The organism is Lysobacter sp. Root690 (assembly GCF_001427785.1).
Lineage (GTDB): Bacteria > Pseudomonadota > Gammaproteobacteria > Xanthomonadales > Xanthomonadaceae > Lysobacter.
The window spans coordinates 164-57,087 of the sequence record NZ_LMHM01000017.1; the positions used below are offsets into that span (position 1 = coordinate 164).

Genomic DNA, 56,924 nt, shown 5'->3' on the forward strand with positions numbered 1-56,924 from the left:
GTTTCCTTCGGGCACAAGCCGCGCCCGTGCAACGCGCTCGCGTCGAAGGTGGGTCTCCCGGTCGCGGCTTGCGCCGCTCCTACAGGAAGCTATCGCCGCTGTGTATCAACTGGACCGGCGCGGATAATCGATGTGCGCCCTTGCGATCGTCATCCCTTGCCGCAGTTTCTGCAGGCGTTGCCAACACCGGCAATTTCTGGTCCGCGTCGAATGTGTAGTGGCGCAGTCGTGGCTTGTGACCGAAGGAAATCAAGTAGGACGCCAATCCCATCGGGGATGTCGGGCATGCGTATGAATTTGGGTTGCGATGCTGATCGCGCCGCGTGGGATGGTCTTGATAGGTAGGCGTCGTTAAATCATGAAGTTTCCGACTTCGATAAATGCCACCTGACGTCTGGCCGAGCGTCCTCCATTCTCAATGTCGGCAACACATAACGGCGACAATGCGTCGGCGCGCATGATCTCGCACGGCCACGGACAGGACGAATTTGTATGAAAAGACGAAAGTTCATAACAGCGCCGTTGGCCATGACGGCGGCTGCGGCCGCAGGTGCATTGAGCAGTGGGAGCTCGGTAGCGCAACAATCGGTGCTTATCGATGCCAACGACGTGAGCTATTCGCCCGCGGACGGTAGCGCCACGCCGCGCTCGGTCCAGGGGCGTTTGCGCGAGATGCTCAGCGTTAAGGACTTCGGAGCGAGCGGGGACGGCACCTCCAACGATTCGACCGCTTTCGCCCAAGCCGCGACTACGACTGGACAAGTCTATGTGCCGGAAGGCGACTACACCGTTGCAATAGCACCGGCATTGGGAAAGTTCTTCGGCCCTGGGCGGGTCAAGGTCGGCTCGACGCGTGTATATGTCCATCCCTTGCCTGGTCCGGTCAATGCGATCCACGCGGACGTCTTTGGATTGGGGTCGAACGAAGGCGTGGATTCATCCGCGGCGCTACAAGCGGCGGTGGACTACGCCAACGATCGCGCCATCGCGCTGGAGTTGCCGGCGGGCCGCAGGATTCGCGTGGACTCCACGGTTGTGGTCAAGCTTGGCGCGGCAGCGGTAGGAGACCCATCTCGCAGATTTCTGTTGAAGGGCAACAACTGCGAAATCATGGCTAATGTGGCTGGCCCGGCGCTGCGCTTGCAGCCGCAATGCCCGATCGGCGGCACGCCGGGTTTGGAAGTGGGCTATTTCCAAATCGATAACCTACGTTTCAACGGCTATTTCGCCAGCCAAAACGGCCTGATCGGCCGCAGCGCGATTCAGATCGGCGAAGTCGGCAAAAAATTCGCTGGTTTCCAGAAGTGCCAACTACGCGACGTGTTCGCTCTGGGCTTCAATACGCCAACGATAAGACTTGTTGGTGCGTTGACGCGAATGATCAATTTCGATCGAGTTGTGGTCAACGACGGCGGTTTGGAGATCGCGACCCACGAAAACAATTCGTTCATCGGAGACTTGGATTTCAACAATTGCCAGTTCGGTGGCACCGTGACTAATCCACCACTCAAGATCGAATCCGCAGCAACCGGGGCAGCCAGTGAGATCCGCGGCATTCGCTTCTTTGGCACGATCTTCTATGGTTCGGGTACGTTGATCTACGCGCATAAGAATGGTCGCATCGGCGATCTGTGGTTCAACTCGCTTCAGTGGGAAGGCAGCAGCAATCCAGTGGGCGCCCATGCCCTGTGGATTGTGGTAGACGACACTGCCGACTTGTTCCAAATATTCATCGACAACCCTTATGTTGTCGGGTTTAACGGCAATGCGATGCTGTTCGAGCGTTTCGGAGCAGCTCGGGTCAAGGCTGTCTCGGTGCGCGGAGCGAAGATTAACGAGATCATGACCGCGCAGTACCGGCCGATCGTATTGACCCAATTCGACGATACTTCGATCCTGGATTGCGATTTCTTCGGCCAGATCGCCGCGGATTCCTGCGTCTCGGTTTACAACGCCAAGAACGTGATTATCAGCCGTTGCCGCTCGATGCCTAATATCGGAACCGCGTACTTCACCGAGATCAGCGGGACTTCCGATCGTGTGCTGGTAGCGAACAACATCGCTGATACACGGGTGAGCTTCATCGCAAATTCGGCTGCGGGCAGCGTCGTCAGCGACAACAATATCAACTTCTGACGCAGTTCCATGCGTGGAGGCTACGATCGGTGGCGTCTTGTCTATCTTCGGTGAATCGATTGATGGAGTGATCGTAAGCGCTCGGCAACCCGATGGAATTTGTCGCCGGCAACGCGGCCGTGTGGTGTACCGAGGCGAGGACAGCCGCATCTTCGAACGGGTCGACTGGAACGGCCAATGGCTGCTCAACGATATGAGCGCCACTCGCGGCGCGTTGAAAGAGAACGCCGATCCGATGGGCTTCGTCGACGCGAATGGAGCGGCGCGAATCGTGTACCGCGGCGACGAGTACATGCAGCCGCAGGCGAGCGACGACAATATGCTGTATGAATTGTTCTACAGCGGCGGTTAGTGGTTGCATCGCGACCCTGTGAGCGCGGTGCGAAACGCCCGTTGGGCGCAGATCCACTCGGGACGACGGCGCCCGGAGTCGAAATCGCGACGATTCACCGACCTTGGTCGGAAGCAGCGAGCGCGCAGCGCGGCTGCACCCGTCCTTGGTCGCGCATCGCGACCCATGCGGTCCGGCGATTGATCCCGGGCCGGCCGATCCAAGATCGCGAGGAGAGGTCCAGATGAAGTTCACCAACATCGGCAAGGATCAGCACTAAGTCCGATGCCGTGGTCTACTTCGGGCTTGTGTCGTATGTGGGTTACGCGGTGGCGAAGGAAATCCAGTAGGACGTCGTTCCTACAGAGGGTGTCGAGCCTGCGTATTGATTGTGGTTGCGGTGGTGATCGCGCGGGGTGACGAATAACCGGTATCCAGGCGCCGGCCTCTCGCAATGAACGCAGGACATCGCGAATTGTCAGCCGTGTTTCGACTGATCCTGCCGCGATAATTTCGGGTCGGAATGGCGGGCGGGTTACCGCCGGGTCGTGCAAGCGATCGCGAACATCGCGCAGCGGTCGTTTGCATCTCAGGTGACGTGATCACCCTGCGGCGCCAGACCGAGTTCGACCCGCGTGTCTCCATCCTCGGTCTGGATCCGCAAGCCGATCCGATAGCGTTCGCACAGCCGTCGCACGATCGCCAAGCCAAGTCCGAGGCCGGCGCTGCCTTCGCGGCGTTGAAACGGCCGGTGCAGGGTCGCGAGCAAGTCCGGTTCAATCGCGTGCCCGCTGTTGACGATGTTGAAGCTTGCGCGGTCCTGGCTTTGCGCATGCTCGATCCAGATACGCACCACGCCGGCTTCGGTGTGCGCGAACGCGTTGCCGATCAGATTCGACAACAGGATGTGCAGTACCGGTTCGGGCAATACGCTGCGGATGTCGGGCGGCACCTGGATATCGAGTTCGATCTCTTTTCCTTCCAGCAGTACTGCCTGATCCAGGATCACGCGTTCCAGCAGCGGCAACACGGCCACCGGATCACCCGCGTGTGCCGGCTCCTGCGACTCGCGCGCCAGACTCAACAGGGTGGCGACGGTCTGCTCGAGCTGCGACGCCGATTGGCGCAGATGCATCAAGTGCTGGCGTCCGGCCGGCGACAGGCCGGGTTCGTCGAGCAGGCGCTCGCTGGTGCTGGCGATCACCGCGAGCGGCGTGCGCAGTTCATGGCTGGCATCGCGGGTGAATTCCTGTTCGCGTTCGATGAAGGTGCGGATGCGTTCGATCAATTCGGCGACGCCTTGCGCGACCATGCCGACTTCGTCGTCGACGCGCTCGGGCAGCGGCAGCGCCGGCAGATGCTGCGGGGTGATCGAGCCGACCTGCGCGGCCAGTCGCGCCAGCGGCGCCGCGGTCCGTCGTGCCAGCCAGTAAGCGATCAACAACGCCAATGCGAACACCGCGGCCGCCGACCAGGCCAGCAATTGCAGGATGCGGTCGCGCATCGGCCGGACCACCAATTGCTGGCTGACTTCGGCGACCAACCATGCGTTCGCGGCCGGGGCGGGGGCCTGCAGGGTTCTGAGATGGTAGTGGCGCCCGTCGCGACCCGCGTATTCGTGACGCCAGGGTTCGTCTTGATAAGTCGAACGCAAGTCGTCGGGGAATTGCGCCACGTCGGTGTACACCTTCATGTACGGACTGCGCGGCGTTTCCCAGCGGCCGTGCTGCTGTCGCGCGCGCATCAGGGCGGCGGCTTCCTGTCGCAACGCGGCGTCGAAGAACGCGTCCTCGGTCGCGTACATGAAGACCATCGCGTAGAGGCCGAACACGCCGGCGACCAGCACAGCGAATCCGCCGAACGCGATCATCAGACGGTTGCGCATGCGCCGGCGCGGCCGCTTCATGGGCGTTCGCACAGCTTGAAACCGACGCCATGCACGGTGTGCAGCATCGGCCAGGCGAAGGGTTTGTCGAGCGCTTGCCGCAACAGATACAGATGCGAACGCAACGGATCCGACGGCGGCGCTTCATCGCCCCACAAGCGTTGCATGAGTTCGCTGCGGGTGAGGGTGCGGGGCCAGGCTTCGGCAAGAATCAGCAGAATGCGGTAGGCGGTCTGATGCAATTCGAGCGGCGTGCCGTCGCGTTGCGCGCTGTTGCCGCGGCGATCGATGCTGAGCGGGCCGATCCGCAGCAGATGCTGTTCGCCGCCGCGATGGCGCTGCGACAGCGCCAGGCAGCGGGCGAGCAGTTCCTCGCCCGCGAACGGCTTGACCAGGTAATCGTCGGCGCCGGCCTCGAAGCCCTTGAGCTTGTCGGCGAGGGTGTCGCGGGCGGTCAGCATCAGCACCGGGATGCGACGGTCGGCCTGCTCGCGCAACTGCGTGCATACGCGCAGGCCGTCCAGGCCGGGCAGGTTGAGGTCCAGCACCAATACGTCGGGTGGATCGTCCAGCGCCAGGCGCAAGCCGGTGCGGCCATCGGCGGCGAAGTCGACCTGATGGCCGTGCGACTCGAACATCGCCGCCATCGCCGCGCGCAGCGGCAGATGATCTTCGACCACGAGTATGCGCAGACGCTCCACCATCGCGGCTCAGGTTCCGATGCGTTGCAACAGTTGTTTAGCTTCGGCCATGTCGGGGTGGCTTTCCAGTACTTCGCCGGTCAGGGCGCGCGCGCGTTCGCGATCGCCCAGCCGCAGGTGCGCTTCGGCCATGCCCAGGCGCAGTTGCGGTTCGGGCATGTACGGCGCGGCCAGTTGCATGATCGACAGCGCGTCGCGGGTGGCGGCCAGGTCCTCGGTGGACTGCGATTGGTAGTAGCCGAGCAGGCCTATCAGTTGCACGTGATAACTGTCGCGATCGGCGGCCAGGGCCTGGCGCACGGCCGCGGATTCGCCGTTCAATGCGCGCTCCACCAGGGCCATGGTGCGTTCGTCGCGCCACGGCGTGCGCGCTTTGGGTTGACGGCCGAGCGCGCCGACGATGGCTTCGGCGACGGCGGGCGTCGAGTACGGGTTCTGTCCGGTGATCAGGCGGCCGTCGACGACCAGCTTGGGCATCATCAAGGCCGCTTCCTGCCATTGCGCGCCACGCGCCTTGAGCGCGTCTTCGAGCTGGAAGCGGTACTGCTTCGCCCAGCGTTTGCCGAACACGGCCTCTTCTTCATTGCTGAAACCGGTCATGCGCTTGCCGTCGACCAGCCATGCGCCGTTGCCGAGCCGCACGTCGACCAGCGCGGCGGGGCCGTGACAGACCGCCGCGACCACGCCGCCGCGTTCGTAGATGTCCGCCACCACGCGCTGCAAGGCCGGGTCGGCGGGCAGATCGAACATCGCGCCCTTGCCGCCGACCACGTAGACCGCGGCATAGTCGGCGGCCTTGAGATCGCCGGTCTTGCGCGTGGCCGCGAGTTGCGCGGTCGCGTCGGCATCGGCGAGCAGGCTCGCGTTGAACGCTTCGGTCGCGTCGTATTTGTCGGCTTCGGCGCGGCCACCGTTGGGGCTGGCGACGTCGATGGCATAGCCGTTGTCGCGGAAGATCAGATAGGCCTGGGCGAATTCGTCCATCTCGAAGCCCGGCCGGGTCTTGCCCTGGTCGCGGCCTTCGCCGCTGACCACGATCAGGATCTTGTCGGCGGCCATCGAAGGTGCAACGGCGAGCAGCAACGACAGGGCGAGTACGGCGCGGCGAATACGGTGCGGGGTCATGGAGGCGATCTCGGCAAGCGGGAGCCTCAGTCTCGGCAGGGGCTGTGAATCAAACTTCAAACATCGCGCCGCCGCGCCGACCCCGATGCAATCAAGCCGTCTTGCGGAACGTCACCACCAGCACATCGCGATGCGCTTCGCGTTGCGGGTCTTGCGGCGTCACCGCGGTGACGCCATGGAATACGCGCGCATCGTCGACCAGCGCGGCGTCGAGCGGCGCGGTCAGGGTGAAACTGCCCAGTTCGGTGCCGTCGGCGGTGTGGATGGTGGTGGTGCCGCTGAGGATGTTGTGGCGGTCGATCAACAGCACCAGCACGTAGTCGACGCCGTCGCGATGCACGCCTTCGGGTGTGGGCTGGCCGTCTTCGTCGCTGCGCGCTTCGATGCGGAACTGATGCAGCTCGATATGCCAGGCCTGCGTATCCGGCGCGAGCGTGGAAAAGAAATCGCGGCAGAACCCGAGCACCGTGGTGAGGCTGGCGCCGCCGGCGATGGTGTCGTGCACCGGTTCGAACCAGCGCTCGATGTCACCTTGCAAGGTGTTGTAGTTGAGGCTCTGGTAATGCGGCTGATGCGGCTGGCGCTCGATCGCGCCGTCGCGGCCGGCGCGGAACACCGCATGCCGGCGGCGGCGATGGCGGCCGACGCTGGCCAGGTACTGATCGGGCGCCAGGTCGTTCCAGCTGTCGGCGAAAGCCGGCCAATCCTGCAGCGAGCCGTGCTGCAGCAGATGCTCGCGCATGTGCTCGCCGTCGACGAAGCAGAAGCCGTCGCCGCGCAGGGATTGCGCGAAGTTTTCATGATCGGTGCGCGGGGCGGGGGACATTCACGACTCTTCGGGACAGCGGGATGCGGCGGGGGACGTGGCGAACGCGAGCTGCGTTCGCAAGGGACGGATGCGAAAGGCTTACGCAGGACTCAGCTGGGCAAACCGGCTTGCGTAGAGCCGTCGAGCAGACGCAGCACCACCTGCGCGCTGGCATCTTCGGACGCCGCCAGCGCGGCCAGGACCAGCAAGGCCAGCACGCAGCCGAAGCCCAGCACCCAGGCCAGGCTGCGCAACCTCGGCTGACGCAGCACATAGAACACGCCGTGCAGTACGCGGAAGACGATGAAGGCCATCGCCAGGCCGACGATCCAGTCGGTGGCCACGCCGGTCATCTGCGCGCCGATCACGCCGGCCGCGAACGGGGCGAAGGCTTCGAACGCGTTGAGGTGGGCGGCGTAGGCGGCGTTGGAGCGCGGGTTGTCCTGGCGGGTCTGCCAGCCGCGCGGGTCGCGGTTGTCGTAGCGCTTGCCGCTGGCCTTGGCGACGGCGACCCACAGGTACGGCAACAACGCGGCGATCAGCACGCACCAGTAGGCGATGGACATGGACATGCGTGTTCCTTCAGGCATACCGCAAGCCGCGGCTGCTAAAGCCTAGCGGAAAAAACCACGGCGCCCTTGGGCGCCGTGGTCGGATCGCTGTGCGGCAAGGGCCGGCCCGCCGGACCGGCCCCGCGCGCGGGCGCGGATTACTTCGCCGGCGGCGCCATCAGCTTGTCGTGCGCGGCGCGGAAGGCGTTGCCCTCGTACCAGTTCGGCCACTGCTCGTTGCCGGCCAGCACCTTGCCCACGCCGTACAGCGCGTCCAGGTCCTGGACCAGGCCGTCGAGCTTCCAGGCCGCGTCGAACTCATCGGCAGGCTTGTGATAACGGTTGTCGCGATAGTCGATCTGGGCCTTTTTCCCGGCTTCGACCCCGCCGTCGATCAGGTCGTCGCCGCCCTTGGCGTACAGCGCGGGCACGCCGGCCTTGGCGAAGTTGAAATGATCAGAGCGGAAGTAGAAGCCGTCCTGCGGGGTGGCTTCGGCATGCAGCACGCGCTGCTGGCCATCGGCGACGGTCTTGAGGATGTCCTCGAGCTCGGAGCTGCCGTAACCGACCACGGTCATGTCGCGGGCCTTGCCGATGATCGGCATCGCGTCGAGGTTGATCACCGCGACGGTCTTGTTCAGCGGCACGGTCGGATGGGCGACGTAATACTTCGAACCCAACAGGCCCGATTCCTCCAACGTCACCGCCAGGAACAGCAGCGAACGGTCCGGCGGCGGGGTCTGCTTGCTGAAAGCTTCGGCGATTTCCAGGATGCCGGCCACGCCCGAGGCGTTGTCGACCGCGCCGTTGTAGATCGTGTCCGGGCCGGTGGTCTTGGCGTCGGCGCCATGGCCTTCATGGCCGCCTTCACCGGTGTGGTTGCCCAGGTGATCCCAATGCGCCATGTAGACGATGGCTTCGTCCGGACGCTTGGCGCCATCCAGGCGCGCGACCACGTTGCGCGAGGACTTCTCGCTGATCTTGCTCTTGAGATCCACCGAGGCCTTGGCCTGCAGCGCGATCGCCTTGAAGCCGCGCTTGCCGGCGGCCTGATACAGCTGATCGAGGTTCTGCCCCAGATCGCCGAGCAACTTGCGCGCGACCTCATTGCTGATCCAGCCCTGCACCGGCAGGCGCGGTTCCGGATCGTCCTTGGCCGGCAGGTCGAACTGCGCGCCCGACCACGAATTCTTGACCACGTCCCAGCCGTACGACGCGCCGGCGGTGTCGTGGATGATCAACGCGGCCTTCGCGCCCTGGCGCGCGGCCTCTTCGAACTTGTAGGTCCAGCGGCCGTAATAGGTCATCCGCTTGCCTTCGAACAAGGTCGCGTCCTGGCCGTGGAAACCCGGGTCGTTGACGAACATCACCACCGTCTTGCCCTTGACGTCGACGCCGGCGTAATCGTTCCACTGCTGCTCGGGCGCGTTGACGCCGTAACCCACGAACACCAACTCGCTGCCGTCGACCTTCACTTCCGGCTGGCCGGTGCGGGTGCCGACGACCATGTCGGTGCCGAACTTCAACTCGCGCGGCTGGCCCTTGACCTCGAGCTTGAGCGAGGTGGTTTCGTCGGCGGTGGTCTCGACCATCGGCACGGTCTGGAAATAACTGTCGCCGTTGCCGGGCTTGAGCCCCATGCGCTGGAACTGCGCCTGCAGGTATTGGACGGTTTTTTCCTCGCCGGCGCTGCCGGGCGCGCGGCCTTCGAACTCGTCGGAGGCCAGGACCTTGACGTGCTGGGCGAAGTCGGCGGCGTTGATCGCGCCGTCGAAGCCGTGCTCGCCGGCGGGCTGGGCCGGGGCCGGCGTGGCGGCGCTCGCGCCGGCGTCGGGTTTGGACGGTGTCTTGTCGCAGGCCGACAGGACCAGGGCGGCGGCCACCAGCGAGGTGGCGGTGAGCAGCGGGGTGGTTCGGGACAGATGCTTCGGCAACAAGGTCGAGACCTCCAGGAGCGGCGCGAGGCCGGGGGTGGGGGAGGTCCATTCTAGGTGCTGCGGTTTCGCGGTGTTGTCCCGATCAGTTCGCTCGCCGAGCGGTCGGGCGCGGTGCGAACGCCCCGCCCGGATCGCCGTGGCCGTGGCGACTCGGACGGGACGCGGGTGCGGCGTTACTCCGCCGGCGGGGTCGCGGTGTTGAACGCGATCGCGGTGGCGCCGCGGATCGGGCCGGTCTTGGCGGTGCTGTGCACGTACAGCTTCACTTCGCGCTCGAACACCAGCGCGCCGTCGACGCGCGCGTTCGGCCCGATGATCACGCGCGGGTCGCGCTGCTTGGTCAGGCGGATGCCGTTGGGCTTGGTGTAGCGAATGCCGCCGCTGACGTGCGAATCCACGCCGACGGTGAGGTCGCCGTTGACCGTCTCGATGCCGCCGGTGACGTCGGTATCGACCAGGCCGATCGCGCCGTTGACGGTTTCCAGGTCGCCGCGCACGGTGCCGCCGCGATCGACGAAAATGCTGCCGTTGACGGTTTCGATGCCGCCGTTCGCGGTCAGGTTGGTGCCGGCGCGGATGCTGCCGTTGACCGTTTCCAGGCCGCCGGTCTGGCTGCTGTTGCCGACGTGGATGCTGCCGTTGACCGTCTCGGCCTTGCCGACGCGGGCGCTGTCGCCGATCTTGATGCTGCCGTTGACGGTGTCCAGGTCGCCCTGGCGCTGGCTGGCTTCGACATTGATGCTGCCGTTGACCTTGCTGATGCCGTCGTCGGCGAACGCCAGCGGCGAGGACAGGGCGATCAGGACCGACAGGCTGAGGGTGAGGCGGGTGCGCGTCATGGCGTGTTCCGTTGTCTTGGTGGGCAAGGTCTGTGATGCGGCGAGCGCGCGATCGGTTTAAGGCGAATGCGCATTTCGTGATGTCGGTGAACATAGGACGTGCCAAGCCAAGCACTATCAAGCACTTGCGATGTGGCTAGTAACCCGGCCGCGAACCCGGCGCCGCGTTCCCCGGGGCTTCATCGTCCGCTTCGCTACAATCGCAGAATCCGCCTGCGGCGGCCCCTGCCCCTGGTCATAGGAATCCCCCACGTGTCAGCGAATGCCCGACCCAAGCCCGTAGTGCTGTTGATCCTGGACGGTTGGGGCCATCGCGACGACCCCGCCGACAACGCCCTGGCCCAGGCCACCTTGCCGAACTGGCATGCGCTGCTGGCCTCGCAGGCCCACACCCTGATCCACACCGAAGGCCGCCACGTCGGCCTGCCGGACGGGCAGATGGGCAATTCCGAGGTCGGCCACATGAACCTCGGCGCCGGCCGCATCGTCTACCAGGACCTGACCCGGATCGACGCGGCGATCGAGGACGGCAGCTTCTACGCCAACGACGAGTTGCGCGCGGCCTGCGCGGCGGCGAAGTCGTCGAACGGCAGCCTGCACGTCATGGGCTTGCTCTCGCCCGGCGGCGTCCACAGCCATGAGAAGCACATCTTCGCGATGCTCGAACTCGCCCAGCGCGAAGGCGTGGCGCGGGTCGCGGTGCATGCGTTCCTCGACGGCCGCGACATGCCGCCCAAGTCGGCCGCGCCGAGCCTGCAGCGCCTTCAAGACGTGTGCGACCGCCTCGGCAACGCGCATATCGCCTCGATCAGCGGTCGCTACTACGCGATGGACCGCGACAAGCGCTGGGATCGCCAGTTGCGCGCCTGGAACGCGATGGTCGAAGCCGACAGCCCGGAGCACGCGCCGACCGCATTGGCCGGGCTCGAAGCGGCATACGCGCGCGGCGAAACCGACGAATTCGTCGCCCCGACCGTGATCGACGGCGCCACCGCGATGGCCGACGGCGACGCGGTGGTGTTCATGAATTTCCGCGCCGACCGCGCGCGTCAGTTGAGCGCGGCGTTCGTCGATCCGAACTTCGACGGCTACGAAGCGCGCCGGCCGAAGCTCTCGCGTTTCGTCTGCCTGACCGAATACGACGCGCGCCTGCCGGCGCCGGTCGCATTCGGCCCCGACGATCTGCACAACACCCTGGGCGAACTGCTGGCCGCCAACGGCCTGACCCAGCTGCGCATCGCCGAGACCGAGAAATACGCCCACGTCACCTTCTTCTTCAGCGGTGGGCGCGAAGATCCGTACCAAGGCGAAAGCCGCATCCTGGTACCGAGCCCGAAGGTCGCGACCTACGACCTGCAGCCGGAGATGAGCTGCCCGGAAGTCACCGCCAAGCTGATCGAAGCGATCAAGTCCGGCGCCATCGATGTCGCGATCTGCAACATCGCCAATCCCGACATGGTCGGCCACACCGGCGATCTGCAGGCCGCCATTCTGGCCGCGCAGGCGGTCGACAAGGCGATCGGCCCGATCGCCGCCGCGGTGCAGGAGGTCGGCGGCGCGCTGCTGATCACCGCCGATCACGGCAATCTGGAAATGATGCGCGACCCGAGCACCGGCCAGCCGCACACCGCGCACACCGTCGGCCCGGTGCCACTGGTCTATCTGGGCCCGCGCAAGGCCAGCTTGCGCAGCGGCGGCGCCTTGCGCGATGTCGCGCCGACCATCCTCGACCTGCTCGGCATCGCCCAGCCGGTCGAGATGACCGGCACGAGCCTGCTGGAGCGCTGATGGCGAGCGCGCGCGCGTGGTGGCTGGCCGGTGTGGCGGCGTGGTCGCTGGCGATGAGCCTGGGCGCCCACGCGGCCGCGCAGAGCAACAGCCGCGACGCCGAGCGCAAGCTCGAGAAGATCAAGACCGAACTCAAATCGGTCGCGGCCGAACGGCGCAAGCTCGAAGGCCAGCGCGGCGACGCCTCGCAACAATTGCGCCAGGCCGACGAACAGGTCGGCCATTCCAACCGGGCCCTGCGCGACACCGAAACCCGGCTCGCGCGCGAACAGGCTTCGCTCAAGGATCTGCAGAGCAAACGCGACGCGCTCAACGCGAGCCTGGGTTCCAAGCGCGACGAGTTGTCCAGGCTGGTGCGCGCCGCGTATGCGCAAGGCAACGACGCGCCGCTCAAAGTGCTGTTGTCGCAGGACAAGGTCGCCGACAGCAGCCGCATCCTGACGTATCACGGTTATGTGCAGCGCGATCGCGCGCGCCGCATCGCCGAACTGAGCGCGCAATTGCGCGAACTCGATGCGCTCGAGCGCCAGATCGTCGAGCGCCGCGCCAGCCTCGACAGCACCCGCAAACAGCAGCGCAATCAGCTCGGCCAGCTCGAAAAAGACCGCAAGACCCGCGCCGCGCTGGTCGCCCAGATCAACGAGAAATACGAAGACCGCAGCACCCGCGAACGCGAACTCGGCCGCGATGCGAAGGGCCTGGAGCAGTTGCTGACCAAATTGCGCGCGGCCGCCGCGCGCGCCGAGGCGCAACGTCGCGCCGCCGCCAAGGCCAAGGCCGAACGCGAGGCCCGCGAAGCGCGCGCCGCCGCCGCGGCGGCCAAGGCGCAAGGCAAGCCCGCGCCGGTGCGCAAACCGCCGGTGCAGGTCGCCAGCGCGCCCGCGCCGCAGGTCGGCGGACTGGGCTGGCCGGTGTCCGGCGCGTTGCTGGCCGGTTTCGGCGGCACCATGCCGGACGGGCGCAGCAGTGAAGGCCTGCTGATCGGCGCGCCGGCCGGCGCCACGGTCAAGGCGGTCGCCGACGGCACCGTGGTGTATTCGGAATGGATGACCGGCTACGGCCTGCTGCTGATCGTCGACCACGGCAACGGCTACATGAGCCTGTACGCGAACAACGACGCCCTGCTCAAGGACGCCGGCGCGACGGTCAAGAAAGGCGATGCGGTCGCCACGGTCGGCAGTTCCGGCGGTCACGGCCGGCCGGCGTTGTATTTCGAATTGCGTCGCGGCGGTCAGCCGGTCAATCCGAATACCTGGTTGCGGCGCTGAGGCAGGGCGCCGCGGCGGTAACGGCTGATCCAGTTCGAAGCGCGCCGATCGCGTCGTAGCGGGAGGTCTCTGTGGGAGGGGCTTCAGCCCCGACGCTTTTCGCTCGGATCGCCGGACACCTGCCTTGTCTGAGCCGAAAGCGTTGGGGCTGAAGCCCCTCCCACACAGACCTCGTGGCGCGCGCAGGAGTCGAAATCCGCAACCCGCCGACGATTTAACAAAAGCTTGCAAGCGCGCGGCTTAACGTGCGCAGATAATCGATCGAACCCGGATCGCCTCGCGCGGTCCTATCGCTACCTGATTCGTACCCGTTCCGGAGCGCCGTGCATGTCCCTGCGTCACCCCCTGCGTAGTCTGCTACCGCTCGCCCTGGCGCTGAGCGCCGCTCCGCTGGCGTTCGCGCAGCAGGCGCCGACCACGCCGCCGCCGGTCGCGCCTCAGAGCGCGCCCCAGCCCGCGCCTTCGACGGCACCGGCCACCCAGCCGACCGATAAGAAACCGGCCGAGACCAAACCAGCCGACACCAAGCCCGACACCAAGCCGGGCACTCCGCCGGCCGACGACACCGGCGCGGACGACACCGACACCCCGCCGCAGCCGGTGCCGCCCGCGCGCGCGCCGGCCGCCAAGGCCAAGCCCAGCAAGGACGGCGACGGCGTCGACTCCAAGGTGCCGATCGAGGAAATCCGCCGTTACGTCGCGGTCTACAACGCGGTCAAGCAGGCGTATGTGGAACCGGTCGACGACGCCAAGCTCATGCACGCGGCGATCCGCGGCCTGCTGCTCGATCTCGATCCGCACAGCGTGTACCTCGACAAGGTCGCGGCCGAAGACTTCGACGAACAATCGCGCGGCAACTACGACGGCATCGGCGTGGAGCTGCAGCGCCAGCCCGACGGCACCTTGAAGGTCATCTCGCCGATCGACGACACGCCGGCGACGCGCGCCGGGATCAAGGCCGGCGACCTGATCATCGCCATCGACGGCAAGCCGTTCAAAGTGGACGAGGGCGACAGTTCCAGCACCCTGCGCGGCGCGCCCGGCAGCAAGGTGGTGCTGACCATCGTGCGCGAAGGCCGCGACAAACCCTTCGACCTGACCGTCGCGCGCGAAACCATCCGCGTCACCAGCGTCAAGAGCCGCATGCTCGAACCGGGTTACGCCTATCTGCGCATCAGCGCGTTCCAGGCCGACACCGCCGCGGATTTCGAAACCCAGCTGGAAAAGCTGAAGACCCAATCGGGCGGCAAACTGCGCGGCATGGTCATGGACCTGCGCAGCAATCCCGGCGGCCTGCTGACCTCGGCGGTGCAGATCGCCGACGACCTGCTCGACAGCGGCAAGATCGTCAGTACCCGCGGCCGCATCGCGATCAGCGACGCCGAATTCAGCGCGACCCCGGGCGACCGTCTCGACGGCGCGCCGCTGGTGGTGCTGGTCGACGCCGGTTCGGCCAGCGCCTCGGAAGTGCTGGCCGGCGCCTTACGCGACAACGGCCGCGCGCGCGTGGTCGGCAGCCGCACCTTCGGCAAGGGCTCGGTGCAGACCGTGCTGCCGCTCGACAACGGCGATTCGGTCAAGCTCACCACCGCGCGTTACTACACGCCGAGCGGCAAATCGATCCAGGCGCTGGGCATCGTGCCCGACGTGGTGCTGCGCGCGCCGAAGGCGCCCGATGCCGACGGCCGCCCGAGCTACACCGAAGCGACCCTGCCCGGGCATCTGCACGGCGACGAAGAGGACACGCCCGGCACCAATGCCGGCGAAGTGCTCGAAGGCGACGCGCCGATCGCATCGGCCCTGGCCGAACTGAAGAAACCCGCGGGCGCGAAAACGCCGACGGCGGTCAGCAAGGCGGCGACGCCGGGCGCGAGCAAGCGCTGAACGTTGCGCTGACTCTCGCCATTGCAGTCGGCAAGCAAACACCCGGCTCAGGCCGGGTGTTTGCGTTTATGGCGCGCGCCGCGGCGTGACCGGCGGTTTTGGCTTGATCGCGTCAATCGTGTTGATCGCAGCGGGCAGATCGATCGATGCGAGGTCGTGAGACGTTTGCGGGCGGGACATCCGCGCCGACACTTTTCGATCCGCTCATCGAAAGCGGCGTCGTGTGAGTTGAATGCTTCGACGCCAAATAGTCATCCGCGTTAGATGGGTGTCTTCAGACCGAACCGCGCGGCGCGGTTCAGTCGATCGGCGAAAAGAACGCGCGGATCAACCGGTAATGCTCGTCATCGGGATCGTCGCGAAAACGCCGATGATCGCGATAACTCAGGTGCTCGCCGGACAAACCTCGCCGTGCCATCACCGCGCGCGCGGCGGCTTCGAAGTCTTCGTCGTCGTGCCGATGCCAGAACCGCACCTCCTGCTGCGTGAACTCGATATCGAGCGCGATCCGGAACGGCAGGTCGCGGCCGAATTCCTCGTCCCAGTTCGCCTCGGCCAGGCCATGCCAATCCAATGCGAAGCGATGGCCGCGGCGCACGCCGAAACGCAGTTGCGAGCGCGGCAGCGCCAGGTGCGAGCACAGGTACAAGGTCGGCAGGCTGTCGCCTTCGTCGTCGCCTTCCAGATCGAATACGTAACCGCTGTGTTCGAGCTTGCGCCAGTCGTCGATGCGCAGCGGCATCGCTTCATCGTAGAAATGCGGGCTCAGGTCCTGGCTGAATTCGCCATCGCCGAATCGCGTTGCCATGCCGCGCACGTTGATCGACCAGCAGATTTCGCCGCTGGCATCGTCGTACAGCCAGCCCTGCACCTGCGCGCGTTCAACCGCGAAACGCCGGTCCTTGAGTTCGATCGTATCGACGGGAGTATCGGTCATCGCGTGCGGCCTCGCGTTTCGCCGATCCTCAGTCTAGCCAATCAGCGCGGCTTGGCCGGAAACGGAAACGGGGTGACGACTTTCTCGCCGGTGGCCGCGTCGCGGATCGCCGACTGGCCTTTGCGCTCGACTTCCTCGATCCGCACGATGCTCTGCATCGGCAGGTGCAACACCTTGGTGTTGCCGAACTCGTCGCGCAGGCGTTCCTCGGTCGGATCGACCACCAGACCTTCATGCACGTCGAACACCAGGTCGCTGACCTCGGTGAACCCCCACAGCGAACCCGAGCCGATCTTGCGCGCGTATAGCTCGTAGATCTTGCCGGCGTTGAGGAAGGTGACTTTGTAGAGGGTAGGCATGGGGCCGGGAATCGGGAATCGGGAATGGGGAATGGGGAATCGTAAAAGCGGCAATGACGCGATCTGAAAACAGCGTTGGGGCTTGCGCCGTCAACTCAAGAGCATCGGGGCGGCTCTTACGATTCCCGACTCCCCATTCCCGATTCCCGGCTCTCAATACCCACGCTTGCGCCGCAATCGTCGCGCGATGCCGGCGCGGGCGATCAGGGCGAACGCGCCGCCGAACGCGAAGCCGGCCAGATGCGCCGACCACGCCACCGCGCCGAAGGCCGGGCCGATGAAGGTGAACACCACCTGCAACGCCGCCCACACGCCGATCAGCAGCGGCGCGGGCACTTTGACGAACTGCAGGAACAGGCCCAGCGGCACCACCACGCCGAGCTTGGCGCTCGGGAACAACGCCAGGTACGCGCCGATCAGCGCCGACACCGCGCCGCTGGCGCCGATGATCAAGCGGTCCGGGGTGCCGATAGCGATCACCGCGGCCAGGTTGGCGACCGCGCCGCCGAACAGGAACAACGCCAGCAGCCGCCACGGCCCCATCGCGCGCTCGGCCGGCAGGCCGAAGATCAGCAAGAACACCAGGTTGCCGAGCAGATGCGCCCAGTCGGCATGCAGAAACAGCGCGCTGAACAGGCGCAGCAGGCTGCCGTCGCGCACCGCGTCCCACCACGCCAGCGGGCTGGACAGGCCGCCCGACAACGCGCCCCACTCGAGCATCAGCCGGCGCTGCTCCGGGTCCGGCAGGACCACCGCCGAGACGATGAAGCACAGCCACAGCAAGGCGAACAGCAGCGGAGTGGCCCAGCGCAGCCGGGTGCGCTCGCGCGTGGGAATGGTGACGAACACGCGCTCAGCTCCGCCGGCCGGGGATGCCGACAGCTACCCCATTAAGGCACGAAAGATGGGTAAGTGGTTGCTTGGCTTGGCTTTGCGACATCGGTACGGGACGGCTTTGCGGTCTTGGGCGTATTGTTAGCGTTCGGTTAATAGCCGCGCTATAGTGCATACGGCGTCGTACGTCGGGAGGGGTTTCCGGCGGCATGGAGCTCGCAATTGCGGTTCCGCGCACACGGCCAGGAAAGACTAAAAATACTCCAACGGAGACTACACGCATGCAACCCTCACACCGCTACACCCGCCTGACCGCGATCGCGCTCGGCATCGCTGGCGTCATCAGCTTCGGTTCGGCCGGCGCTACCGGTTTCCAGATTCGCGAGAACAGCGTCAAGAACCAGGGCCGTGCTTTCGCCGGCAGCGCGACCGGCCAGGACGACGCCTCGGTCGTGTCGAACAACCCGGCTGCGATGGTCAATCTCGACACCACCACCATCCGCACCGACGTCACCCTGATCGACCTGACCGCGAAGTTCAAAGGCGGCGGACGTAGCGGCGCGGGCACCCCACTGACCGGCGGCAACGGCGGCGACCCGGGCGACGCTACCCCGGTGCCGGCGATGTCGATCGTCGTGCCGTTGCACGGCGCGTTCGAGAAGCTCACCCTCGGCGCGCAGCTCAGCGCTCCGTTCGGCCTGAAGACCGAATACGACAGCACCTGGGTCGGCCGCTACAACGCGATCGAGTCGGAAGTGAAGACCATCGACCTGACCTTGTCGGCCGCGGTGAAGATCACCGACCGCTTCTCGGTCGGCGCCGGCTTCGTCTACGAGCGCGCGGAAGCGACGCTGACCAACGCCGTCGACTTCGGCTCGGGCATCTGCGCCAATCCGCAGACCCGTCCGCTGTGCCTGACCCCGAATCCGACTGCCGCCGCGTTCGGCCCGCAGAAGAACGACGGCCTGGCCAAGGTCAAGGGCGACGACACCGGTATCGGCTGGATCCTCGGCTTCCAGTGGAAGCCGACCGACGCGCTGTCGATCGGCTATTCGCACCGCTCGGAAATCGACCATGACCTGGCTGGCAACATCACGTTCACCAAGCCGGGCAACGTCGCGGCCGTGTTCGCGGCCGGTGGCGTCACCACCTACAACAACGGTCCCGGCGGCGCCGCGCTCACCACGCCGAGCACCGATACGGTCAGCGTGACGTATGCGTTCAACGACCAGTTCCGCATGATGTTCGACGCGCAGCAGACCGATTGGCATTCGCTGCAGTCGGTGGACATCAAGCGCGCCAACGGCAACCTGATCACCAGCGAGAAGTTCGAGTGGGACGACACGATGATGTACGCACTCGGCGCCGAGTACGACTTCAGCGATTCGTTCACCCTGCGCGGCGGCGTGGCCAAGGATGAGTCGCCGACCAACGACACCCACCGCACCCCGCGTCTGCCCGACAACGACCGCATGCTGTACTCGGTCGGTCTGACCTGGAACGCGAACGAGCACCTGAGCGTCGACGCGGCGTATACCCGCATCACCATCGACAGCCCGGACGTGGACGTGGTGTCCTCGAGCAGCTCGACCCTGGTCGGCAAGTTCAAGGGCCACGCCGATCTGTTCGGTATCGCCGCTCAGTACAAGTTCTGATCCAACGCCGCATCGCTGCACGAAAAACCCCGCCTCGGCGGGGTTTTTTTTGCCCGCGACCGGCTGATCGCCGTCCCGCGTTTCGGCTCAGGGCCGCAGTTCGAACAACGCCGGCAACGGCGGCCGATCGGAAGGCACCTTGCGTACGCGGCTGAAGCCGGCCTTGGCGGCCATGTCGCGCGCGCGGGTTTCGCCCATGAAGGCGCCGAGCCCGGCGCCGCCGTGCGACAACGAACAGGTCATGCAGTACAGCGTGCTCTGCGGGTACATCACCCGGCCGAACAGATTCATGTTTTCGTGCAGTTCCTCGGACAGGTTGAGCTCGACCATGAGGTAAGTCCCGTCGTCGGCGGTCGAGGTGCGCAGGTCCTTCATCATCTGCTGAGGATCGGCCGCGTCGTGGATCACCACGAAAGTGGTCACGAAGTCGAACTTCTTGCCCAGCAGCGCATCGGAATCGGCGACCTCGAAACGCACTCGATCGCCGAGTCCGGCCGCATCCGCGTTCGCGCGCGCGCGCTTGATCGAGGGCAGATGGAAATCGCAGCCCAGGATGCTGGCGTTCGGAAACGCCTGGGCCATGGTGATCGCGGCCAGCCCGCTGCCGCAGCCGAAATCGAGCACGCTGCCGCCAGCTTCGAGCTTTTCCTTGACCCCGGTCAGCGACGGGATCCAATGCTGGACGAGGAAGTGCTTGTACCAGGGCATGGTCATGCGCTCCATGCCCTGCCAGGTTTCGACCGGATAGGATTCTTCCGGCGCACCGCCGCCATGACGGAACGCCTCGATGATCCGCGGCGCCATCGACACGAACGGAACGCTCAGCTGGATGATGCCGCCGGCGAAGTAGGGCGAGTCCTCGTCGGCCAGCACCGGGACGAATTCGTCGGGCAGGCGATAGCGCTTGCTGTGGCGGTCGTAGCTCACGTAGTCGCCGGTCGCCATGCTGCCGAGCCACTCGCGCAGATAGCGCGCGTTGAGCCCGGTGTGATCGGTGAGTTCCTCCAGCGTCACCGCGCCGGTCTGGGCCAGAGCCTTGAACAGGCCCAACTGGTCGCCGATGTAGAGCATGGCGCCGCGCAGCGTATTGCCGTAATCCTCCATGATGCGCGCGGAAAACTGCTGGACCTTGGCCGGATCGGCTTCGATGCTCACTGACATTCCTTTCTCCCGATGAGTTATGCGGCGTGTGTTCGCGCGGATCATTCGCGCTGATGAATCCAGTGCTTCAGAAACGACGGTTGCCGACCTGAGTCAGTACGTCGTCGACGATGGTCTCGGCCATTCCCAGATGCGCCCTGGGTTCGAACAGGCGCGCGAGCTTTCCCTCGTCGACGGCGGCGAGCACCCGCGGATCGCACTCGACCGCCTCGCGGATCGAGACCCGGTCGCGCTGACAGGCCTGGGTGAGTTCGAAGATGATTTCGTAGGCGCTGCTTTTGCCGAGCGTCTTGGCCATCTCGAACACGAACGCCTCCATGCAGATCGCGTCGCCGTAAGCGTGCGCGTTGCGATCCATCGCCGCGTCGTTGACGGTGAGCTTGCCGATCGTGTCGCTGAGCAAGGCCAGCGCGGTCAGCGCGTAGTGGGAGACATCGGCGACCGCGCACCACTCCAGGCGGGTGCCGCGGTAGTCGCGTTCGTGCTCCAGGATCATCGCGTCCAATGCGAGAACGACCTGCGCCTTGGCCAGGCGGGCCATCACCACGACCTGCTCGCAGCCTTCCGGATTGCGCTTGTGCGGCATCGTGCTGCTGCCGATCTGCTGCTCCGACCAGCCGACTTCGACCTCGGCGATCTCCCAGCGGTTCAAGGTGCGGATTTCGTCGGCCACCCGCGCCAACGACGCGGTCATCATCGCCAGCGCGCTGACGAATTCGGCGACGCGGTCGCGCGCCACATGCCAGCCGGCGTGCGGCACGCCGAGGCACAGCCGGCGCGCGAACACGTTCAGCAGCGCCATGGCGTCGGGTCCGAACGCGGCCATCGTGCCGACTCCGCCGAACAACTGCACCACGAGCACGCGCTGGCGCGCCTGTCCGAGGCGATCGCGATGGCGCAACAACTCATCGATCCAGCCGGCCACTTTCAAACCGAAGGTCGTGGGCAAGGCCGGTATCGAGTGGGTTCTGGCGACCATCAGCGAGCCGCGGTGCGCGTTCGCCAGCGCAGCGAGCTGCGCGATCAAGCCATCGAGCGCGACGTCGACGCTGTCGAGCACGTCGCGCATCTCCAGCGACTGCGCGGTGTCCTGGATGTCCTGGGTGGTCGCGCCGTAGTGAACGTACTCGCGCGCGCTCGGACTGCAGTTGTCCTGCAGCGCGCGCAGCAGCGGCATCAACGAGTGCCCGGTCTTGCTCACGCCGTCGGCGATCTGGTCCAGATTCATCGCCGACAATTTCGCGCTGCGCTGGATTTCCAGCGCGGCCTGCAGCGGGATCATGTGGACTTCCGCCTGCGCCATCGCCAGCACCGATTCGACGTCGAGCCAGCGCTGCAGCCGACATCGGCCGCAGAAGATCGCCCGGCTCGCGGAACCGGCGTAGCCGCCGCCATGCACCTTCGAATCCAGAATGTGGCTGTGTTCGTGCCGGCAGTCGTCGATCACCGCCGGCTCGCTCACCGAGCAACCGCGGCGCGCGGCGAACGCAGGATGCGGCGTCACTTTCAAGGTCTGTGGTTCCATCGCATACCCTCCATCCAAGAATGGGCTGACTGGAAACTCGTTTGATGATGTCGCCCGCTCAGGATCGGCCGCGCAGATGGCCGGTCGCGTCGCGCGCGACCCGGTCGACCATCTCCACGGCCAGTCCCGCATAGGTGACCGGATCGAGCAGATCTTCGAGCGCCTGAGGCGTGAAGCTGCCACGCAGGCGCTCGTCCTTGAGCAAGGCGTCGCGGAACGGAACATCGTGCCGTCGCGCCTCCATCGATATTTCATGCACCAGTTCGTGCGCGGTCTGCTTGCCGAAGCGACCGCCAAGCGCGAGCATCACGCGCTCGGACAGAATCAACCCGCCGAGCAAGTCGAGGTTGTCGCGCATGCGCTGTTCGCGCACGTCCAGGCCCGCCGCCAACATCTCGTCCATGCGCGCGAGCAACGCGCCGGTGTAGACGAACAACTCGGGCAGGGCGGCCCATTCGATCCGCCAGGCCGTGCCGTCGCGTTCGTGCAGGTGAAACGCGGCATCGGTGAGCGCGACCATCTGCGCCCGGATCAGCCGCGACAACGCGCTGATCAGATCGGCGGTCGACGGATTCTGCTTGTGCGGCATGGTGCTGCTGCCGATCTTGCCGGGCGCGGTTCCTTCGCGGACCTCGTCGACTTCGGTCCGCTGCAGGTGATAGATCTCGTTGGCGATCCGCCCCATCGTGACCGCGCACTGGACCAGCAATCCGCCCACCTCCAGGATCCGATCGCGCACCGAATGCCAACTGGTGCGCGGAGCATCGAGCCCGAGGCTGGCCAAGGTGCGTCGCTGGACCTCGAACCCCTGCGCGCCGAACGAGGCCATGGTGCCGACCGCGCCGGTGAGGTTGCCCACCATCACCCGCGCACGCGCCTCGTCGAAACGCTGCAGATGCCGATCGATCTCGTCGACCCAGACCGCGACCTTGTAACCGAAGGTGGTTGGCAACGCGTGCTGGCCGTGGGTGCGCGCGACCATCGGCGTGCGCCGGTGCTTGCGCGCCAACGCGAGCAGCTGGGTCTGGATCGAACGCAGCCGCGCGAGCACGAGGTCCCAGGCTTCGGCGACCTGCAGCATCAGTCCGGTGTCGAGGATGTCCTGGGTGGTCACGCCGTAGTGAACGTACTCGCCCCATCCGTTCTGGCAGCGCTCGGCCAGCGCCCAGATCGTCGGAATCAGGATGTGCCCGGTTTCGCGGCTCTCGCGGCCGAGCCGTTCGAGATCGAACAACTCCACATGAGTGCGGCGCGCGATTTCCTGCGCGGCCTCATGCGGGATCAGGCCCATCTGCGCCTGCGTCGACGCGAGCGCGCGCTCGACATCGAGCCATTTCTGCAGCTGATTGCAATCGGAGAAGATCGCGGCGAACTCCGGATCGGAGTAAACGCCGCCATGGATGCGCGATTCGCTGACGTGGCTCGGCATGCTGGCTGATCCGGTGGCTTGGCTGGCGGGCGAAAGGACGGTCACTGCACGCTCTGCATTTCGTCCCAGACCGCGTCGTAGTACGCCCGCTCGACCCGGAAGTGCTGCGCCAGCGAAGTCAGGAACGATTTCTGGAACGCCGGATCGGCGATGCGTCGCGAGATCAGCTGCCACTCGCGCTTGGCGCGCGGCGGCACCAGGCTGACGTGGATCTTGTAGTACTCGGCGGCGTCCTCGCTGAGGCCGGCCTGGAGCAGCGCGTTGTAGAGCTTCTCGTGATTGCCCGGCACGACGATTTCGGTGATGTAGAACACCGCCAGGCCCCAGCCCACGTCCGGGTTGCGGAAGCTGCGCACGCGATTGTTCAAGTACGCGATTTCCTCGGGCATCGTGCTGACGGCCTGGAAGTCCGCGTCCAGATCGACGGCATCGAGCAACTTGGCCAGCAGCCGCGGGTGCGAGCGCACTTCGTCCTCTTCGCCCAGTTCTCCGTGCAGATAGCGGCCGAGCGCCGCCGCGTCGTCCACGTCGACCAGGTTCACCAGCAGATCCGCGGCCTCGCGGTACAGGCGGAAGGTGCGGAACCACTGCCGGTGCAGGAACACCCGCAGCTGCGCCGGCGAAGCGGAGCCTTCGAAGATGTACTGCGACATCGGGTGCTTCTCGCGCGAGCGCGACGACACCTCTTGTTCTATGCGCGCCAGGAACTCGGCTTCCGACAAGGCCGTGGGCACTTCAGCGGCGGGAATGAAACGTTCCTCTACCCGATACGCCCAGTTGCACAGCCAGCGACGCGCGAGCGCGGTGGCGGTGTCGTCGCTGAGCGACAGGATGTACAGCAGTTTCTGGTACTCGGCATGGCTGTCGCTGTTGCCGTTGAGCGCGGTTTCGGCCAGTTCGGACAAGGTCTTGGCCGCCGTTTCCAGATGGGCGAACGAGGCCTTGGGTTCCAGCGCGCGGGCGAGGATGCGCGCGCGGTTGGTCTGAAGGGCTTCGAGCTGTGGCAGGGAATGATTGCGAGTGTTCGACATGCGCGCTCCTTGGCAGGCACGGTGAGGAATCGGGGCTTAGTGGATGTGCTGTCCCTGCATCTGTCGCCACAACATGTCGAAATAGGCCCGATTGATGTCGAAGTGACGCGTCAGCGATTGCATGAAGGTGCGCTGGAACGATTCGCTGTGAGCGAACTTGGCGATGAGTTCCCACATCTCCTCGGTGTCGATCTCGTCCTGCGTTCCATGCAGGCGATGGAATTCGCTCGGCCCGTCGGGAACGCCCATGCGCTGCAGCAGTTCGTAGATCCGCAGGTGGTTGACGCAGCTGACCGATTCGACCGCGTACACCAGCGACAATCCCCAGGCCACGTCGGTGTGGCGAACGCAGCGGATGCGGTTGTTGAGGTAGGCCTTTTCCAGCGGATCGAGCGCGGCGAAGTCGACCCGCAGCGGGATGTCGAAATACGCCATCAGCCGCGCCAGCAAGGTCGGATGCGCGTTGTCGGGCGTCTCCGCGCCGGCTTCGCCGTAGAGGTTGCGATAGAAAACGGAAGCGTCGTGGATGGCCTCGAACCGGAACGCGAGTTCGGCCAGCAGGCTGTAGAAGTTGTACGAGCGGTTCCAGTGATGCTGCAGGAACAGGCGCACGTCGCGCAGCGGCGGCGTGCCCTGGAACAGGTGCAGCGACATCGGGTGTTTGACCCGCGTGCGCGAGGCGATCTCGGCATCGACCTTGGCGCGGAACTGATCCACCGGCACGACCTGGAAGTCCGCGAGCGCCGGCGCGAACCGGTCTTCGACCTGATAGATCTGGCTCGCCAGCCAGCGCCGGGTCGGTTCGGTGCGTGGCTCGCCGGGAACGTGCAGGTCGAGCAGGATGGATTGGTACTGCGCATACGCGGTCGCATCGCCCTCGAGTCCCTTCTGGGTGAGCGCGAGCAAGGCGTCGGCCGCGAGCGCGGTCCGCGAACTGGCCGCTCCGGGCTTCAGCGCTTCGGCCAGCAGGATCGATGCGTCGGCCGACGCCGGCGTGGCGTGGCCGGAAGGAGTTTTTGCGTGCTGCGTATCGCGAAACGTGCTGGTCTCGTTCATGAGTGTCCCCGTTTGCTGGCGAATGGCCGCTGGCTGTGAATGAACGGCGCGCAGGCGCACGCGCCGCGATCGACTCGCGACCATGGTGTTTGTTGGCAATCAAGAACCCCGGATGCCGCGCCGCGCTCGGCGGCCCGTCAGGCTGCGCGGATAGCTTCGCTATGCGCGGCCGCTGCGCTTACCGGGATAGTCCCCATACATCGCTGGAGCTAGGTTTCAGCGCGCCGCCGATGCCTGCGCGTTGGAATCGGCGAACGTTTGGCGGCAATGCGCCGAACAAAAGTAGTGTTCGACACCGGCCAGGGCGAGGCGATGCGGCGTTGCGGCCGGGTCCACCTGCATGCCGCAGACAGGATCGATGCTGGTTGCCGTTGCAGCGGCGGTGCTGGCGCAGGTTCGCGCGGCGGAGCAGCAGTCGCGCGGGACGTCTTCGACGTTGTCGGATGGCTTGTCCGATGCCTGTGTATCGCTCATGTTTCATCCCCTCCCAGGGCGTTGAGAATCGGGCAGCGCTCCACCGCTCCGTGCCCGGGGCACGAATTGAGCAGGATCCGCAGTCCGTTGCGTATACGTGTGAGTTCGTCGATCTTGGATTCCAGGTCGGCCAGCTTCTGGGTCGTGGTCGCCTTGACCCCGGCCATGTCGCCGCCGCGCCGGCTGGACAGGGCGAGCAGTTCGCGGATTTCCTCCAGGGTGAATCCGAGCGCCTTGGCCTTGCGCACGAACTGCAGCCGGGCGATGTCCTTCGCCTCGAAACGCCGATAGCCCGACAATTGGCGCATCGGCAGCGGCAACAAACCCCGGCGTTCGTAATAGCGCACCGTGTCGATACCCACCCCAGCGCGCTGCGCGAGCTCCCCAATCTTCATTGCGCACCTCCATGTTCACAGTGGCGGGTATTGGAACAGTGTTCGGTCTGGACCATGGTCCAGAGTCAAGCCTTTTTGCGACCGACTTCCAGCAACGTTGACCGAGTTCTCACAGTCGACGTCCGTGGACGATGCGCCGGAAGGCCGGGCCCGGGCCGACCGCATCCGCGTTCGAGCGGGCGCGCCTCGTGATTGAGGTCCCGGTTCGTTCATCCGGGCATCGCCATGGGCGGGAAGGCGTGCGCAACGCGGACGAGTGCCTTTCGCCTGGCCGCGGTTGGCTTGAAGCGGCATGACCTCGCGCAGGTGCGAGAATGGCGGCGTAGACCACGCCGGCTCGCGCGAGGCCATCGTTGCGATGCGGACCTTGTCCGGGGCCGCGCTGGTCACGACATCGCCGGTCATGACCTCGTTCGAGAGCGCCATCGCTTTGATCCAGTCCGACACCGTTATCGACGCGCTGTTGCGCGGACGCGCCCGACCTTACACGCGGCCGGGCAGCGTCAGCGCGATCGCCAAGCGCGCGTTCGCCGGACGCGTGCGGGTCGGCCCGCTGGGATTGGATGGCGACGAGCAGGGCGACCTGCGCGTGCATGGCGGGCCCGACAAGGCGCTGCATCACTATCCGCGCGATCACTACTCCTGGTGGGCCGAGCGGATCGGCGCGCACGCGCTGCTGCGCGAGCCCGGCGCATTCGGAGAGAACCTCAGCAGTCACGGACTGACCGAGGCGCAGGTATGCCTGGGCGATCGCTATCGCATCGGTGAGGTGCTGATTGAAGTGAGCCAGGCCCGGCAGCCGTGCTGGAAACTCAACGATCGCTTCGGCGTGGCCGACATGGCGCGGCAGATGCAGGCCAGCGGGCGCACCGGCTGGTATTACCGGGTGCTGCACCCTGGCGAGATCGCCGCCGGCGAGACGATGACGCTGCTTGAGCGGCCGTGGCCGCAGTGGACGCTGCAGCGCATCGCAACCTTGCTGTATACGCGCACTCTGGAGCTGGACGAGTTGCGCGACCTGCTGGCGCTGCCATTGGTGCCGTCGTGGCGCAGGCTGGTGGAGGCCCGGCTGGCGCGCGGCACGGTCGAGGATTGGCGGCCGCGTATCGATGGGCCGGCGACGGATTGAGCTTTGCCTGGTGTGTGCATCGGCGTGTGATACCGCGCGCGAATCAGCGCCTGCGACGCGCGACGCATACTGTGCGCGACCGGCGAGGATGCGGCGCGGTCCGCATCCTGCCTTCCTCTTCCAGCCCGGACCGATCGATGAGCGACATAAAATTCTCCAGCGAAGAAAAGACCCTGATCGTGGCCAAGCTGCAGCGCTACTTCAGCGAAGAGTTGAAGCAACAGATCGGCCGGTTCGACGCGGAGTTCCTGATCGACTTCATTTCCGAGGAAATCGGCGGGTACTACTACAACCGCGGGGTGTACGACGCGCAGACGGTGGTCGCGGCGCGGCTGGAGGATATCGGCGATCAGCTGTTTCAGCTGGAGCGGCGGACTGATTTCAAGCGCTGATGGATTTAGCGCTAACGGATTTGCGGAAACGATCGGTGACGCGTACGTTTTGATCGAAAGATGCACGCATGGCTTCGCCGACCCGGCATTGAATCCATTCGGTCCGATTCGCTCGGGCGAAATACCGACTTAACTCTCGTGGCGCGATCCGGCCCGCGCTTGCGCGAAGCACGCCCGCGCCGGCGTGCTCACGATCAGCACCGCTTCCTGCTTGAAGCGGCGCTTGTACTCGTCGGCGACCTCGACCACGCGCTTGCGCTCCTCGGCGGTATCGGCGTGGATCAGGTCGATCGCGCGCGAGTCTTCCTGCTCGACCTGGCCGCTGTCGCCGCGCCACTGGCCCTTGGCCTGATACACGGTGAGCCCGGCGGGAAACCGCGGCGTCACCACCTCGGCGAGGAACGCCTGCCATTGCGTTTCGCTGACCGGGCCGTCGGGACTGTTCATGCCGAACAGCACCCGATCCTGGCGGCGTTCGCTGCACGCGCTCGGATCGCCGGGCTTGACCGGCAGCGGGGCGAGGGTGGCGCAGGCGGTGAGCGCGCATAAGCTTGCGGCCAACAGCGGCAGATGACGGGACATGGTCCGTGTCTCCAGTGGGCGATGGCGTAAGCGTACTGCGCTCGGGCGTAGGGGCATCTGCGACGGCGGTCGCAGGCCGGGTGTCGGGGCGCGCTGGGCGAATCAACCATCCGCCTGCGCGAACGTCCGAAGTCCGACTGTAGGAGCGGCGCAAGCCGCGACCGCGAAACCACGCCGACGTCGTAACCGGGGTGTCGTGATCGCGCGCCGCCAGGGGATGGCGATCCCGCGTGGCGAAACGTCGTGGCGTAGGCGTAATCGCGACCTCGTGCCTGCGATACGGGCGAGGTGTCGCGGTCGCGGCTTGCGCCGCTCCTACAGGGAGTGGGCGATGCCGCGTAGAGAAATGAAGGCGTGGCTTGGGGCGTAACCGCAGCATCGTGCCTGCGACGTAAGCCGGATGTCGCGGTCGCGGCTCGCGCCGCTCCTACAGGAAGCGGCGCAAACGGCGCGGCGGGACGAACAGCTCGCCCCGCCGCGCACGGCGATCAATCGCCCAGGGTCAGCAGCGAAGCGTTGCCGCCGGCCGCGGTGGTGTTGACGGTGATCGTCTTTTCGGTGGTGAAGCGCGGCAGGTAGTGCGGGCCGCCGGCCTTGGGGCCGGTGCCGGACAGGTTCTGGCCGCCGAAGGGCTGCACGCCGACGACCGCGCCGATCTGGTTGCGGTTGACGTAGCAGTTGCCGACCTTCACCCGCGCGCTGATGCGGTCGATGGTTTCGTCGATGCGCGAGTGGATGCCCAGGGTCAGGCCGTAACCGGTGGCGTTGATCGCGTCGATCACCGCGTCGAGCTGATCGGCCTTCCAGCGGATCACGTGCAGCACCGGGCCGAACACTTCCTTGTGCAGCTGATCGAGCGACTTGAGCGCATACGCGCGCGGCGCGAAGAAGCTGCCATGGGCGCTGTCGGCGTCGACCGGCACTTCGGCGATCTTGGTCGCTTCGGTGTCCATGCGCGCGGCATGGTCGACCAGCATCTTCAGCGCGTCTTCGTCGATCACCGGGCCGACGTCGGTCGACAGCAGGCCGGGGTTGCCGACTTTCAGCTCGGCCATCGCGCCGGCGAGCATGGTGGTGACCTTGTCGGCGATGTCTTCCTGCACGAACAGCACGCGCGCGGCCGAGCAGCGCTGGCCGGCCGAGGTGAAGGCCGAGCCGATCGCGTCCTTGACCAGTTGCTCCGGCAGCGACGACGAGTCGGCGATCAGCGCGTTCTGGCCGCCGGTTTCGGCGATCAGCACGCCGATCGCGGCGTCGCGCGCGGCCAGCGAACGGTTGATCGCGCGCGCGGTGTCGGTCGAGCCGGTGAAGGCCACGCCGGCCACGCGCGGGTCCTTGGTCAGCGCGGCGCCGACGGTGGCGCCGTCGCCGGGCAGGAACTGCAGCACCGCTTCGGGCACGCCGGCTTCGTGCAGCAGCTTGACGGCGTAGTAACCGATCAGATTGGTCTGTTCGGCCGGCTTGGCGATCACGCTGTTGCCGGCGGCGAGCGCGGCGGAGATCTGCCCGGCGAAGATCGCCAGCGGGAAGTTCCACGGGCTGATGCACACGAACACGCCGCGGCCCGACAGATGCAGGGTGTTGGATTCGCCGGTCGGGCCGGGCAGGGCTTCGGGCGCGAACAGTTTGCGCGCCTGGGCGCCGTAGTAACGCAGGAAATCGACCGCTTCGCGCACTTCGGCGACGCCGTCGGGAATGGTCTTGCCGGCTTCCTTGGTGCACAGCGCGATGTACTGCGGCATGCGCTGTTCGAGCAAGGTCGCGGCGTGTTCGAGGATGGTCGCGCGGCTGGCGGCCGGCATCGTGTCCCAGGCTTCCTGCGCGGCGACCGCGTTCTTCAGCGCGAGCTCGACCGTGGCGCTGTCGGCGGCCTGCCACTGGCCGACGATTTCGCGGCGGTCGGCCGGGTTGGTCACGGCGATATCGGGACCGGTGACGGTCGCGCCCGGCACCAGCGGGGTGGCGCGCCAATCGGCGGCCGCGGCGGCGTTGACTTGCGCGGCGAGGGTCTGCAGTTGCTGATCGTTGGCGAGATTGACGCCCATGGAATTGGTCCTGTCGAAGCCAAAGCTGCGATACAAATCGGCGGGAAGAGGAATGCGCGGATGCGGGATGCTGTCGAACGCGGCGACGGTTTCGACCGGATCCTGGATCAGGTCGTCGATCGCGATGGCCTCGTCGGTGATGCGGTTGACGAAGCTGGAGTTGGCGCCGTTCTCGAGCAGGCGGCGCACCAAGTAAGGAAGCAGATCCTCATGCGAGCCGACCGGCGCATACACGCGGCACGGCGCGTTCAAGCGGTCGGCCGGAATCACTTCGGCGTACAAGTCGTCGCCCATGCCGTGCAGCTTCTGGAATTCGAAGTGCTGCGAGCGGCCCATGGCCTTGGCGCGCTGGTGGATGGTGGCGATGGTCTGCGCGTTGTGCGTGGCGAACATCGGATAGATCGCGTCGCCGGCTTCGAGCATGCGCCGCGCGTTCGCCAGATACGACACGTCGGTGTTCGGCTTGCGGGTGAACACCGGATAGCCGGCCTGGCCGTCGACCTGGGCGCGCTTGACCTCGCTGTCCCAGTACGCGCCCTTGACCAGTCGCACCGGAATGCGGCGGCCGGTCTTGCGCGCGAGGTCGGCGATGAAATCGATCGCTTCGGGCGCGCGCTTTTGGTACGCCTGGATCGCCAGGCCGTAGCCTTCCCAGCCGTCCAGCGACTTGTCGCTGTAGGCCGCGGCGATCAGGTCCAGCGACATTTCCAGGCGATCGGCTTCCTCGGCGTCGATAGTGAAGCCGATGCCGTAGCTCTTGGCCAACTGCGCCAGTTCGAGCACGCGCGGCGTCAGTTCGGCGAACACGCGCTCGCGCTTGGCGTGCTCGTAGCGCGGGTGCAGCGCGGACAGCTTGACCGAAATCGACGGGGTGGCGAACACGTCGGCGCTCTTGTAATTGCCACTCTTGCCGATCGCATGGATGGCGTCGCGATACGCCTGCTGATAACGCAGCGCATCCTTGGTGGTCAGCGCGCCTTCGCCGAGCATGTCGAAGGAATAGCGGTAATTCGCGTTGTCGCCCTTCTTCGAACGCGACAGCGCTTCGCCGATGCTGCGGCCCATGACGAATTGGTGGCCCATGATCCGCATCGCCTGGCGCACGGCCAGGCGGATCACCGGTTCGCCGACCCGGCCGACCAGTCGCTTGAAGGCGTTGTGGACGTCGCGCTTGGTGTCGTCGGCCAGATCGACCAGCTTGCCGGTCAGCATCAGGCCCCAGGTCGAGGCGTTGACCAGCACGGAGTCCGATTGCCCAAGATGCCGCTTCCAGTCGGCGTCGCCGAGCTTGTCGCGGATCAGCTTGTCGGCGGTGTCCTGATCCGGAATGCGCAGCAGCGCTTCGGCCACGCACATCAGCAGCACGCCTTCGTCGCTGCCGAGGTCGTACTGGCGCATGAAGGCTTCGATCGCGCCCTGATCCTGCGCGCGGGCGCGCACGCGCTTGACCAGATCGGCCGCGGTGGCCTGGGCGGCGTCGCGGTCGGCATCGGGCAGGCGCGCGATCTCGAGCAGGTGGCGGACGTGATCGGCTTCGTCGCGGACCCAGCCGGAGGTCAGCGCGGCGCGCGGACCGGTGGTGGGCGGCGGCAGCTCGGGGCTGATCATTGAAGTCGGCGGCGGGCCGTCGCTGGCGACGGCGGAGGGAGCATTGGTGGACATCGGGCCCGGCACGGGGGTGGGAAGTCCGACATTTTAGAGCTTTCTCTCGGGCGCGGACGGCCCGGGACCGGGCCTGGGTCGCGTCCGCGGTGTCGGGCCGCGGCGAGGGCCCGAAGGGACACGCTGAGCAAGGTCGCCACGCTGCGCGGCGGGCGCCGATGGCGCGATCGGCGCGATCGGCGCGTTTATAGCCCACCGGAACTTGCATGGATCACGTTTGCGCGGGACTTCATTGAGAGGCCATAACCGCCCGGAAGCACGCGCAAAGCCCCGTGCGGCGTAGTGCGACGGCGGTGGCGCGCGCGCCAGGCTCGCAGTTCCGGGTTGCCGCAGGACGGGTCGGCCGCTACCATTTCTCGGTTATCCGTAGCGCCGATGCCGGCGTGATGGGCCCTGATCAGGGCTCGCCAGCCACCTTTAGACCGGACGGCCCCCTGCCCAGCTCCATGGCGCAGGACGGTGCCGGGAAAGGCAGCCCGCGGAGCGCGTCGTGAACATCACACTGATTTTTCGGGGCTCGAACTGATGAAAGCCGGTCGTTTCAAGCAGTGGGCAGCGGGCATCGCCTCGATGGCGCTGCCGGTCCTCGCGTTTGCCCAGGCTGCGGACCCTAAGCCGTGGCAGCTGAACATGGGCAAGGGCGTCACCGCCCAGTCGATGAACGCCTACTCCGCGCACATGCTGGCGCTGTGGATCTGCGTGGTGATCGGCATCCTGGTCTTCGGCGCGATGGCCGTGGCCATGTTCAAGTTCCGCAAGTCCAAGGGCGCGGTGCCCGACAAGGACTTCGTCCACAGCACCAAGCTGGAGATCGTCTGGACCGTGGTGCCGGTGGTGCTGCTGGTGCTGATGGCGTTCCCGGCGACCAGCAAGCTGATCGCGATGTACGACACCCGCGACGCGGGGATGACCGTCAAGGTCACCGGCTACCAGTGGATGTGGAAGTACGACTACCTCGGCGAAGGCGTGTCCTTCACCAGCCGTCTGGACCGCAAGAGCGACCAGCTGCGCCAGAGCGGCAAGCACGTCAGCGCCGCCGACCACGAGCATTACCTGCTCGACGTCGACAACGTGCTGGTGCTGCCGGTCAACACCAAGATCCGCTTCGTGATCACCGCCGACGACGTGATCCACGCGTGGTGGGTGCCGGCCCTGGGCTGGAAGCAGGACGCGATCCCGGGCATCGTCAACGAGGCCTGGACCGACATCAAGGAACCGGGCATCTACCGCGGCCAGTGCGCCGAGCTGTGCGGCAAGGACCACGGCTTCATGCCGATCGTCGTGCGCGCGGTGTCCAAGGTCGAGTACCAGCGCTGGCTGGCCGATCAGAAGGCCAAGAACGCACCGCCTGCCGCGCCGGCGACCCCGGCTGCTGCGCCTGCCGCCGCCCCGACCGAAGCGGCGCCCGCCGCGCCGGCCGCCGCGGCTTCGAATTCCGACACCACGACCGCGGCTCCCGCGGTCGCCGGTTGATCGTCCAAGCATTCTCAGAGGTAGGCCATGGCAGCCACGCACCCCGTCGCCGATCATCATCACGATCACGATGATCATCATGCCCACCAGCAGGGCTTCATCGAGCGTTGGTTCTTCTCGACCAACCATAAGGACATCGGCACGCTGTATCTGATCTTCAGCTTCGTGATGTTCATCATCGGCGCGGGCATGTCGGTGATCATCCGAGCCGAACTGGCCGAGCCGGGCCTGCAGTTCGTCAAGCCCGAGTTCTTCAACCAGATGACCACCATGCATGCGCTGGTGATGATCTTCGGCGGCGTGATGCCGGCCTTCGTCGGCCTGGCCAACTGGATGATCCCGTTGCAGATCGGCGCGCCGGACATGGCGCTGCCGCGCATGAACAACTGGTCGTTCTGGATCCTGCCGTTCGCCTTCACCCTGCTGCTGATGACCCTGTTCCTGCCGGGCGGCGCGCCGGCCGGCGGCTGGACGCTGTACCCGCCGCTGTCGCTGCAGGGCGGCTCCAACGTGGCGTTCGCGATCTTCGCCATCCACATGATGGGCATCAGTTCGATCATGGGCGCGATCAACGTCATCGCCACCATCCTCAACATGCGCGCCCCGGGCGTGGACCTGTTGAAGATGCCGATCTTCTGCTGGACCTGGCTGATCACCGCGTTCCTGCTGATCGCGGTGATGCCGGTGCTCGCGGGCGCGGTGACGATGCTGCTGACCGACAAGTTCTTCGCCACCTCGTTCTTCAACGCGGCCGGCGGCGGCGACCCGGTGATGTTCCAGCACATCTTCTGGTTCTTCGGTCACCCCGAGGTCTACATCATGATTCTGCCGGCGTTCGGCGTGGTGTCGGAGATCATCCCGACCTTCAGCCGCAAGCCGCTGTTCGGTTATCAGGCGATGGTGTACGCGACCGCGTCGATCGCGTTCCTGTCGTTCATCGTGTGGGCGCACCACATGTTCACCGTCGGCATGCCGCTCGGTGGCGAGATCTACTTCATGTTCGCGACCATGCTGATCGCGGTCCCGACCGGCGTGAAGGTGTTCAACTGGGTCACCACCATGTGGCGCGGCTCGATCTCATTCGAGGCGCCGATGCTGTGGGCGATCTCGTTCGTGATCCTGTTCACCATCGGCGGTTTCTCGGGCCTGATGCTCGCGATCGTGCCGGCCGACTTCCAGTACCACGACACCTACTTCGTGGTCGCGCACTTCCACTACGTGCTGGTGACCGGCGCGCTGTTCTCGATCATCGCCGCGGTCTATTACTGGTGGCCGAAGTGGACCGGCCGCATGTACAGCGAGCCGGCGGCCAAGTTCCATTTCTGGTGGACGATGATCTTCGTCAACCTGCTGTTCTTCCCGCAGCACTTCCTGGGCCTGGCCGGCATGCCGCGCCGCATCCCGGACTACAACGTGGTGTTCGCGGACTGGAACCTGATCAGCTCGATCGGCGCGTTCGGCATGTTCCTGACCCCGTTCATGATGCTTGGCATCCTGTGGCACTCGAAGCGTTACGGCGTCAAGGCCGAAGCGCGTTCGTGGGAATCGGCCAAGGGCCTGGAGTGGACCGTGCCGAGCCCGGCGCCGCACCACACCTTCGGCACCCCGCCGGTCATCCGCGACGGCGATCTGGCCCACGGCGACATCACCCACTAAGAGCGCATGATCGGGTGAGGCCCGCGCTCGGACGCTTCGGCGAACGAGCGCAGGGCGCCCCTCCAAGAAGACCGCCATGACCCAGTCGACCGACCAGACCGATCTGACCCAACGCCGTTCGGCCGCGCGCCGCACCGCGCTGTGGTTCGGGCTGGCCGCGATCGCGGTGTATGTCGGTTTCATCGCGCTCGGGGTGCTGAACCAATGAGCGCGCACGAGTCCAAGGGCGAACAGGCCGGTGTCGATCAGGCCGGTGTCGATCAGGTCGGTGCGAACCAGCCCGGTGTAAGTCAGCCCGAGGTCAATCAGGCCCGCGCCCAGTCCGGCCCGAAGATGACCAAGATCATGGTCGGCGTCGCGCTCGGAGCGTTCGCCTTCACCTTCGCGCTGGTGCCGATGTACCGCATCGCCTGCGAGAAAGTGTTCGGCATCCGCCTGGAACGTGGCGTGGCCGAGGCCGATCTCGGCGGGCACGCGGTCTCCGATCGCATGGTCACCGTGCAGTTCGACGGCAGCGTCAATTCCAAGCTGCCGTGGGACTTCAAGCCGCACGTGCTCAGCATGAAGGTGCGTCCGGGCGAGCAGTACGAGACCACCTACTACGCCCGTAACACGACGGACCGTGCGATCGTCGGCAGCGCCTCGCCTTCGGTGGCGCCGGCGCGCGCGTCGGGCTATTTCAACAAGACCGAATGCTTCTGCTTCACCGCCCAGACCTTGCAGGCCGGCGAAGCGCGCGAAATGCCGGTGCGTTTCATCATCGACCCGAATCTTCCGGCCGATGTCGAAACGGTCACCTTGTCCTACACGTTCTTCAAGAACGACGCGCTGACCGCGCGCCTGCAGCAGGGGGCGACGTCGAAGACGCCGGCCTCGCCGCTGGCGGCGCCGTAAGCCTCGCACTAATCACCAACGGAACGCCGCCATGGCCCACGCCCACACGCCAGACGCCAACATCTACTACGTGCCGCACAGCAGCCGCTGGCCGTTCCTCGGTTCGATCGGGCTGTTCACCACCATGATCGGCGTCGCCAGCTGGCTCAACGAAGTCAACTGGGGCAAGCCCACCTTCTTCGTCGGCATCGCGATGATGATCGGCGTGCTGTTCGGCTGGTTCGGCGACGTGATCCGCGAATCGGTGCGCGGCAACTACAACAAGCAGGTCGACGTGTCCTTCCGCATGGGCATGGTCTGGTTCATTTTCTCGGAAGTGATGTTCTTCGCCGCGTTCTTCGGCGCGCTGTTCTACGCGCGCCAGTTCGCGCTGCCGTGGCTCGGCGGCGACGGCGACGGCGTGATGACCAACAGCCTGCTGTGGCCGGAATTCAGCGCGGCCTGGCCGAGCAGCGGCCCCGGCGGCGTCGGCGGCGCGTTCGAGACCATCCCGGCATGGGGCCTGCCGCTGCTCAACACCCTGATCCTGCTGACCTCCGGTTCGACCGTCACCGCCGCGCACCACGCGCTCAAGGGCGGTCACCGCAAGGCGCTGCTGTTCTGGCTGGGCCTGACCGTGCTGCTGGGCTGCGTGTTCCTGTTCTTCCAGGCCGAGGAATACATCCACGCCTACACCGAGCTGAACCTGACCCTGGGTTCGGGCATCTACGGTTCGACCTTCTTCATGCTCACCGGCTTCCATGGTCTGCACGTGACCCTGGGTACCTTGATGCTGGCGATCATCTGGTTCCGCTGCCTCAAGGGCCATTTCGACAAGGACAACCACTTCGCGTTCGAAGCGGTGGCCTGGTACTGGCACTTCGTCGACGTGGTGTGGCTGGGTTTGTTCCTGTTCGTTTACGTGCTGTAAGCGCGCGACGACGAGAACGGTAAAACCATGACGAGGGCCGGCGCTGCCGGCCTTTCGTTTTTGCGGTGGTGTTGGTGGTGTTGGGTGGTGTTGGGTTGTGTTTGTGGCGGTGCCGCGTCGTTTCTAGCCGCAGACACGCTCGATGCCGGTGGTGTGCAGGGTCTTAGATGCAGTAAAGAGCAGTCGAAGAGGTGAGTGCGCCAGTAGGGCACGACACCCCACGGCCGTCATTCCCGCGAAGGCGGGAATCCAGAGACTTCAAACGTTCTCGCACGAAAGGCCCTGGATGTTCGGCTCCGCCGAAGTAAAGCGGAGCCCGCCTTCGCGGGAATGACGATCTGGAGAGAGGCGCAAGCGTTCTGCTCAGCGGTTTCGGATCGGTCTGCGCTCGCTAGGACGCAGTGGCAAGGTGCGTTGTTCCCGCGCCGTAGCCAACGCAATCAGCCAGCCAACCTCGGCCAGCCATCCACCGCCTCAATTCGGATTCGACCCCACCCCATGCGGCGTGATCCAGCCCATGTAGATCGCCAGGACCACCAGCAGGATCAGCGCGACGGACAGCGCGATACGACGGGTCAGCGCGTTGACGGTGCGCTTGCTCTGACCCTTGTCCACCAGCATGTAATACAGACCGGCGCCCAGGTTCCACACGATGACGATCAGGAAGGCGACAACCAGCAGGATCTTCAGCGACTCGTTCATCGCGGCCTCCTCGGGCGCGCGCGGCGCGCGCATGAATGCGAAGGCGGCATTATCGCTCCGATTCGCTGGTCGCGCCGAGTGCGGCATCGGGTCGCACCGGGCTGACGCGGGTGGCCGCGGTCGCCGGCGGTACAGTGGCGGCATGCGCGCCCACGCCACCCACGCGCTTCTCACCCATACGGACCGCGCACGATGAGCCGCCGCGGCAGCCTGCTGTTCGGCTGGATCCTGGCGCTGGCGACGATCGCGGTGTTCGCCAGCCTGGGCCGCTGGCAATCGCATCGCGCGGTCGAGAAGCAGGCGATGCTCGATGCCGCCGCCGCGGTGCTGCACGATCGCCGTCCCAAGCCGCTGTCGCTCGCCGACGATCCGGCGCGGCTGCGCGATTACGACTGGGCCTCGGGCCTCGGCTCGTTCGACGCGCGCGGCCCGCTGCTGCTCGACAACCAACAGCGCAACGGCCGCGCCGGCGTGCGCGTGTACCGCATCTTCCTGCCGCGCCAGAGCGGCCCGCTGCTGGTCGACCTGGGCTGGCTGCCGCTGGCCGGCGACCGCAAGCTGCCGGTCATCGCCAAGCCCGAGGGCGAATTCGCGCTCGGCGGCCTGCTGACCGCGCCGCCGTCCAGCGGCATCGCCCTGGGCGCCGGCATCGGCCGCGAAGGCGAGGGCTGGTTGCTGACCCGGGTCGATCCGGCCGCGATCGCCGCCGCGACCGGCCTGTCGGTGCCGCTGGCGCCTCGGGTGCTGCGCCTGGATCCGGCGATCAAGCTCGGCTTCGAGCGCGATCTGGAACTGCTCGCCAACACCCTGCCGCCGCAGCAGCATCGCGGCTATGCGCTGCAGTGGTACGCGCTGGCCCTTGCGGTGCTGGCCACCGCGCTGATCCTCACCTTCCGCCGCAAGCGGACCCGCCCCGACGCCGCGAACCCATGACCGACTCCGCTTCGACCGCCGCCGCCAACAAGCAGCGCAACCGCAATCGCCTGACCTTGGTGCTGATCGCCGCGTTCTTCTTCGTGCCGATGCTGGTGGCCGGGATCCTGCGCTTCACCGATCACCATCCGGCGGTGACCCGCCAGCACGGCGAATTGCTCGAACCCAAGCCCGATCTGCGCACGCACGAGCCGCGTCTGGCCGACGGCAAGCCCTATCCGTGGCAGCCGCAGGCGCGGGTGTGGCGCATCCTGGTCGCGCCGAAGGCCGATTGCCGCGAAGCCTGCGTCAAGCTGTCGCGCGAGCTGGACACGGTCTGGCAGTTGTTCGGCAAGGACGCCGACCAGGTCGACATCCTGTGGCTCGGCGCGCCGCCGGACGGGGCCGCGCGGCCGGTGTCGCTGCGGGTGCTGACCGATTCGCCGTCGCTGCGGGCCCAGCTGCCACGCCTGAACGATCCGGCCGGCACGCCGGTGTATGTGATCGACCCGAACGGCTTCGTGATTCTGCGCTACGCTCCCGGCTTCGAACCCGGCGGTCTGCGCGCGGACCTCGTCAAGCTGCTGAAACTGATGTGATCGGTGGGCCGGCGCGGCGCGCTGGCCCCGGTATCGCAAGCATCGAGCAGGAAAGAGTTTTCGAATGAGCGTAGCGAGCATGACCGGCCTGAGCGCTTCGGGCCTGTACAAGAATTTCCACCGCATCGCCTGGCTGGCCGTCGCGCTGGCTTTGTGCGTGATCGTGTTCGGCGCCTTCGTGCGCCTGTCCAACGCCGGCCTGAGCTGCCCGGACTGGCCGACCTGCTACGGCCGCGCCGCGTGGCCGACCACCGCGCACGAGATCACCGACCACGCCGCGACCGCGATCCGCCCGGTCGAAGTGCACAAGGCCTGGCGCGAACAATTCCATCGCATGATCGCCGGCCTGCTCGGCGTGCTGGTGCTGACCCTGGCGCTGGTGTCGGCGCGTCGGCGCAGCAAGGGCATGCTGCAGATCGCGCTGGCCGCCGCAGTGGTCGCGATCGCGATTCCGCTGTACATGAAAAGCGAACACGTCGCCGCGTCGGGATTGGCGATCCTCGGCGAAGCGATCCTGCTCGGCGCGGCCTTGCGCTGGAGCAACACCGACCTGTCGCGCGCCTCGGCGCTGACCCTGGCGGTGATCATCTTCCAGGCCCTGCTGGGCATGTGGACGGTGACCTGGCTGCTCAAGCCGATCGTGGTGATGGGCCATCTGCTGGGTGGATTACTGACGTTCTCGCTGCTGGTGTGGATCGCGTGGCGCGCCACCAACCAGCCGATCCGGCTGGCCGATGCGGTCAGCGTGCGCCGCTTGATCATGCTCGGCATCGCCGTGCTCGGCGTGCAGATCGCGCTCGGCGGCTGGACCAGCGCCAATTACGCCGCGCTCGCCTGCGGCAACGATTTCCCGACCTGCGTCGGCCAATGGATGCCGCGCCACGATTTCCGCGAAGCGTTCGTGCTGTGGCGCGGGATCGGCGTGGACTACGAAGGCGGCATTCTCGACGGCGAGGCGCGCATCGCGATCCAGCTCGCGCACCGGGCGATGGCGATGGTCGTGTTCGTCTATCTGCTGGGCCTGATGGTGAAACTGCTGCGCACCCCGGGCATGCGCGGTTGGGCGAGTCTGCTGGGCGCGCTGACCTTGTTGCAGGTCGGCCTGGGCATCGCCAACGTCAAACTCAGCCTGCCGCTCGCGGTCGCGGTCGCGCACAACGCTGGCGCGGTGCTGCTGCTGTTCGTGCTGGTATCGCTGCTCGCGCGCCTGCGCACGCCGGAGACCTGATGAACGCCACCAGCCGTCCCACCGCGAGGCAATACTGGGCGCTGACCAAGCCGCGCGTGGTCGCGTTGATCGTGTTCACCGCGATCGTCGGCATGTTCCTGGCGGTGCCGGGCTGGCCGCCGCTGCGCGAGTCGGTGCTGGGTTTTCTCGGCATCTGGCTGGCCGCGTCCTCGGCCGCGGCGATCAACCAACTGCTGGATTCGCGCATCGACGCGAAGATGGCGCGCACCTCGTGGCGGCCGATCGTCGCAGGCCAGGTGTCGCCGACCCAGGCGCTGGTGTTCGCGCTGATTCTCGCCGCCGCCTCGATGCTGATCCTGGTGCTGTGGGTCAACGTGATCACCGCGGTGCTGACCTTCGCCTCGCTGATCGGCTACGCGGTGATCTACACCGTGTTCCTCAAGCGCGCCACGCCGCAGAACATTGTGATCGGCGGCGTCGCCGGCGCCGCGCCGCCGCTGCTGGGCTGGGCCGCGGTCACCGGCATGCAGGGGCCGTGGGACTGGGCGCACGCGCTGCTGCTGGTATTGATCATTTTCGTGTGGACGCCGCCGCATTTCTGGGCGCTGGCGATCTTCCGCCGCGCCGACTACGCGCGCGCGATGGTGCCGATGCTGCCGGTCACCCACGGCGTGCAGTACACGCGCTGGCAGATCCTGTTCTACACCGTGCTGCTGGTGGCCGTGACCGTGCTGCCGTGGGCGGTGGGCATGAGCGGCGTGTTCTACCTGGGCGGCGCCCTCGTGCTCGGCGCGATGTTCCTGTACTACGCCTGGAAACTGATGGACCCGCCCGACGAGTTGTACGCGATGCGGGTTTTCAACTACTCGATCGTCTACTTGATGGCGTTGTTCGCGTTCTTGATGATCGACCACTGGATGCTGCCGGCGTTGCAGCCGGCCGCGGCCTTCGAGCTGCGCCAAGTGGGTTGATCGGTCGCGCCGCCGAACGCGCGACCACCATTGAAGTCAGGGGAGATGCTGTCGATGAGGAATCCGATCCTTCGTTCCATCACGGCGCTCCTGCCGCTGGCCATCGCCTTCGCGGCCTCGGCGCAGACCGCATCGCCGGCCGATGCGTCGGTGGCCGACGATCTGGTGGTGACCGCGGCCAAGCTGTTCGACGCGCGTAGCGGCAAGCTGATCGACCGGCCGCAGGTGCTGATCCGCGACGGCCGCATTATTGAGGTCGGCCGCATCGGCGACGCCGTACCCGATGGGATCAAGCGCCTGGACCTGGCCGGCATGACCTTGCTGCCGGGCCTGATCGACATGCACACCCATCTGGATTCCGATCCGTCCTACGGCGGCTACACTGGTCTGCAGTTCAACGATCGGTTCTGGTCGGTGCTCGCGGTCAAGCACGCGCAGCAGACCCTCGATGCCGGTTTCACCACCGTGCGCAACGTCGGCGCCGATGCCTGGAACGATGTCGGCCTGCGCCAGGCCATCGACGAAGGCCAGCTGCGCGGTCCGCGCATCGTCACCGCGGCGTATTCCTTCGGCGCCACCGGCGGGCATTGCGATTCGACCTTTTTCCCGCCGTCGATGAACCAGAAGAGCCCGTACAACGCCGACTCGCCCGAACAGGCGCGCCAGCGCGTGCGCGAGCTGCGCAAGTACGGCGCGCAGGTGATCAAGATCTGCGCCACCGGCGGCGTGTTCTCGCGCAATACCGAGCCGGGTCAGCAGCAGATGAGCTATGAGGACATGAAGGCCGTCGCCGATGAAGCGCACCAGTGGGGCCTGCGCGTCGCCGCGCACGCGCACGGCGCCAGCGGCATCCGCGATGCGATACGCGCCGGGGTCGACACCATCGAGCACGCCAGCCTGATCGACGACGAAGGCATTCGCCTCGCCAAGCAACACGGCGCGTGGTTGTCGATGGACATCTACAACACCGATTACACCCAGGCCGAGGGCAAGAAGAACGGCGTGCTCGAGGACAACCTGCGCAAGGATCGCGAAGTCGCCGACATCCAGCGCGAGAATTTCCGCCGCGCGCATGCGGCCGGGGTGAAGATGGTCTACGGCACCGACGCGGGCGTGTACCCGCACGGTCAAAACGGCCGCCAGTTCGCGGTCATGACCCGCTACGGCATGAGCGCGGCGCAGGCGATCCAGGCGGCGACCGCGAACGCGGCCGAGGCATTGGGACGCAAGGACGTCGGCATCGTCGAGAAAGGCCGCTGGGGCGATTTGATCGCGGTTGCCGGCGATCCGACTCAGGACGTGACCTTGCTGGCTTCGGTGCCGGTGGTGATCAAGGGTGGCGAAGTGGTGAAGGACGCGCGCTGAGCGGCGCGCGTCCTTATTTCCAACCGTCCTCGCGCAGGCGCGTCAGGCTGCGATCGCGATTGCGGTACAGCAGCCAGGCGCCGATGCCGACCACGCCGAACGACGCCAGCGCGGTGGCGAGGCCGAAGCTCAGACCCAGGCCGCGCAGCGCCGGCACGCGCACGGCGATTTCCGCCGCGGTCGCCGCGAGCAAACCGATATAGGACCAGCCGATCAGCTCGTAATGGCGTTGCAGCCAACGCTCGGCCGGCCGCTTGCGATAGGCAGGATAGAAGCCGGCGGCCAGCGTGCCCAGGCTGATCAGCGCAAGCACATGGAACGGCCCGAACCCGCCGAACACCCGATAGATCATCAACGCGGTGAGATTGAGCGTCAGCATCGCGGCGACATAGCCGTAACCGAGCCAGCGATGCAGGCGCGTGCCCTTGCGGCGCAACAGGACCGCGGCGCCGAGCGACACCGCCAGCACGCCGACCGCGGTATGCACCAGACCGAGCGTATTCATGCGCCACCTCCTGTGGCGATCGTGCCGCCCCGGGTGGAGCGGCGCCGGCCCCATCCTCGCCGCGCCGCATCCATCGGCGGCACTGAGGAATGTCAGTGCCGGACGGTTATGCCGACCGGCCTGCCGCGCGGGTCAGTCGGCGATGTCTTCGGCCGCCGCCGGGATTGCAGGCCGCTTGCGCGCATAACGACGCGCGATATGCGCGCACACGATCAACTGCAACTGATGGAAGATCATCACCGGCAGCACGATCGCGCCGAGCGCGCTGCTCGCGAACAGGATCTTCGCCATCGGCACGCCAGTGGCCAGGCTCTTCTTCGAGCCGCAGAACACGATCGCGATTTCGTCCTCGCGCGAAAACCCCATCCGGCGCGCGGCGAAGGTGGTGGTCAGCATCACCACCGCGAGCAGCAACGCGCATACGCCGATCACCACGTACAACGCGCCCAGCGGCGTGTTCTGCCACAGGCCGCTGCTGACCGAGGCGGCGAACGCGGTGTAGACCACCAGCAGCACCGTGCCCTGGTCGGTATAGCGCAACACCGCGCGCTGGCGTTCGACCCAGGCGCCGATCCAGCGCCGCAGCAGATGCCCGGCCACGAACGGCACTAGCAACTGCAGCATGATCTTGCCGATCGCTTCGCCCGGGTTCGCCATCGCGCCGTGCGCGCCGGCCAGCGCGCTCATCAGCAGCGGGGTCAGGAACACGCCGAGCAGGCTCGACGCCGATGCGCTGCATACCGCCGCCGGCACGTTGCCGCCGGCCATCGAGGTGAACGCGATCGAGGACTGCACGGTCGAGGGCAGGGTGCACAGGAACAACAGGCCCAGGTACAACTCCGGCGTCAGCCAGTGGCCCGACAGTGGCCGCAGCATCAGGCCGAGCAGCGGAAACAGCACGAAGGTGCTGGCGAAGATCACCAGGTGCAATCGCCAATGCAAGGCGCCGGCGAGGATCGCTTCGCGCGACAGGCGCGCGCCGTGCAGGAAGAACAGCGCGGCGATCGCGATATTGGTGAAGTCGTCCAGGGCGCCTGCTGACACGCCGCGGACCGGGAACCACCAGGCCAGCGCGACCGCGCCGAGCAGGGCCAGGGTGAAGCCGTCGACGCGCAGACGTTTTAGCCAATGCATGGAGGGCGGGGATTCGGGATTGGGGATTGGGGATTCGAGATTAGCGCCAGTGCCATCGCCGCGAATGCGGGTTTCGCACTGTAGGAGCGGCGCGAGCCGCGACAGCGCCACTTCACATGCGACGCTTCCGGCCTGGGCGCGGTGATGGGTTGACGCTCGACCTCGCCGTTGCGGCGAGGTTTCATTGGCGCTGTCGCGGCTCGCGCCGCTCCTACAGGGGGCGGACGAAGCCTGCGTTGCGACCGGGAGCTCCGCCATCGGCGAACGCACCCGTCACCTCACCAAGGCTTGACCTTGTCCGCGATCTCCGCCGCGCTGTCCGGCGTCACGTACCACTTGCCCGGGTCTTCGTATTCGAAGTCGATCGCGACTTCGGCTGCTTCGCGGTTGATGCGGATGATGCACACCCGCCACGGCGCCTTGTCCTTGACCTGGGTGACCCGGCGCAGTTCTTCCAGGCGGTTCTCGATCTCCACGCCCGATGGCGTCAGCGGTTCGCCCGGCTGGTCCTTGTCGTAGCGGAAGCCGTTGAGGCGGCTGATGCCGTCGCCGTACCACGCGATCAGCGCGTAACCGTCCCACGGCCGTTCGCCGGCCTTGGGGTCGACCACGATCAGGCGCGCGATCTCGCCAAGCAATTCGTCTCTGTTCATGTCCTGCCTTGCGTATCGGTAAGGGCGCGCCGGCGATCAACCGGCGGCGATCATGTCGTCCATCTGACTGCCGTCGACCCGGTCGTAGTGCTGACCGGCGCGGTTGTCGAAGCTGACGCGTTGATCGTAAACCCTGCTGCCGTCGCTCGGGTCGATGACCTCATAGGAAATGCGAACCCGGTCCGGTCGATCGACGTTGCGCGGGGCCAGGTCGACGCTGATCTGCACGTCCATGCCCTTGTCGACCCAGGCCGCCCACTCGTTTTCGAGGGTTTTGTAGGCGCCCATGTTGAAGTTGCCGTTCTGCGGGAACAGGTTCTTCAGGCCCTGATCGGTGACGAAGCGATGGCCGAACACGTGGCCGCCCTGATCGCCTTCGATGCCGCGGTCGGCGGCGGCGCCTTGCGCGTCGGTCTCCGCGTCGCTGCGTTCGAGCTTGCTGAACACGGTGCGCAAGGTGCCCTCGGCATGGATCGGACGGCCTTCCGAGTCGACCGTCCAGACCGCATCGTTGACCTCGCCGCTGTCGGGATTGACGACGCTGGCGGAGATTTCCCGGGTGTCGTCCTGCGACGACGGCGACAACCCCAGCCATTGCTTGAGCTTGTCGACCAGGCCGTCGCCGTCGCCCTGCGGCAGCGCCGCATAGGCATCGCGCACCTGCGGCCCGCTGCTGCGTTCTACCGCGCTGGCGATGGTGTCGTGTCCGAACGCGGCTTCGAGCTTTTGCAATTGCGGCGCGTCGAGTTTGCCGGCGAGGTCCTGCGCCAGGGTGTCGCGATCGGCCAGCGGCAAGGCATCGACCTGATCGCGCAAGCGGTCGAGTTGCGGCGGCGTCAGCGCGTCGGTCGCGGCGCGCGCCTGCGCCGGATCGGCGTCGCGCAAGGCCTGCGGCGTGACCGCCGCAGCCGATGAATCCGTCGACCGGTCCAACGGCGGCAGGCGCTCGAAGGCGGGGCGCGAGCTGATCGGGTCGGTCATCGACGGGGCCTGACTGTGCATTGGTTACACAGGAAGTTAGCCATTAATGCGCCGCGATCCCAGTGGGGAAAACCCTGGTGAAGTGTGTCAATTCAATGACTTCCACGGTTTTTACTAGGGTCGCCCCCATCTGGCCCCGGCCCGGGGCGAGGACTAGCGTGAAAGCCCTCTCCCCCAGCGCGGCGCGACGGCCATGAGCGGAATCTTCAACAACGGCTATTTCCAGAATCCGGCCCTGTTCCTGCAGCGCGAACCGCCGGCGCGGCCGGCGCCGCCGGTCGAGCCGGTCAAGCCGCAGCAGCAGGCCGAGGGTGTGGTGCCGCCGACCGGCACTCAGCACGAAGACGTCCAGGCCGCGGTCGACGCCACCATCAGCCCCGACGCCACGGTCGATCAGCGCAATACCGCCTATCGCGAAACCCAGGCTTACGTCGAACGCTGCGCTTCGGGCGGCGATTTCGTGCAGATCGACGACACCTCGATGAAGTCGATCGCCTTGTACACGATGCGCAACGAAAACGTGCCGAGCAAATACCGGCCCGAGGTGCTCGAGGCGGTCGATCGCGAAATCTCGCCGCAGGCCAACACCGAACAGACCATGCAGGCCTACGACCAGATCCAGCAGTACGTCGACGCGGTCGGCGGCATCGGCGATGCCGGCATCACCGCCGAAGCGCTGCCGGGCCGCACCGCCGACCTGCTCGGCGAAGCGCGCATTCCGACCGTGAAGCAGGATGCGCAGAACGACGCGCAAGGCATCCTAGATGTCGGCAAGCGCGACGGCGAGGACGACTACGGCGCGCGCCGCGATGCCTTCGCCGATGCCGTGCGCGGCGAGCCCGAAGCCTATCGCGAATACCTCACCGCGGCCGTGCTCGAGCGCGACGCCGGCGCGGTCAAATCCTGGCTGACGCCGAGCGGCGTGCTCGGCCTGGCTAACGACGGCAAGATCGATGCGTCGACCCGCGCCGACATCACCGAGCAGATCGCGCAGGCCTACAACGACGGCAAGATCGACGCCGATTCCTTCGACGGCCTGGCCGATATCGACTACGGCCCCGATCAGGTGCGCGAGTACAAGGAAATCACCGATTTCCTGGGCGGATCGAGCGGTCCGGAAACGCTGGAGCTGCGCGGCGCCCTGGCCGATCGCATCTTCAAGACCTGGTCGGAATCGCCGTACCCGACCGACCTGGGCTTTCACAGCTACAACTACCGGCAACTGGAACTGGCGATCAACGTCGCCGGCGGCGACGCGCAGCATCCCGAAGTGTTGACCGATTTCCTGCGCGGCCTGCCGGCCGATCAGCTCGACAAGGTGATCGCGATCGGTTCGCAGCTGCCGCAGGCCGAGCCGGACATGATGGCGACGATCTTCTCGGCGGTCGCGCGCGACGATCGCGCCCAGGCCGGCGATCTGGCCGCGCAGCTCGCGCGTTTGCCGGGTGAGCACAGTGACTGGTTCGAACAGGGCCAGGTCGCGCGCAACGAAGCGTTGGCCGACATGCTCGGCGCGCATTCGGACAAGGTGCTCGACGAACTCAGCGAATACGACGACAGCGGCGCGCGCGGCCTGGGTGACGACACCGATCGCAAGCAGTACGAGGTCAACGGCCGCGATCTGGCGGCGGTGCTGGAGCTGACCACGTTCAATCCGGAGATCGCCAGCAGCCACCGCGAGACCGCGCGTCAGGGCGTGCTGGAGTACTTCGGCGAGCAGGCGAAGATCGTCAACGATTCGCTGGGGCAGACCAATTCGCCCGGTTATGAAGAGGCGTCGGGCCGGTTGGTGGTGATCTCGGCGGCGAGCGATGTCGCGGTCGATCGCGGCTTCGAGAAGCTGCAGTCCGACATCGAGGCCAAGCAGGAGGCGATCGCGTTCGTGGTCGATATGGCGCTGGTCGCGGTGCCGTTGCCCGCGCGCCTGGAAGCGCGCGCGACCGGCAAGCTGGAGACCTTGTTCGCCAACAACCCGCTGGTGCAGGAGGCGCTCACCGGTTTGACCGGCGAGGTCATCGACACCGCCACCGGACAGTTGACCGACGCGGCCAAGCAGCAGTTGTACGGCAACCTGGAGTCGAATCCGGAACTGGCCGCGCTGGTCGAACGCCAGACCGTGGCCGACGCGTTCCGCGAAAGCGGCCTGGGCGGCATCGCCGACGAACGCGACCGCGCCGAGATTCGCCGCGATGCGAATGGGTTGTCGGACGATATCAGCGAGATCGATTGAGGCGGTGCGTCAGTCGGCCGTGCGTCATTGGGACGACGCGTCGATGGGCGATGCGTCGTTGGGTGTCGGACGGCTCGTGATGTGACGCGTGCGATTGATGGGGCGCGATTGAACGGCTTGGGTGTTGCGATCCGGGTCGCGTCGTAGGCGGGGTGTCGCGAAAATCCCCCGCGCTGATGAGGCGTCGCGACTTCGTGCCGCGTGGGGCGCTCGCCCCCTTTGTCAAAGGGGGCGATGGTTTTATTCGGGATTCGGGATTCGGGATTCGGGATTCGGGATTCGGAAGTCGGAAGTCGGAAGTCGGAAGTCGCATGGCGACGTATCTCCCCGACGAAGCACAACCCGCTTTTCCCCCCTTTGCAAAAGGGGGGGCAGGGAGGATTCGCTTTTAGCTTCTAACCCGGCAACCTCACTTCCCAATCAAATGCTGCTGCCAAAACTCCATGGTAGCCGCACTGAAATAATCGGCATTGGCCTTCTTCTGAAACCCATGCCCCTCATCGTTGAACATCAAGAACCACACCGGCTGCCCGTTACCGCGCACCGCTTTGACGATCTGCTCGGCCTCGGTGTACGGCACCCGCGGATCGTTCTTGCCTTGCGCGACGAACAACGGCGAACGGATCTTGCCGGCGTTCTTCAACGGCGATATCCGATCGAACACCGCCTTCATCTCCGGCACGCGCTCGTCGCCGTACTCGGCGCGGCGCAAATCGCGGCGGTAGGCTTCGGTGTTGTTGAGGAAGGTGGTGAAGTCCGAAATGCCGACGATGTCGACGCCGGCGCGGATGCGGTCGCTGTAATGCATCAGCGAGGCCAGCACCATGTACCCGCCGTAGCTGCCGCCATGCACGCCCACGCGCGTCGCATCGAGTTCGGGCTGCTTGGCGATCCAGTCGAGCAGGCTGCCGATGTCCTTGACCGAATCCTCGCGCTTTTCGGCGTTGTCCAGCCCCAGATACGTGCGGCCGTAACCCGATGAGCCGCGCACGTTGGGCACCAGCACCGCCACGCCGAGTTCGTTGGCGAGGAACTGCGCGGTCGCGTTGAAAGTCGGCTGCGCCTGGCCTTCCGGGCCGCCGTGGATCTGGATCACCACCGGCAGTTTCTTGCCGGCCGGTGCGTTCGCCGGCTTGTAGTAGAACGCCGGAATCGTGCGTGGCTTGCCGTCGAGTTGGTCGAAGGTCGGGTAACGCACCAGGGTCGGGGTGACGAATTGGCTCGAATCCAGGCCGCCGACTTCGCTGCGGGTCCAGCGCGCGAGCTGGCGGTTGGCCAGATCGATCACGTACACGTCGCTGGGCGAGGTCGCGGTGTTGATCGACACCGCGATGCGCTTGCCGTCCGGCGAGAAGTCGACGCCGCCGATCACGCCGATCGGCAGGTCGGGGAGTTTCACCGGCTTGTGATCGGGCAGCGACAGCACGTGCAGTTTGCTGATCCCGTCTTCGTTGCTGACGAACAACAGATGCTTGCCGTCTTGCGACAGCGACACCCCGCCCACGTCCCACGGAATATCGGCGCTGAGCACCTGCAGCTTGTGATTGGAAAGATCGTGGCGGCGCAGGCTGGTGAACTCCTGCGCCTTGCCGTCGATCGGTTCGTCGGAGACGAAATAGACCGCGCGGCCGTCCTTGGCGAAGCGGAAATCGCTGATCGCCGCCTTGCCGCCGTCGACCGGGAACATTTCCAGCTTGCCGGTCTGCAGGTCGACCAGGCCCGGATAGGTTTCGCTGGCCGACACGAACTTGCTCACCAGCAACTGCTTGCCGTCGGGCGAGAAATCCGCCGCGTCCCAGCTGCCGCCCTCGGTCACCACCGCGCGCGGCTTGCGCGTGGCGAAGTCCATCACCCACACGTCGGTGTCCTTGCCGTTGCGCACGGTGCTGCTGTAGGCGAGTTGCTTGCCGTCGTGCGAGAACAGCGGCGAGTCGTTGCGCGACTTGCCGTCGGTCAACAAACTCACCTGGCGCGATGCCAGATCGAACCAGTGCAGTTGCCAGAACTCGTTGCCGCCGATGTCCTTGCCGAACACGAAACCGTTCGAGCCGCCAGGCGCCGCGGTCAGGCGATTGACCGGCTCGGGGTAGAAGGTCAGCTGCTCGCGCATGCCCAGCGGCTGGCAGACGCGATGGGCCTGGGTGGTTTCGGCGAAGCGGGTGCCGATCAGCACGCAGCCGTCGTGGGTCCAGCCGGCGAAACCGGCGCCGCGGGTGTTCTGGTAGCGGTTGAGCCGCTCCAGCAGTTCGGGGCTGATCGCCGGTACGTTCTCGCTGACCCGGTTGCCTTGTTCCTGGCGTGCAACATCCTGCGCGTGGGCGGGGGCGTAGAGGAGTTGAGCGAATGCCAGCGCCAACGCGCTGACGGATAAGGCATGGCGCAGCGGCATCGTCGTTCTCCCCGGTGTGTCGATGGGGCGTCAGGCCCGCGGCGCTGACGCACGGACCCCGAGCTTAGCGCGCCGCGCCGCCGCTGTGATCCATCCCGAAAGTCACGGACGGAAGCGCCCTACGTTTGGCTTAGAGTGCGGGACCGGCGTCACGCCGGGTGCCGCGTCCAGGGAGAAGATCGATGCTCGATCGAAGGTCGTTTTTGATTCGCGGCGCGCTGGCTGGCGCGGCCGCGTTCGCCGCCGGCGCCGCCGGTCCGTTGCGCGCGGCGATGTCGCCCCCACGCTGGGCGCCGTACGACGAAGCGATGGTGATCGACGGTTGCGGCTTCATCGGCGATGCCGATTCCGGGCCCGGCGAGGCCTTGTCGAAGCAGCTGATCGACGAAGCGCGCGGCAGCGGCCTGCGCGTGCTGCAGACCACGGTCGGCCCGGTCGCGCAGTACGAAGGCGCGTACGAAGAAGCGGTGCGCAGCATCGGCCTGTGGGAAAACGAAATCGACCGGCATCCGAACGTGTTCGCGCGGGTGCGCACCGGCGCCGATCTGGAGCGCGCGCGGCGCGAGAAGAAACTCGGCGTGGTCTATCAGTTCCAGGACAGCGCGCCGATCGGCGAGAAGCTCGAACGCGTCGACGATTTCCATCGTATCGGCCTGCGCACGGTGCAGCTGACCTACAACGTCCGCAATCTGGTCGGCGACGGTTGCATGGAAGCCGGCAACGCCGGCATCAGCCGTTTCGGCCACAGCCTGATCGAACGCCTCAACGAGCGCCGCATCCTGATCGACCTGGCCCACAGCGGTCGCCGCACCGCGACCGAAGCGATCGCCGCATCGAAGGCGCCGGTATTGATCAGCCATACCGGTTGCGCGGCTTTGGTCGAGCGTCCGCGCAACAAGACCGACGCCGAACTGCGCGCGGTCGCCGACGGCGGCGGCGTGGTCGGCATCTACCTGATGCCGTTCCTGCGCGAAAGCGGCCAGCCGATGGCCGCCGATCTGATCCGGCATATCGAACACGCAGTGAAGATCTGCGGCGAAGACCACGTCGGCATCGGCACCGACAACATGCTGTCGCCGGTGGACCTGAGCGAGAAGTACAAGGCGCGTCATCGCGAAGACATCCGCGATCGTCGCCGCCTTGGGATTTCCGCGCCGGGCGAGAGCGAGACGGTGTATCTGTATATCCCCGACCTCAATACGCCGCGTCGTTTCGAAACCCTGGCCGGGATGTTGTCGGCGCGCGGGCATTCGGATTCGGTGATCGGCAAGATTCTTGGCGGGAATTTTGCGCGGGTGATGGGGCAGGTTTGGGGGTGAGGGTTGCGCGAGGGATACGATGCTTGCGCGTGTGATAAATGCTAGCGCTAGATGTCCCGTCGTAAACCGCGTCGCGCCAAGCCGTCATTCCCGCGGAGGCGGGCTCCGTTTTACTTCGGCGGAGCCGAACATCCAGCGGCTTCAAGCGTTCTCGCACGAAAGGCACTGGATTCCCGCCTTCGCGGGAATGACGGTAGGAAAGCACGTAAAGCACTGTGAGTAGACGGACTCCGGAAACGCGAGTCGTTTGAAACTTATAGTCGCGGGGCTTCTCATGATGTCAGTCCCGCGAAGGCGGGTATCGGAGGCTTCAGCGCCATCCCACCAGATCGTCATTCCCGCGAAGGCGGGTATCAGAGGCTTCAGCGCCATCCCACCAGATCGTCATTCCCGCGAAGGCGGGAATCCAGAGACTTCAGCGCCATTCTTCCAGAACGTCATTCCCGCGAAAGCGGGAATCCAGTGACTTCAAGCGTTCTCGCACGAAAGGCACTGGATGTTCGGCTCCGCCGAAGTAAAGCAGACCCCGCCTTCGCGGGAATGACGTTAGGAGAGGACGCAGAACTCTGTGAGCAGATGGGCTCCGGCAAACGCGCTGCTTGCAAATGCGTGTGATGTTGACCGCAACCGAAACTTACGACCAACAATCCAGATACCGAACCCCGAACCCCGAACCCCGAACCCCGAACCCCGAACCCCGACTCCCAAATCCCAAATCCCGAATCCCGAATCCCGAATCAATTCGGCGCACGCGGCCTACTCAACCGCGCCTGCAACAACGCCAACAACTCCCGCTTCTCCTCATCCCCCAGCCCCGTCTCGCCCTGCTGCATCTGCAACTCGGCCAGCCGCTGCTCGACCATCTGCTTTTCCAACTGCCCCACCGCATCGAAGAACTCGCGCTGCAAGGTGTCGTCGTTGCCCGGCAGGCTCTGGCTGGCGAGCTTCTGCAAGGCGCCGGACTGCGGGTGTTCGGCGAAATGTTCGAGCAAGGCGCCGGTGCTGATTTCCGGGCGCTGCTGCACCACCTCGACGATCTCGGTCAGCAGGTCGATGCCCGGCTGGCGCAAGGCGGAAAAGCGATACGGCGGAGTCAATCCAGCGGCCAGCGAGGGTTTTTGCAGCAGCACGCCGATCGCGCTGCGCACCAGCGAGCGCCTCGGCGTCGGCGCGTGGCGGCCGCCGCCGGAATGCGCGCGCTGGGTCGGCACATGCGTGTCCGGGCTCGCCTGACGTCCGCCGACGCCGGTCAACTCGGTCAGTCGCTGCTTCATCAGATCGGCGAACGCGCCGTCGGGAATCTGCGCGAGCAGCGGCTTGGCGCGTTCGGCCAGACGCCCCTTGCCTTCAAGCGTGTTGAGGTTGACGTCGGTGGCGATCGAGTCGAACAGGAACTGCGACAGCGGCGTCGCATCGCGCAAGCGCCGGTCGAAACCTTCAGCGCCTTCGGTGCGCACCAGCGAATCGGGGTCTTCGCCATCGGGCAGGAACAGGAAGAACGCCTGGCGCCCGTCCTTCATCCGCGGCAGCACCGATTCCACCGCCTTCCACGCCGCGCCGCGCCCGGCGCGGTCGCCGTCGAAACAGAAGTACACGTCGGCGGCGTTGCGGAACAGCAGTTCGGCGTGGTCGGGCGTGGTCGCGGTGCCGAGCGTGGCCACCGCGGTGTCGACGCCGTGCTGGAACAGCGCGATCACGTCCATGTAGCCCTCGACCACGATCAGGCGCGGGATCTTGTTGTGGGTCTGGCGCACCTGCCACAGGCCGTACAACTCGCGGCCCTTGTGGAACAGCGGGGTTTCCGGCGAGTTGAGGTACTTCGGCCCGTCTTCCTTGTCGAGCACGCGGCCGCCGAACGCGATTACCCGCCCGCGTCGGTCGTGGATCGGGAACATCACCCGGTCGCGGAATTTGTCGTACACCCGGCCGGTGTCGTTCTTCGACAGCATGCCGCCGCGTTCGAGCAGTTTCATCCGGCGCTCGTCGGTGCCCAGCGCGTCGCGCAGCGCGTTGAAGCCGTCGGGTGCGTAGCCGATACCGAAGCGGTCGCGGATGTCGATGCTGACCCCGCGGCTGTCGAGATAGCCCTGGGCCTTGCCGCTGCTCGCGTATTGCTTGAGGAAGAAACGCTGCGCGGCTTCCAGCGCGTTGAACAACTCCTGGGTGTCGGAGTCCTCGTTGCGCGAGCGGGTGTCGCGCGGGACTTCCACGCCGACCCGCTTGGCCAGTTCCTCGACCGCATCGAGGAACTCGAGCCGGTCGTAATTCATCAGGAAGCTGATCGCGGTGCCGTGCGCGCCGCAACCGAAGCAGTGATAGAACTGCTTGGTCGGCGAGACCCAGAACGACGGCGAGCGCTCGTCGTGGAACGGGCAGCGCGCCGAGTATTCCTTGCCCTGACGCTTCAGCGGCACGCGCGCGCCGACCACCTCGACGATGTCGGTGCGGGCGAGGAGGTCGTCGATGAAGCCGTCGGGGATGCGGGCCATGCCGGGGGCGCCCGCGAAGGGCGGCGGAACTCGTTGCGGATCGGCGACTAGGATGCCATGAGCGGCGCGCTCAGGCCGCGACGGGATCGGGCGGGCTTCCGATGGGCGTGCGCCGCCACGGCGGATCGGGCTTCGTTTGCGCGGGTCGGGCTTCAATCCGACGCGCGGGCGCTCGATGGCTTTCTGCCGCCGCGCCTACAGCCCCGGCCGCCCCGGCCACGGCTCGGCCCAGGCCGGAATCCGCATCAGCCCGTCCAGCCAGCGCACGATGTTCGGGTAGTCGCCCAGCGGCAGATGGCACTGGCGCCAGTAGGTCGCCATCGAGGCCAGCTGGAAGTCGGCGATGGTCAGCCGGTCGCAGGCGACGAAATCGCGGCCTTGCAGGTGGCCGTCGAGCACGCCGGCGTACTTGGCGATATCGCGCTGGCGCGATTGCAGCAGCTCCAGGTCCGGCTCGCCGAAACCGAAGTGGCCTTTGACGATGTATTCGAAGTAGTGCGCATCGATCGTCGTCGCCCAGTGGCAGTCGTTCCACGACAGCCAGCGCAGCACCTGCACCTGTTCGGCCGGATTGTGCGCCGGCCACATGTCCGAACCGGCGCGGATGCACAGGTAGGCCATGATCGCCGAGGCTTCCCACAGCGCCACGTCGCCGTCGACCAAGGTCGGCGCTTTCATGTTGGGATTGAGCGCGGCGTAGTCGGGGTGTTTCATCGTGCCGGCTATGAGGTCGTGCTCGATCAGCTCGGCCTCGATGCCCAGGTGCTTGACCAGGGCCAGCACCCGGCGCGGGGCCTGGGCTTGAATCCAGTGGATCTCCATCGGTGACCTCGTTGCGCTGCGGATACTCAGGCGACGAACGGGCGCGCACGGAATCGACAGGCGCCGCGCTCGCCGCGCGGCAGTCGGGGCCGCCTATGGTTCGGCTGAGGTTGCGGCGTCGTGCGCCGCCAATCCCGCCGCCTTGCGCTCCTCGGCCAAGCGCCGGCGCACCCGCGCGTGCTCGTCGAGCATCGCGGTGATCAGCGCGCCGAGCAGGAACACCACCGCGCAGTAGTACATCCACACCAGCATGATCACCAGGCCGCCGGCCGGCCCGTAGGCGGTGCCGAGGCTGGCCTGGCCCAGGTACAGGCCGATCGCGCTGCGGCCGAGCATGAACAAGCCCGCGGTCAGCGCGCCGCCGACCAGCGAGCGGCCCTTGCTGACCGGGCGGTCGGGCAGCCAGCGGTACATCGCCGCGAACACCAGCGCGTACAGCACGAACGAGGCGATCGCGGCGAACACCGGCAGCAGGTCGGGCACGTAGGCGATCAACAGTTGCAGCGCGGCCTGCACCGCCATCGACACCACCAGCAGGAAGCCGACGCTGATGACCATGCCGAACGAGAGCAGGCGCTTGCGCAGCCACGCGGCCAGCCCGCCCAGGCGCTTGGCGTCGCTGCGGAACACCCGGTTGAGCGCGGCCTGCAATTGGCCGAACACCGCCGAGGCGCCGACCAACAGCGCGACCGTGCCCAGCAGCGCCGCGAACGACCCCGTGCCCGGGCGGTTTTCAGCGTTTTCCACGATCAGCCGCGCCGTGCTTTCGACCTGGCTGCCGGCGAGCAGGCCGATCTGGCGGAAGAATTCCTCCTGCGCCGACGGATACAGCGCGGTGGTCAGCCACAGCACCATCAGGATTAGCGGCGCCAGCGAGAGCAAGGTGTAGAACGACAGCGCCGCGGCCAGGGCTAGGATGTCGTAGTCGACGAAGCGCTGTACGAACTTGCCCGGCCAACTCTGCTCCAGGCGGGCCTGCAGGGCGTGGATGCGCTCCATGGTCTCGTGCGCGAACTCGCCGGCGCCGGAGCGCAGGTCCGGGTTGGAGGCGCGCGATGCGACATCGCGCGTGGGCGCTCGGTCGTTCGCGGGCGAGGTCGGCTGGTCGGAATTTACGGGCATGCGGAACAGATAGCGGCGCGTGCGGCGTCGCATTCAGTATCCGCCAATCGGGTTAGCGGCGCGTCGGCGTGGTGTGCAGATCGCGCGGGTGGTGTTCAGGCGGAGCGGGTCAGCGATTCACCGCCACGAGCTGCGGTCGAATGCCCCGCATCCCCTGTAGGAGCGGCGCGAGCCGCGACCGCGCCAACAAAACCGCCGCGCCGCCTGCAGACAGGCGACGCGACAGCAAGCCTGGACGGCCGTTCTCAGCCGCCAAAGCGATCAATCACGGAAGTAATCGTCGCGCTCGACCCCTTCATACCGCCCGGCGCCGAGGCAACAATTCCTTAAACCTCCGCGCGGAGCCGCAGGGGCAGGGATCGTTGCGGCCCAGCTTCTCGACCAGTTCCTTGTCGCCATGGACCAGGCGCCGGCCGCGTTTGACCCGGGATTCGGATGGATAGCCTTTGCGCCGCTTGCGGGTGATTTCACGCGTGGGCGCCACGTCAAGCGCGATGTCGACGATGCCGCAGTCATCATCATGGAGCGCTGCCTCGAAATCGGTCTCGAAAGCAGGTCGCGGCGTCAAACGCCGGCGTGGTCTCGCGTTTCAGCGGCTCGAAAGCAGTCGCGGTGGATGGGCTTGCGTTTCATGCTGCACCTCCGGGTGTGCGGCCCTTGCGGGCGTGGGATCGCAGGCGCCACGGTCGC

The 56,924-nt window shown here is 66.3% G+C and carries 49 protein-coding genes; 20 read left to right on the plus strand and 29 right to left on the minus strand.

What is annotated here, in order from left to right; translation table 11 throughout:
- The first annotated feature begins 492 nt into the window (after positions 1-492).
- Together ASD86_RS26995 and ASD86_RS20705 are read left to right on the plus strand one after the other, a co-directional pair.
- Positions 493-2,136 carry a glycosyl hydrolase family 28-related protein gene (locus tag ASD86_RS26995; RefSeq protein ID WP_157476956.1) on the plus strand — a complete coding sequence of 548 codons (1,644 nt, stop codon included), beginning with the start codon at positions 493-495 and terminating at the stop codon, positions 2,134-2,136.
- A 124-nt stretch (positions 2,137-2,260) separates the two neighbouring features.
- Positions 2,261-2,488, plus strand: coding sequence for a hypothetical protein (locus tag ASD86_RS20705; protein WP_157476958.1), 228 nt, complete (start codon positions 2,261-2,263; stop codon positions 2,486-2,488).
- 568 nt (positions 2,489-3,056) lie between these two features.
- Here ASD86_RS20705 and ASD86_RS20710 read toward each other — a convergent pair.
- The 7 genes from ASD86_RS20710 to ASD86_RS20740 form a co-directional block, all read right to left on the minus strand.
- Complete coding sequence (locus ASD86_RS20710) at positions 3,057-4,352, minus strand: HAMP domain-containing sensor histidine kinase (protein ID WP_162253718.1); 1,296 nt, start codon at positions 4,350-4,352, stop codon at positions 3,057-3,059.
- A gap of 17 nt (positions 4,353-4,369) precedes the next feature.
- The gene (locus ASD86_RS20715) at positions 4,370-5,044 is read right to left on the minus strand and encodes a response regulator transcription factor (protein ID WP_200957293.1); all 675 of its coding nucleotides are present in this window, start codon (positions 5,042-5,044) and stop codon (positions 4,370-4,372) included.
- Positions 5,045-5,062: 18 nt separating this feature from the next.
- On the minus strand, positions 5,063-6,178 hold the full coding sequence (locus ASD86_RS20720; RefSeq protein ID WP_056115264.1) for a DJ-1/PfpI family protein: 1,116 nt from the start codon (positions 6,176-6,178) through the stop codon (positions 5,063-5,065).
- A 91-nt stretch (positions 6,179-6,269) separates the two neighbouring features.
- Entirely contained in the window at positions 6,270-7,004 is a 735-nt protein-coding gene (locus tag ASD86_RS20725) for a 2OG-Fe dioxygenase family protein (protein ID WP_056115269.1), read from the minus strand.
- A 92-nt stretch (positions 7,005-7,096) separates the two neighbouring features.
- Complete coding sequence (locus tag ASD86_RS20730; protein WP_200957284.1) at positions 7,097-7,558, minus strand: MAPEG family protein; 462 nt, start codon at positions 7,556-7,558, stop codon at positions 7,097-7,099.
- Between the two features lie 137 nt (positions 7,559-7,695).
- Positions 7,696-9,474: a M28 family metallopeptidase gene (locus ASD86_RS20735; RefSeq protein ID WP_235567850.1), complete on the minus strand. Its 1,779-nt coding sequence runs from the start codon at positions 9,472-9,474 to the stop codon at positions 7,696-7,698.
- Between the two features lie 173 nt (positions 9,475-9,647).
- Entirely contained in the window at positions 9,648-10,313 is a 666-nt protein-coding gene (locus ASD86_RS20740; RefSeq protein WP_056115273.1) for a hypothetical protein, read from the minus strand.
- 252 nt (positions 10,314-10,565) lie between these two features.
- On the opposite strand from ASD86_RS20740, the gene gpmI reads away from it, so the two are divergent.
- The 3 genes from gpmI (at position 10,566) to ASD86_RS20755 (ending at position 15,253) form a co-directional block, all read left to right on the plus strand.
- Complete coding sequence (gene gpmI, locus ASD86_RS20745) at positions 10,566-12,101, plus strand: 2,3-bisphosphoglycerate-independent phosphoglycerate mutase (RefSeq protein ID WP_056115276.1); 1,536 nt, start codon at positions 10,566-10,568, stop codon at positions 12,099-12,101.
- Positions 12,101-13,369 (plus strand): peptidoglycan DD-metalloendopeptidase family protein, encoded by a 1,269-nt coding sequence (locus ASD86_RS20750; RefSeq protein ID WP_056115279.1) that lies wholly within the window; start codon positions 12,101-12,103, stop codon positions 13,367-13,369. Before gpmI ends, ASD86_RS20750 begins: the two co-directional genes overlap by 1 nt.
- 327 nt (positions 13,370-13,696) lie before the next feature.
- Positions 13,697-15,253: a S41 family peptidase gene (locus tag ASD86_RS20755; protein ID WP_082578576.1), complete on the plus strand. Its 1,557-nt coding sequence runs from the start codon at positions 13,697-13,699 to the stop codon at positions 15,251-15,253.
- A 298-nt stretch (positions 15,254-15,551) separates the two neighbouring features.
- On the opposite strand, the gene ASD86_RS20760 is transcribed toward ASD86_RS20755, so the two are convergent.
- From ASD86_RS20760 to ASD86_RS20770, 3 genes are all read right to left on the minus strand, one after another.
- Positions 15,552-16,190: a hypothetical protein gene (locus ASD86_RS20760; protein ID WP_056115281.1), complete on the minus strand. Its 639-nt coding sequence runs from the start codon at positions 16,188-16,190 to the stop codon at positions 15,552-15,554.
- A 41-nt stretch (positions 16,191-16,231) separates the two neighbouring features.
- Positions 16,232-16,549 (minus strand): DUF1820 family protein, encoded by a 318-nt coding sequence (locus ASD86_RS20765; protein WP_036112538.1) that lies wholly within the window; start codon positions 16,547-16,549, stop codon positions 16,232-16,234.
- Positions 16,550-16,702: 153 nt separating this feature from the next.
- Positions 16,703-17,398, minus strand: a complete 696-nt coding sequence (locus tag ASD86_RS20770; protein WP_036112535.1) for a rhomboid family intramembrane serine protease — start codon at positions 17,396-17,398, stop codon at positions 16,703-16,705.
- Positions 17,399-17,664: 266 nt separating this feature from the next.
- Between ASD86_RS20770 and ASD86_RS20775 the strand changes: the two genes are divergently transcribed.
- A complete protein-coding gene (locus ASD86_RS20775; RefSeq protein ID WP_056115284.1) occupies positions 17,665-19,038 on the plus strand; it encodes an outer membrane protein transport protein in 1,374 nt (457 codons plus the stop codon).
- A gap of 87 nt (positions 19,039-19,125) precedes the next feature.
- On the opposite strand, the gene ASD86_RS20780 is transcribed toward ASD86_RS20775, so the two are convergent.
- The 7 genes from ASD86_RS20780 to ASD86_RS20810 form a co-directional block, all read right to left on the minus strand.
- Positions 19,126-20,199 (minus strand): class I SAM-dependent methyltransferase, encoded by a 1,074-nt coding sequence (locus tag ASD86_RS20780; protein ID WP_056115287.1) that lies wholly within the window; start codon positions 20,197-20,199, stop codon positions 19,126-19,128.
- Positions 20,200-20,266: 67 nt separating this feature from the next.
- Positions 20,267-21,724: an adenylosuccinate lyase family protein gene (locus ASD86_RS20785; RefSeq protein ID WP_056115290.1), complete on the minus strand. Its 1,458-nt coding sequence runs from the start codon at positions 21,722-21,724 to the stop codon at positions 20,267-20,269.
- Positions 21,725-21,782: 58 nt separating this feature from the next.
- Complete coding sequence (gene purB, locus ASD86_RS20790; RefSeq protein ID WP_056115293.1) at positions 21,783-23,153, minus strand: adenylosuccinate lyase; 1,371 nt, start codon at positions 23,151-23,153, stop codon at positions 21,783-21,785.
- Positions 23,154-23,194: 41 nt separating this feature from the next.
- Positions 23,195-24,184, minus strand: coding sequence for an HOASN domain-containing protein (locus tag ASD86_RS20795; RefSeq protein ID WP_056115296.1), 990 nt, complete (start codon positions 24,182-24,184; stop codon positions 23,195-23,197).
- A gap of 36 nt (positions 24,185-24,220) precedes the next feature.
- A complete protein-coding gene (locus ASD86_RS20800; RefSeq protein ID WP_082578578.1) occupies positions 24,221-25,240 on the minus strand; it encodes an HOASN domain-containing protein in 1,020 nt (339 codons plus the stop codon).
- A gap of 216 nt (positions 25,241-25,456) precedes the next feature.
- Positions 25,457-25,714: a YHS domain-containing protein gene (locus ASD86_RS20805; RefSeq protein WP_056115299.1), complete on the minus strand. Its 258-nt coding sequence runs from the start codon at positions 25,712-25,714 to the stop codon at positions 25,457-25,459.
- Complete coding sequence (locus ASD86_RS20810) at positions 25,711-26,109, minus strand: heavy metal-responsive transcriptional regulator (protein ID WP_056115301.1); 399 nt, start codon at positions 26,107-26,109, stop codon at positions 25,711-25,713. Before ASD86_RS20810 ends, ASD86_RS20805 begins: the two co-directional genes overlap by 4 nt.
- Before the next feature lie 403 nt (positions 26,110-26,512).
- On the opposite strand from ASD86_RS20810, the gene ASD86_RS20815 reads away from it, so the two are divergent.
- Together ASD86_RS20815 and ASD86_RS20820 are read left to right on the plus strand one after the other, a co-directional pair.
- The gene (locus ASD86_RS20815) at positions 26,513-27,238 is read left to right on the plus strand and encodes an MOSC domain-containing protein (RefSeq protein WP_056116448.1); all 726 of its coding nucleotides are present in this window, start codon (positions 26,513-26,515) and stop codon (positions 27,236-27,238) included.
- A gap of 137 nt (positions 27,239-27,375) precedes the next feature.
- Entirely contained in the window at positions 27,376-27,630 is a 255-nt protein-coding gene (locus ASD86_RS20820; protein WP_036112510.1) for a DUF2164 domain-containing protein, read from the plus strand.
- 129 nt (positions 27,631-27,759) lie between these two features.
- Here the strand turns inward: ASD86_RS20820 and ASD86_RS20825 are convergent, their stop codons facing one another.
- Complete coding sequence (locus ASD86_RS20825; protein ID WP_056115304.1) at positions 27,760-28,212, minus strand: DUF3574 domain-containing protein; 453 nt, start codon at positions 28,210-28,212, stop codon at positions 27,760-27,762.
- A 488-nt stretch (positions 28,213-28,700) separates the two neighbouring features.
- Positions 28,701-31,865 (minus strand): bifunctional proline dehydrogenase/L-glutamate gamma-semialdehyde dehydrogenase PutA, encoded by a 3,165-nt coding sequence (gene putA / locus ASD86_RS20830; RefSeq protein ID WP_056116451.1) that lies wholly within the window; start codon positions 31,863-31,865, stop codon positions 28,701-28,703.
- Positions 31,866-32,489: 624 nt separating this feature from the next.
- On the opposite strand from putA, the gene coxB reads away from it, so the two are divergent.
- From coxB to ASD86_RS20850, 5 genes are all read left to right on the plus strand, one after another.
- Entirely contained in the window at positions 32,490-33,392 is a 903-nt protein-coding gene (gene coxB, locus ASD86_RS20835; RefSeq protein WP_235567869.1) for a cytochrome c oxidase subunit II, read from the plus strand.
- A 27-nt stretch (positions 33,393-33,419) separates the two neighbouring features.
- Positions 33,420-35,048: a cytochrome c oxidase subunit I gene (gene ctaD / locus ASD86_RS20840; RefSeq protein ID WP_036112505.1), complete on the plus strand. Its 1,629-nt coding sequence runs from the start codon at positions 33,420-33,422 to the stop codon at positions 35,046-35,048.
- Between the two features lie 76 nt (positions 35,049-35,124).
- Positions 35,125-35,256, plus strand: a complete 132-nt coding sequence (locus tag ASD86_RS28225; protein ID WP_255357308.1) for a hypothetical protein — start codon at positions 35,125-35,127, stop codon at positions 35,254-35,256.
- On the plus strand, positions 35,253-35,942 hold the full coding sequence (locus ASD86_RS20845) for a cytochrome c oxidase assembly protein (protein WP_082578580.1): 690 nt from the start codon (positions 35,253-35,255) through the stop codon (positions 35,940-35,942). Before ASD86_RS28225 ends, ASD86_RS20845 begins: the two co-directional genes overlap by 4 nt.
- Positions 35,943-35,973: 31 nt before the next feature.
- Complete coding sequence (locus ASD86_RS20850; RefSeq protein WP_056115310.1) at positions 35,974-36,852, plus strand: cytochrome c oxidase subunit 3; 879 nt, start codon at positions 35,974-35,976, stop codon at positions 36,850-36,852.
- 474 nt (positions 36,853-37,326) lie between these two features.
- On the opposite strand, the gene ASD86_RS20855 is transcribed toward ASD86_RS20850, so the two are convergent.
- Positions 37,327-37,554 carry a twin transmembrane helix small protein gene (locus ASD86_RS20855; protein ID WP_036112601.1) on the minus strand — a complete coding sequence of 76 codons (228 nt, stop codon included), beginning with the start codon at positions 37,552-37,554 and terminating at the stop codon, positions 37,327-37,329.
- A 192-nt stretch (positions 37,555-37,746) separates the two neighbouring features.
- Here ASD86_RS20855 and ASD86_RS20860 point away from each other — a divergent pair, with 192 nt between their 5' ends.
- The 5 genes from ASD86_RS20860 (at position 37,747) to ASD86_RS20880 (ending at position 42,590) form a co-directional block, all read left to right on the plus strand.
- Positions 37,747-38,487 (plus strand): SURF1 family protein, encoded by a 741-nt coding sequence (locus tag ASD86_RS20860; protein WP_056115312.1) that lies wholly within the window; start codon positions 37,747-37,749, stop codon positions 38,485-38,487.
- Positions 38,484-39,065 carry a hypothetical protein gene (locus tag ASD86_RS20865; RefSeq protein WP_056115314.1) on the plus strand — a complete coding sequence of 194 codons (582 nt, stop codon included), beginning with the start codon at positions 38,484-38,486 and terminating at the stop codon, positions 39,063-39,065. The genes ASD86_RS20860 and ASD86_RS20865 overlap by 4 nt, the downstream gene beginning before the upstream one ends.
- Positions 39,066-39,144: 79 nt before the next feature.
- The gene (locus ASD86_RS20870) at positions 39,145-40,293 is read left to right on the plus strand and encodes a COX15/CtaA family protein (protein WP_056115320.1); all 1,149 of its coding nucleotides are present in this window, start codon (positions 39,145-39,147) and stop codon (positions 40,291-40,293) included.
- Complete coding sequence (locus ASD86_RS20875) at positions 40,293-41,225, plus strand: heme o synthase (protein ID WP_036112490.1); 933 nt, start codon at positions 40,293-40,295, stop codon at positions 41,223-41,225. The genes ASD86_RS20870 and ASD86_RS20875 overlap by 1 nt, the downstream gene beginning before the upstream one ends.
- A gap of 54 nt (positions 41,226-41,279) precedes the next feature.
- Complete coding sequence (locus ASD86_RS20880) at positions 41,280-42,590, plus strand: amidohydrolase family protein (protein WP_056116454.1); 1,311 nt, start codon at positions 41,280-41,282, stop codon at positions 42,588-42,590.
- 13 nt (positions 42,591-42,603) lie between these two features.
- On the opposite strand, the gene ASD86_RS20885 is transcribed toward ASD86_RS20880, so the two are convergent.
- The 4 genes from ASD86_RS20885 to ASD86_RS20900 form a co-directional block, all read right to left on the minus strand.
- Positions 42,604-43,095: a DUF2306 domain-containing protein gene (locus ASD86_RS20885; protein ID WP_056115322.1), complete on the minus strand. Its 492-nt coding sequence runs from the start codon at positions 43,093-43,095 to the stop codon at positions 42,604-42,606.
- A gap of 132 nt (positions 43,096-43,227) precedes the next feature.
- Positions 43,228-44,229: a bile acid:sodium symporter family protein gene (locus ASD86_RS20890; RefSeq protein WP_056115324.1), complete on the minus strand. Its 1,002-nt coding sequence runs from the start codon at positions 44,227-44,229 to the stop codon at positions 43,228-43,230.
- A gap of 278 nt (positions 44,230-44,507) precedes the next feature.
- Complete coding sequence (locus tag ASD86_RS20895; RefSeq protein ID WP_056115327.1) at positions 44,508-44,882, minus strand: hypothetical protein; 375 nt, start codon at positions 44,880-44,882, stop codon at positions 44,508-44,510.
- A 36-nt stretch (positions 44,883-44,918) separates the two neighbouring features.
- Positions 44,919-45,863, minus strand: coding sequence for a DNA/RNA non-specific endonuclease (locus tag ASD86_RS20900; RefSeq protein WP_162253719.1), 945 nt, complete (start codon positions 45,861-45,863; stop codon positions 44,919-44,921).
- A gap of 193 nt (positions 45,864-46,056) precedes the next feature.
- On the opposite strand from ASD86_RS20900, the gene ASD86_RS20905 reads away from it, so the two are divergent.
- The gene (locus ASD86_RS20905; RefSeq protein WP_056115333.1) at positions 46,057-48,093 is read left to right on the plus strand and encodes a hypothetical protein; all 2,037 of its coding nucleotides are present in this window, start codon (positions 46,057-46,059) and stop codon (positions 48,091-48,093) included.
- Positions 48,094-48,502: 409 nt separating this feature from the next.
- On the opposite strand, the gene ASD86_RS20910 is transcribed toward ASD86_RS20905, so the two are convergent.
- Positions 48,503-50,482, minus strand: a complete 1,980-nt coding sequence (locus tag ASD86_RS20910; RefSeq protein WP_056115335.1) for a S9 family peptidase — start codon at positions 50,480-50,482, stop codon at positions 48,503-48,505.
- A gap of 182 nt (positions 50,483-50,664) precedes the next feature.
- On the opposite strand from ASD86_RS20910, the gene ASD86_RS20915 reads away from it, so the two are divergent.
- Entirely contained in the window at positions 50,665-51,801 is a 1,137-nt protein-coding gene (locus ASD86_RS20915) for a membrane dipeptidase (RefSeq protein WP_082578582.1), read from the plus strand.
- A gap of 737 nt (positions 51,802-52,538) precedes the next feature.
- Here the strand turns inward: ASD86_RS20915 and dnaG are convergent.
- The 4 genes from dnaG to ASD86_RS20940 form a co-directional block, all read right to left on the minus strand.
- Positions 52,539-54,290 carry a DNA primase gene (gene dnaG, locus ASD86_RS20925; RefSeq protein ID WP_056115344.1) on the minus strand — a complete coding sequence of 584 codons (1,752 nt, stop codon included), beginning with the start codon at positions 54,288-54,290 and terminating at the stop codon, positions 52,539-52,541.
- Between the two features lie 195 nt (positions 54,291-54,485).
- Positions 54,486-55,112, minus strand: coding sequence for a glutathione S-transferase family protein (locus ASD86_RS20930; RefSeq protein WP_056115348.1), 627 nt, complete (start codon positions 55,110-55,112; stop codon positions 54,486-54,488).
- A 93-nt stretch (positions 55,113-55,205) separates the two neighbouring features.
- Positions 55,206-56,267: a YihY/virulence factor BrkB family protein gene (locus tag ASD86_RS20935; RefSeq protein ID WP_235567851.1), complete on the minus strand. Its 1,062-nt coding sequence runs from the start codon at positions 56,265-56,267 to the stop codon at positions 55,206-55,208.
- A 262-nt stretch (positions 56,268-56,529) separates the two neighbouring features.
- On the minus strand, positions 56,530-56,802 hold the full coding sequence (locus ASD86_RS20940) for an SEC-C metal-binding domain-containing protein (protein ID WP_200957285.1): 273 nt from the start codon (positions 56,800-56,802) through the stop codon (positions 56,530-56,532).
- Positions 56,803-56,924 lie beyond the last annotated feature (122 nt).

Excerpts from the sequence above, each read along its gene's own strand:
- ASD86_RS26995 (WP_157476956.1), top strand. The coding sequence starts at position 493 with ATGAAAAGACGAAAGTTCATAACAGCGCCGTTGGCCATGACGGCGGCT.
- ASD86_RS20710 (WP_162253718.1), bottom strand. The coding sequence starts at position 4,352 with ATGCGCAACCGTCTGATGATCGCGTTCGGCGGATTCGCTGTGCTGGTC.
- ASD86_RS20720 (WP_056115264.1), bottom strand. The coding sequence starts at position 6,178 with ATGACCCCGCACCGTATTCGCCGCGCCGTACTCGCCCTGTCGTTGCTG.
- ASD86_RS20725 (WP_056115269.1), bottom strand. The coding sequence starts at position 7,004 with ATGTCCCCCGCCCCGCGCACCGATCATGAAAACTTCGCGCAATCCCTG.
- ASD86_RS20730 (WP_200957284.1), bottom strand. The coding sequence starts at position 7,558 with ATGTCCATGTCCATCGCCTACTGGTGCGTGCTGATCGCCGCGTTGTTG.
- ASD86_RS20740 (WP_056115273.1), bottom strand. The coding sequence starts at position 10,313 with ATGACGCGCACCCGCCTCACCCTCAGCCTGTCGGTCCTGATCGCCCTG.
- ASD86_RS20750 (WP_056115279.1), top strand. The coding sequence starts at position 12,101 with ATGGCGAGCGCGCGCGCGTGGTGGCTGGCCGGTGTGGCGGCGTGGTCG.
- ASD86_RS20755 (WP_082578576.1), top strand. The coding sequence starts at position 13,697 with ATGTCCCTGCGTCACCCCCTGCGTAGTCTGCTACCGCTCGCCCTGGCG.
- ASD86_RS20760 (WP_056115281.1), bottom strand. The coding sequence starts at position 16,190 with ATGACCGATACTCCCGTCGATACGATCGAACTCAAGGACCGGCGTTTC.
- ASD86_RS20765 (WP_036112538.1), bottom strand. The coding sequence starts at position 16,549 with ATGCCTACCCTCTACAAAGTCACCTTCCTCAACGCCGGCAAGATCTAC.
- ASD86_RS20775 (WP_056115284.1), top strand. The coding sequence starts at position 17,665 with ATGCAACCCTCACACCGCTACACCCGCCTGACCGCGATCGCGCTCGGC.
- ASD86_RS20780 (WP_056115287.1), bottom strand. The coding sequence starts at position 20,199 with ATGTCAGTGAGCATCGAAGCCGATCCGGCCAAGGTCCAGCAGTTTTCC.
- ASD86_RS20785 (WP_056115290.1), bottom strand. The coding sequence starts at position 21,724 with ATGGAACCACAGACCTTGAAAGTGACGCCGCATCCTGCGTTCGCCGCG.
- purB (WP_056115293.1), bottom strand. The coding sequence starts at position 23,153 with ATGCCGAGCCACGTCAGCGAATCGCGCATCCATGGCGGCGTTTACTCC.
- ASD86_RS20795 (WP_056115296.1), bottom strand. The coding sequence starts at position 24,184 with ATGTCGAACACTCGCAATCATTCCCTGCCACAGCTCGAAGCCCTTCAG.
- ASD86_RS20800 (WP_082578578.1), bottom strand. The coding sequence starts at position 25,240 with ATGAACGAGACCAGCACGTTTCGCGATACGCAGCACGCAAAAACTCCT.
- ASD86_RS20805 (WP_056115299.1), bottom strand. The coding sequence starts at position 25,714 with ATGAGCGATACACAGGCATCGGACAAGCCATCCGACAACGTCGAAGAC.
- ASD86_RS20810 (WP_056115301.1), bottom strand. The coding sequence starts at position 26,109 with ATGAAGATTGGGGAGCTCGCGCAGCGCGCTGGGGTGGGTATCGACACG.
- ASD86_RS20815 (WP_056116448.1), top strand. The coding sequence starts at position 26,513 with ATGACCTCGTTCGAGAGCGCCATCGCTTTGATCCAGTCCGACACCGTT.
- ASD86_RS20820 (WP_036112510.1), top strand. The coding sequence starts at position 27,376 with ATGAGCGACATAAAATTCTCCAGCGAAGAAAAGACCCTGATCGTGGCC.
- ASD86_RS20825 (WP_056115304.1), bottom strand. The coding sequence starts at position 28,212 with ATGTCCCGTCATCTGCCGCTGTTGGCCGCAAGCTTATGCGCGCTCACC.
- putA (WP_056116451.1), bottom strand. The coding sequence starts at position 31,865 with ATGATCAGCCCCGAGCTGCCGCCGCCCACCACCGGTCCGCGCGCCGCG.
- coxB (WP_235567869.1), top strand. The coding sequence starts at position 32,490 with ATGGCGCTGCCGGTCCTCGCGTTTGCCCAGGCTGCGGACCCTAAGCCG.
- ctaD (WP_036112505.1), top strand. The coding sequence starts at position 33,420 with ATGGCAGCCACGCACCCCGTCGCCGATCATCATCACGATCACGATGAT.
- ASD86_RS28225 (WP_255357308.1), top strand. The coding sequence starts at position 35,125 with ATGACCCAGTCGACCGACCAGACCGATCTGACCCAACGCCGTTCGGCC.
- ASD86_RS20845 (WP_082578580.1), top strand. The coding sequence starts at position 35,253 with ATGAGCGCGCACGAGTCCAAGGGCGAACAGGCCGGTGTCGATCAGGCC.
- ASD86_RS20850 (WP_056115310.1), top strand. The coding sequence starts at position 35,974 with ATGGCCCACGCCCACACGCCAGACGCCAACATCTACTACGTGCCGCAC.
- ASD86_RS20855 (WP_036112601.1), bottom strand. The coding sequence starts at position 37,554 with ATGAACGAGTCGCTGAAGATCCTGCTGGTTGTCGCCTTCCTGATCGTC.
- ASD86_RS20860 (WP_056115312.1), top strand. The coding sequence starts at position 37,747 with ATGAGCCGCCGCGGCAGCCTGCTGTTCGGCTGGATCCTGGCGCTGGCG.
- ASD86_RS20865 (WP_056115314.1), top strand. The coding sequence starts at position 38,484 with ATGACCGACTCCGCTTCGACCGCCGCCGCCAACAAGCAGCGCAACCGC.
- ASD86_RS20870 (WP_056115320.1), top strand. The coding sequence starts at position 39,145 with ATGACCGGCCTGAGCGCTTCGGGCCTGTACAAGAATTTCCACCGCATC.
- ASD86_RS20875 (WP_036112490.1), top strand. The coding sequence starts at position 40,293 with ATGAACGCCACCAGCCGTCCCACCGCGAGGCAATACTGGGCGCTGACC.
- ASD86_RS20880 (WP_056116454.1), top strand. The coding sequence starts at position 41,280 with ATGAGGAATCCGATCCTTCGTTCCATCACGGCGCTCCTGCCGCTGGCC.
- ASD86_RS20885 (WP_056115322.1), bottom strand. The coding sequence starts at position 43,095 with ATGAATACGCTCGGTCTGGTGCATACCGCGGTCGGCGTGCTGGCGGTG.
- ASD86_RS20890 (WP_056115324.1), bottom strand. The coding sequence starts at position 44,229 with ATGCATTGGCTAAAACGTCTGCGCGTCGACGGCTTCACCCTGGCCCTG.
- ASD86_RS20895 (WP_056115327.1), bottom strand. The coding sequence starts at position 44,882 with ATGAACAGAGACGAATTGCTTGGCGAGATCGCGCGCCTGATCGTGGTC.
- ASD86_RS20900 (WP_162253719.1), bottom strand. The coding sequence starts at position 45,863 with ATGACCGACCCGATCAGCTCGCGCCCCGCCTTCGAGCGCCTGCCGCCG.
- ASD86_RS20905 (WP_056115333.1), top strand. The coding sequence starts at position 46,057 with ATGAGCGGAATCTTCAACAACGGCTATTTCCAGAATCCGGCCCTGTTC.
- ASD86_RS20910 (WP_056115335.1), bottom strand. The coding sequence starts at position 50,482 with ATGCCGCTGCGCCATGCCTTATCCGTCAGCGCGTTGGCGCTGGCATTC.
- ASD86_RS20915 (WP_082578582.1), top strand. The coding sequence starts at position 50,665 with ATGCTCGATCGAAGGTCGTTTTTGATTCGCGGCGCGCTGGCTGGCGCG.
- dnaG (WP_056115344.1), bottom strand. The coding sequence starts at position 54,290 with ATGGCCCGCATCCCCGACGGCTTCATCGACGACCTCCTCGCCCGCACC.
- ASD86_RS20930 (WP_056115348.1), bottom strand. The coding sequence starts at position 55,112 with ATGGAGATCCACTGGATTCAAGCCCAGGCCCCGCGCCGGGTGCTGGCC.
- ASD86_RS20935 (WP_235567851.1), bottom strand. The coding sequence starts at position 56,267 with ATGCGACGCCGCACGCGCCGCTATCTGTTCCGCATGCCCGTAAATTCC.